This is a genomic window from Erythrobacter sp. KY5, from assembly GCF_003264115.1.
In the GTDB taxonomy this organism is placed as follows: domain Bacteria; phylum Pseudomonadota; class Alphaproteobacteria; order Sphingomonadales; family Sphingomonadaceae; genus Erythrobacter.
On record NZ_CP021912.1, the window covers coordinates 3,262,963 to 3,311,272 of the forward strand.

The 48,310-nt window shown below is 62.5% G+C and carries 49 protein-coding genes (1 of these 49 cut by a window edge); 31 read left to right on the plus strand and 18 right to left on the minus strand.

Features of this window, described 5'->3' with window-relative positions; all coding sequences use genetic code 11:
* A protein-coding gene (locus tag CD351_RS15410) for an isoaspartyl peptidase/L-asparaginase family protein (RefSeq protein ID WP_111993448.1) crosses the window boundary here: on the minus strand, nucleotides 1-592 show its 5' portion. It extends 524 nt beyond the left edge of the window; only the first 592 of its 1,116 coding nucleotides appear in the window; the start codon lies at nucleotides 590-592; the stop codon falls past the left edge of the window.
* 60 nt (nucleotides 593-652) lie between these two features.
* Here CD351_RS15410 and CD351_RS15415 point away from each other — a divergent pair, with 60 nt between their 5' ends.
* On the plus strand, nucleotides 653-1,612 hold the full coding sequence (locus tag CD351_RS15415) for an SDR family NAD(P)-dependent oxidoreductase (protein ID WP_111993449.1): 960 nt from the start codon (nucleotides 653-655) through the stop codon (nucleotides 1,610-1,612).
* Nucleotide 1,613: 1 nt separating this feature from the next.
* Here the strand turns inward: CD351_RS15415 and CD351_RS15420 are convergent, their stop codons facing one another.
* The 3 genes from CD351_RS15420 to CD351_RS15430 are packed head-to-tail and all read right to left on the minus strand — an operon-like array spanning nucleotide 1,614 to nucleotide 4,264.
* Entirely contained in the window at nucleotides 1,614-2,552 is a 939-nt protein-coding gene (locus CD351_RS15420; RefSeq protein ID WP_111993450.1) for an alpha/beta hydrolase, read from the minus strand.
* 45 nt (nucleotides 2,553-2,597) lie between these two features.
* Nucleotides 2,598-3,395 (minus strand): DNA-binding domain-containing protein, encoded by a 798-nt coding sequence (locus CD351_RS15425; protein ID WP_111993451.1) that lies wholly within the window; start codon nucleotides 3,393-3,395, stop codon nucleotides 2,598-2,600.
* Nucleotides 3,392-4,264 (minus strand): DUF692 domain-containing protein, encoded by an 873-nt coding sequence (locus tag CD351_RS15430; protein WP_111993452.1) that lies wholly within the window; start codon nucleotides 4,262-4,264, stop codon nucleotides 3,392-3,394. Before CD351_RS15430 ends, CD351_RS15425 begins: the two co-directional genes overlap by 4 nt.
* A gap of 213 nt (nucleotides 4,265-4,477) precedes the next feature.
* Here CD351_RS15430 and CD351_RS15435 point away from each other — a divergent pair, with 213 nt between their 5' ends.
* The 10 genes from CD351_RS15435 to CD351_RS15480 all read left to right on the plus strand — a co-directional run bounded on the left by CD351_RS15435 (nucleotide 4,478) and on the right by CD351_RS15480 (nucleotide 12,221).
* Nucleotides 4,478-4,759: a DUF2282 domain-containing protein gene (locus tag CD351_RS15435; protein ID WP_111993453.1), complete on the plus strand. Its 282-nt coding sequence runs from the start codon at nucleotides 4,478-4,480 to the stop codon at nucleotides 4,757-4,759.
* An 87-nt stretch (nucleotides 4,760-4,846) separates the two neighbouring features.
* Nucleotides 4,847-5,344: a DoxX family protein gene (locus CD351_RS15440; RefSeq protein WP_111993454.1), complete on the plus strand. Its 498-nt coding sequence runs from the start codon at nucleotides 4,847-4,849 to the stop codon at nucleotides 5,342-5,344.
* Nucleotides 5,345-5,375: 31 nt separating this feature from the next.
* A complete protein-coding gene (locus CD351_RS15445; RefSeq protein ID WP_111993455.1) occupies nucleotides 5,376-5,906 on the plus strand; it encodes a sigma-70 family RNA polymerase sigma factor in 531 nt (176 codons plus the stop codon).
* Nucleotide 5,907: 1 nt separating this feature from the next.
* On the plus strand, nucleotides 5,908-6,591 hold the full coding sequence (locus CD351_RS15450) for an NrsF family protein (RefSeq protein ID WP_111993456.1): 684 nt from the start codon (nucleotides 5,908-5,910) through the stop codon (nucleotides 6,589-6,591).
* Nucleotides 6,592-6,828: 237 nt separating this feature from the next.
* Nucleotides 6,829-7,977, plus strand: a complete 1,149-nt coding sequence (ispG, locus tag CD351_RS15455; RefSeq protein ID WP_111993457.1) for a flavodoxin-dependent (E)-4-hydroxy-3-methylbut-2-enyl-diphosphate synthase — start codon at nucleotides 6,829-6,831, stop codon at nucleotides 7,975-7,977.
* A gap of 6 nt (nucleotides 7,978-7,983) precedes the next feature.
* Entirely contained in the window at nucleotides 7,984-8,487 is a 504-nt protein-coding gene (locus CD351_RS15460; RefSeq protein ID WP_111993458.1) for a thioredoxin family protein, read from the plus strand.
* A gap of 15 nt (nucleotides 8,488-8,502) precedes the next feature.
* Nucleotides 8,503-9,045: a manganese efflux pump gene (locus tag CD351_RS15465; RefSeq protein WP_111993459.1), complete on the plus strand. Its 543-nt coding sequence runs from the start codon at nucleotides 8,503-8,505 to the stop codon at nucleotides 9,043-9,045.
* Nucleotides 9,045-9,968 carry a histone deacetylase gene (locus CD351_RS15470; protein ID WP_111993460.1) on the plus strand — a complete coding sequence of 308 codons (924 nt, stop codon included), beginning with the start codon at nucleotides 9,045-9,047 and terminating at the stop codon, nucleotides 9,966-9,968. Before CD351_RS15465 ends, CD351_RS15470 begins: the two co-directional genes overlap by 1 nt.
* Nucleotides 9,969-10,009: 41 nt before the next feature.
* Entirely contained in the window at nucleotides 10,010-11,458 is a 1,449-nt protein-coding gene (locus tag CD351_RS15475; protein ID WP_111993461.1) for an NAD(P)-binding protein, read from the plus strand.
* 49 nt (nucleotides 11,459-11,507) lie between these two features.
* The gene (locus CD351_RS15480) at nucleotides 11,508-12,221 is read left to right on the plus strand and encodes a murein L,D-transpeptidase catalytic domain-containing protein (RefSeq protein ID WP_111993462.1); all 714 of its coding nucleotides are present in this window, start codon (nucleotides 11,508-11,510) and stop codon (nucleotides 12,219-12,221) included.
* Here the strand turns inward: CD351_RS15480 and CD351_RS15485 are convergent.
* The gene (locus CD351_RS15485; RefSeq protein ID WP_111993463.1) at nucleotides 12,218-13,612 is read right to left on the minus strand and encodes a L,D-transpeptidase family protein; all 1,395 of its coding nucleotides are present in this window, start codon (nucleotides 13,610-13,612) and stop codon (nucleotides 12,218-12,220) included. The genes CD351_RS15480 and CD351_RS15485 overlap by 4 nt on opposite strands.
* Before the next feature lie 184 nt (nucleotides 13,613-13,796).
* Here CD351_RS15485 and CD351_RS15490 point away from each other — a divergent pair, with 184 nt between their 5' ends.
* The 5 genes from CD351_RS15490 to CD351_RS15510 all read left to right on the plus strand — a co-directional run bounded on the left by CD351_RS15490 (nucleotide 13,797) and on the right by CD351_RS15510 (nucleotide 19,474).
* Nucleotides 13,797-14,693: a DMT family transporter gene (locus CD351_RS15490; RefSeq protein ID WP_111993464.1), complete on the plus strand. Its 897-nt coding sequence runs from the start codon at nucleotides 13,797-13,799 to the stop codon at nucleotides 14,691-14,693.
* 149 nt (nucleotides 14,694-14,842) lie between these two features.
* Nucleotides 14,843-17,515: an aconitate hydratase AcnA gene (acnA, locus tag CD351_RS15495; protein WP_111993465.1), complete on the plus strand. Its 2,673-nt coding sequence runs from the start codon at nucleotides 14,843-14,845 to the stop codon at nucleotides 17,513-17,515.
* A gap of 9 nt (nucleotides 17,516-17,524) precedes the next feature.
* Complete coding sequence (locus CD351_RS15500; RefSeq protein ID WP_111993466.1) at nucleotides 17,525-17,998, plus strand: rhodanese-like domain-containing protein; 474 nt, start codon at nucleotides 17,525-17,527, stop codon at nucleotides 17,996-17,998.
* Nucleotides 17,999-18,187: 189 nt separating this feature from the next.
* Complete coding sequence (locus tag CD351_RS15505; RefSeq protein ID WP_199797888.1) at nucleotides 18,188-18,526, plus strand: hypothetical protein; 339 nt, start codon at nucleotides 18,188-18,190, stop codon at nucleotides 18,524-18,526.
* Between the two features lie 78 nt (nucleotides 18,527-18,604).
* A complete protein-coding gene (locus CD351_RS15510) occupies nucleotides 18,605-19,474 on the plus strand; it encodes a hypothetical protein (RefSeq protein WP_111993467.1) in 870 nt (289 codons plus the stop codon).
* A 601-nt stretch (nucleotides 19,475-20,075) separates the two neighbouring features.
* Here CD351_RS15510 and ruvB read toward each other — a convergent pair.
* Genes ruvB through ruvA form a run of 4 tightly spaced genes read right to left on the minus strand, consistent with a single transcriptional unit; the run spans nucleotide 20,076 to nucleotide 22,642 of the window.
* On the minus strand, nucleotides 20,076-21,116 hold the full coding sequence (ruvB, locus tag CD351_RS15515; RefSeq protein WP_111993468.1) for a Holliday junction branch migration DNA helicase RuvB: 1,041 nt from the start codon (nucleotides 21,114-21,116) through the stop codon (nucleotides 20,076-20,078).
* Nucleotides 21,113-21,502 (minus strand): hypothetical protein, encoded by a 390-nt coding sequence (locus tag CD351_RS15520; RefSeq protein ID WP_111993469.1) that lies wholly within the window; start codon nucleotides 21,500-21,502, stop codon nucleotides 21,113-21,115. Before CD351_RS15520 ends, ruvB begins: the two co-directional genes overlap by 4 nt.
* Before the next feature lie 13 nt (nucleotides 21,503-21,515).
* Nucleotides 21,516-22,037, minus strand: a complete 522-nt coding sequence (locus tag CD351_RS15525) for a DsrE family protein (protein ID WP_111993470.1) — start codon at nucleotides 22,035-22,037, stop codon at nucleotides 21,516-21,518.
* On the minus strand, nucleotides 22,034-22,642 hold the full coding sequence (gene ruvA, locus CD351_RS15530; protein ID WP_111993803.1) for a Holliday junction branch migration protein RuvA: 609 nt from the start codon (nucleotides 22,640-22,642) through the stop codon (nucleotides 22,034-22,036). The genes CD351_RS15525 and ruvA overlap by 4 nt, the downstream gene beginning before the upstream one ends.
* A gap of 302 nt (nucleotides 22,643-22,944) precedes the next feature.
* Between ruvA and aroC the strand changes: the two genes are divergently transcribed.
* Nucleotides 22,945-24,030, plus strand: coding sequence for a chorismate synthase (gene aroC, locus CD351_RS15535; protein ID WP_111993471.1), 1,086 nt, complete (start codon nucleotides 22,945-22,947; stop codon nucleotides 24,028-24,030).
* Nucleotides 24,031-24,078: 48 nt separating this feature from the next.
* On the opposite strand, the gene CD351_RS15540 is transcribed toward aroC, so the two are convergent.
* Complete coding sequence (locus CD351_RS15540; RefSeq protein ID WP_111993472.1) at nucleotides 24,079-25,107, minus strand: DUF4274 domain-containing protein; 1,029 nt, start codon at nucleotides 25,105-25,107, stop codon at nucleotides 24,079-24,081.
* Between the two features lie 194 nt (nucleotides 25,108-25,301).
* Here CD351_RS15540 and CD351_RS15545 point away from each other — a divergent pair, with 194 nt between their 5' ends.
* From CD351_RS15545 to CD351_RS15570, 6 genes are all read left to right on the plus strand, one after another.
* Nucleotides 25,302-26,354 carry a fatty acid desaturase gene (locus CD351_RS15545; RefSeq protein ID WP_234027162.1) on the plus strand — a complete coding sequence of 351 codons (1,053 nt, stop codon included), beginning with the start codon at nucleotides 25,302-25,304 and terminating at the stop codon, nucleotides 26,352-26,354.
* Nucleotides 26,351-27,220 carry an NAD(P)-dependent oxidoreductase gene (locus tag CD351_RS15550; protein ID WP_111993474.1) on the plus strand — a complete coding sequence of 290 codons (870 nt, stop codon included), beginning with the start codon at nucleotides 26,351-26,353 and terminating at the stop codon, nucleotides 27,218-27,220. The genes CD351_RS15545 and CD351_RS15550 overlap by 4 nt, the downstream gene beginning before the upstream one ends.
* A 186-nt stretch (nucleotides 27,221-27,406) precedes the next feature.
* A complete protein-coding gene (gene ahpC / locus CD351_RS15555; RefSeq protein WP_111993475.1) occupies nucleotides 27,407-27,973 on the plus strand; it encodes an alkyl hydroperoxide reductase subunit C in 567 nt (188 codons plus the stop codon).
* 217 nt (nucleotides 27,974-28,190) lie between these two features.
* The gene (gene ahpF / locus CD351_RS15560) at nucleotides 28,191-29,780 is read left to right on the plus strand and encodes an alkyl hydroperoxide reductase subunit F (RefSeq protein ID WP_111993476.1); all 1,590 of its coding nucleotides are present in this window, start codon (nucleotides 28,191-28,193) and stop codon (nucleotides 29,778-29,780) included.
* Between the two features lie 377 nt (nucleotides 29,781-30,157).
* Nucleotides 30,158-32,353, plus strand: a complete 2,196-nt coding sequence (gene katG, locus CD351_RS15565; RefSeq protein ID WP_111993477.1) for a catalase/peroxidase HPI — start codon at nucleotides 30,158-30,160, stop codon at nucleotides 32,351-32,353.
* A gap of 168 nt (nucleotides 32,354-32,521) precedes the next feature.
* On the plus strand, nucleotides 32,522-33,109 hold the full coding sequence (locus tag CD351_RS15570) for an N-acetyltransferase (protein WP_111993478.1): 588 nt from the start codon (nucleotides 32,522-32,524) through the stop codon (nucleotides 33,107-33,109).
* Here the strand turns inward: CD351_RS15570 and CD351_RS15575 are convergent.
* A complete protein-coding gene (locus CD351_RS15575; RefSeq protein ID WP_111993479.1) occupies nucleotides 33,106-33,960 on the minus strand; it encodes a LytTR family DNA-binding domain-containing protein in 855 nt (284 codons plus the stop codon). The two genes, CD351_RS15570 and CD351_RS15575, sit on opposite strands and share 4 nt — an antisense overlap.
* 35 nt (nucleotides 33,961-33,995) lie before the next feature.
* Here CD351_RS15575 and CD351_RS15580 point away from each other — a divergent pair, with 35 nt between their 5' ends.
* A complete protein-coding gene (locus CD351_RS15580; RefSeq protein ID WP_234027163.1) occupies nucleotides 33,996-34,682 on the plus strand; it encodes a DUF2306 domain-containing protein in 687 nt (228 codons plus the stop codon).
* A 7-nt stretch (nucleotides 34,683-34,689) separates the two neighbouring features.
* Here the strand turns inward: CD351_RS15580 and CD351_RS15585 are convergent, their stop codons facing one another.
* The 3 genes from CD351_RS15585 to CD351_RS15595 all read right to left on the minus strand — a co-directional run bounded on the left by CD351_RS15585 (nucleotide 34,690) and on the right by CD351_RS15595 (nucleotide 37,217).
* Nucleotides 34,690-35,271, minus strand: coding sequence for a Smr/MutS family protein (locus tag CD351_RS15585; protein WP_111993480.1), 582 nt, complete (start codon nucleotides 35,269-35,271; stop codon nucleotides 34,690-34,692).
* Nucleotides 35,268-36,461: a murein transglycosylase A gene (locus tag CD351_RS15590; protein WP_174214329.1), complete on the minus strand. Its 1,194-nt coding sequence runs from the start codon at nucleotides 36,459-36,461 to the stop codon at nucleotides 35,268-35,270. The genes CD351_RS15585 and CD351_RS15590 overlap by 4 nt, the downstream gene beginning before the upstream one ends.
* Nucleotides 36,462-36,557: 96 nt before the next feature.
* Nucleotides 36,558-37,217: a Tim44/TimA family putative adaptor protein gene (locus tag CD351_RS15595; protein WP_111993481.1), complete on the minus strand. Its 660-nt coding sequence runs from the start codon at nucleotides 37,215-37,217 to the stop codon at nucleotides 36,558-36,560.
* A gap of 384 nt (nucleotides 37,218-37,601) precedes the next feature.
* Here CD351_RS15595 and secB point away from each other — a divergent pair, with 384 nt between their 5' ends.
* The 4 genes from secB (at nucleotide 37,602) to CD351_RS15615 (ending at nucleotide 41,748) form a co-directional block, all read left to right on the plus strand.
* Nucleotides 37,602-38,141, plus strand: coding sequence for a protein-export chaperone SecB (gene secB / locus CD351_RS15600; RefSeq protein ID WP_111993482.1), 540 nt, complete (start codon nucleotides 37,602-37,604; stop codon nucleotides 38,139-38,141).
* A gap of 27 nt (nucleotides 38,142-38,168) precedes the next feature.
* Nucleotides 38,169-39,749, plus strand: a complete 1,581-nt coding sequence (murJ, locus tag CD351_RS15605; protein ID WP_111993483.1) for a murein biosynthesis integral membrane protein MurJ — start codon at nucleotides 38,169-38,171, stop codon at nucleotides 39,747-39,749.
* 5 nt (nucleotides 39,750-39,754) lie between these two features.
* Nucleotides 39,755-40,774, plus strand: coding sequence for a tryptophan--tRNA ligase (gene trpS, locus CD351_RS15610; protein ID WP_111993484.1), 1,020 nt, complete (start codon nucleotides 39,755-39,757; stop codon nucleotides 40,772-40,774).
* Between the two features lie 275 nt (nucleotides 40,775-41,049).
* Nucleotides 41,050-41,748, plus strand: a complete 699-nt coding sequence (locus CD351_RS15615) for a DUF4136 domain-containing protein (protein WP_111993806.1) — start codon at nucleotides 41,050-41,052, stop codon at nucleotides 41,746-41,748.
* Between the two features lie 108 nt (nucleotides 41,749-41,856).
* On the opposite strand, the gene dut is transcribed toward CD351_RS15615, so the two are convergent.
* Together dut and CD351_RS15625 are read right to left on the minus strand one after the other, a co-directional pair.
* Nucleotides 41,857-42,315: a dUTP diphosphatase gene (gene dut / locus CD351_RS15620; protein ID WP_111993485.1), complete on the minus strand. Its 459-nt coding sequence runs from the start codon at nucleotides 42,313-42,315 to the stop codon at nucleotides 41,857-41,859.
* Nucleotides 42,312-44,042 (minus strand): phosphopantothenate--cysteine ligase family flavoprotein, encoded by a 1,731-nt coding sequence (locus tag CD351_RS15625; protein ID WP_111993807.1) that lies wholly within the window; start codon nucleotides 44,040-44,042, stop codon nucleotides 42,312-42,314. The genes dut and CD351_RS15625 overlap by 4 nt, the downstream gene beginning before the upstream one ends.
* Nucleotides 44,043-44,216: 174 nt before the next feature.
* Here CD351_RS15625 and CD351_RS15630 point away from each other — a divergent pair, with 174 nt between their 5' ends.
* Nucleotides 44,217-44,603, plus strand: coding sequence for a DUF4345 family protein (locus CD351_RS15630; RefSeq protein WP_111993486.1), 387 nt, complete (start codon nucleotides 44,217-44,219; stop codon nucleotides 44,601-44,603).
* Here CD351_RS15630 and ubiB read toward each other — a convergent pair.
* Both ubiB and CD351_RS15640 read right to left on the minus strand, forming a co-directional pair.
* Nucleotides 44,600-46,159, minus strand: a complete 1,560-nt coding sequence (ubiB, locus tag CD351_RS15635) for a 2-polyprenylphenol 6-hydroxylase (protein WP_111993487.1) — start codon at nucleotides 46,157-46,159, stop codon at nucleotides 44,600-44,602. The two genes, CD351_RS15630 and ubiB, sit on opposite strands and share 4 nt — an antisense overlap.
* 6 nt (nucleotides 46,160-46,165) lie before the next feature.
* Nucleotides 46,166-46,945 (minus strand): class I SAM-dependent methyltransferase, encoded by a 780-nt coding sequence (locus tag CD351_RS15640; RefSeq protein ID WP_111993488.1) that lies wholly within the window; start codon nucleotides 46,943-46,945, stop codon nucleotides 46,166-46,168.
* Between the two features lie 55 nt (nucleotides 46,946-47,000).
* Between CD351_RS15640 and mutM the strand changes: the two genes are divergently transcribed.
* A complete protein-coding gene (gene mutM / locus CD351_RS15645; RefSeq protein ID WP_111993489.1) occupies nucleotides 47,001-47,816 on the plus strand; it encodes a bifunctional DNA-formamidopyrimidine glycosylase/DNA-(apurinic or apyrimidinic site) lyase in 816 nt (271 codons plus the stop codon).
* A 168-nt stretch (nucleotides 47,817-47,984) separates the two neighbouring features.
* The gene (rpsT, locus tag CD351_RS15650) at nucleotides 47,985-48,245 is read left to right on the plus strand and encodes a 30S ribosomal protein S20 (protein ID WP_111993490.1); all 261 of its coding nucleotides are present in this window, start codon (nucleotides 47,985-47,987) and stop codon (nucleotides 48,243-48,245) included.
* Nucleotides 48,246-48,310 lie beyond the last annotated feature (65 nt).

Below are 48,310 nucleotides of genomic sequence, written 5' to 3' on the forward strand. Positions count from 1 at the left end.
GATCGACATCGAGCGCGCTCATCGCATTCGCTTTCATCCGCTCAAGCGACTGTCGCCGTGCCTCGGTCGCGAACCATTCGGCAGGCGTAACCTCAAAACCGCGTTCGAGCGCGAACTGCTCCGCGCCTTCACCCATCAGGAAGACGTGCGGGCTGTCGGTGCGCACGCGGTCAGCGAGCAGGATCGGGTTGCGCACTGTGGTAACGCCGGTCACCGCGCCAGCGCTGCGGTCGCGTCCGTCCATGATCGAGGCGTCGAGCTCGTTCTCGCCCTCCCACGTGAACACCGCTCCGCGCCCTGCGTTGAACAGCGGATTGTCTTCCATCGGAATGATCGCCGCCTGGATCGCCTCCATCGCGCTGCCGCCTTCGGCAAGAATTTTAGCGCCTGCATCAAGCGCTTCCTGCAAGGCCGCTTCGTATTCGGCGCGGCGTTCGGGCGTCATGCTGTCGGGGCTGAGCGTGCCTGCGCCGCCATGGATCGCGATTGACCATTTGGGCGCCTGTGCATCCTCATGCGCCTCGGCAAAGGCGTGGGTGGGAGCAAGGGCGACGAGAGCCGCACTCGCGGCGACAAACAGAGCGTTCTTCATGGCTTGCATGGCTAGCCCAAACCTGCGCATCACACCAACATTAGATTTGGGAGAAGCGAATTGAGCGAGTTCGGTCACGACACCACCGCAGATCAAGTGCTCGAAGGCAAGGACCTGTCGGGCAAGACCGTCTTCATCACCGGAGGCAATTCGGGACTCGGGTTGGAGACAGGCCGGGCGATGGCGGCCAAGGGTGCTCACGTGATCCTTGCCGGGCGCGATCAGGCCAAGCTTGATGAAGCCGTCTCCGCGATCAAGGGCGATGTGCCGGACGCGCAGCTGGAGACGATCACCTGCGATCTCGCCTCGCTCGACAGCGTCCATGCAGCGGGTGCGGAGGCGAATGAACGTTTCGACAAGATCGACCTTCTTATCAACAATGCGGGCGTGATGGCCTGCCCCAAGATGCACACAGCCGACGGGTTCGAAATGCAGCTTGGCACCAATCATCTGGGCCACTTTGCGCTGACAAAGCACCTCATGCCGCTGGTCGAGGCGGGCACGGGCACCAAGGGCAGTGGGCGGATCGTCAACCTGTCGAGCCGCGGCCATCACATCGCGCCGGTCGATCTCGATGATCCGAATTTCGAGAAAACCGAATACCAGCCGTTCCTCAGCTATGGCCGGTCAAAGACCGCCAACATTTTGTTCACCGTCGGCCTTGAAAAGCGCTTCGCTGACAAGGGTATCCACTCCTTTGCGGTGCATCCCGGCGGCATCCAGACCAACCTCGGCCGACACATGTCGGAGGAAGAAACCGAAGCACTGGTTGAGCGCATCAAGACCAACGACCCGAACTACGAATGGAAGACGATCCCGCAGGGCGCGGCGACGCAGACGTGGGCTGCAACTGCCGAGGAGCTTGAAGGCAAGGGCGGGCTCTATTGTGAGGATTGCCATGTCGCTGAAGTCGACGATACATCGTCGAATGGCGGGGTTCGCACCTACGCGCTCGACACCGCAGTCGCGGAAAAACTTTGGGCGATGTCCGAAGAGATGACCGGCGTAACCTTCGCCTGACCTATTCCTCGATAAAGTCCTTCAGCAGCGCCAGCGTGTCCTTCGCCTCGCGCGTGGGGACGATTGCCATGAAGACGTGCGGCGCTGCCTCGTATTCGTAGAGCTTTGCATCGATACCCGCATCGCGCAGCTTGCTGGTGAAGGTACGGCTGTCGATGATGAAAAGGTCGTGCCGCCCAGTCCAGATGCGCGTCGGCGGCAGCTGTGCGAGGTCCTCTTTTGACGCGTAGAGCGGGCTGCATTCAGCGCTGCCCGGATCGCGTGTCCCGGCGAACATCTTCCCGCATGATCGCAAGGTGCCGATCTTGAGCATGATGTCGTGCGGCTCGACCGCTTCGATTGCCGGGTCGGCCATCGTCACGTCGAGCCAAGGTGCAAACAGCGCAAGCTTGCCCGGCTGCGGCCCGTCGGCTTTGGCCAGCCGCAATGCGAGGCTCAAAGCCATATGTCCGCCCGCGCTGTCCCCGTTGAGGATGATCTTGGCCGGATCGTGATCCTCTGCAAGCTTGGCAAACGTCGCATCGGCGACAGCATCCTGCGCTTCCCACGAATTTTCAGGTACCACCGGATAAAGCGGCACGGTGACGCTGATCCCGCATATATCAACCATCGCCTCGATCAGCGGCCAGTGCTCCTTGAACATCGGCAACACAAAACCGCCGCCGTGGAAGTAGAGCATGTGCCACTCGCCCGGCCCGGACTTGGGGTGGACCGTGACAACCGGATTGTTCGCAGCGGTCCAGTGGATCACATTGTGCTTTTGCTTCAACTGGGCAGGCATCGACGCGTCGTTGGGAAGCGGGCGCTTCGCCATGTAGTCCTCGAACGCGTCAGCGATGTGCGGGAAGACCGGCTTGCGCTTCGCCATCAGCCATTTGATCGCGCGCATCAGGAAGCTGGGCCTGGCGCTGCGCAGTTCGATGGATGTGTCGGTCAGCATGTCTCTCTCCTCAGGCGCAAGAGAGTGCCGCACGCTGACCGCGTGTCAAGCAACCGGGCGGCCAATCCCGGTGATGAGCCCTTCCTGAAGCCAGCGCCCAAGCATCGTGCCTGCACGCATCGCGGCGGTCTGAACGCCTTCTTGTGTGGGGTCAATATCGCCAAGCAGCGCGGCAATGAGGTCGCCGTAACTCGCCCCGCCCTGCATCGCGGCGATGGCGTCTGCATGGTCGCTTTCGGCAAGGATGAAGGTGGGCCGGTCACCCTCGCGCCAGACGATGCAGGCTTGCGGGTCGGCGAGCCTGATTTCCGGGCGGTCGCCGCTGTCGCCTGATAGCGCGCGCCACATGGTCTCAAGGTCATAATCAACGAGCCGGACGGTGCTGCGCGGTTGGAAAGTCAGCGTGAGCGCGCCCCAGTCCTCATCGCCGAACCCCGCGCTCGCCTTGGCAAAGGCTTCGGTGGTGACAGGCTCGCTGTCAGGCGCGGTGCCGACTTCCATCATGGTCCATTCGAGCCATGCGAGTTCGGCGACTTCGGGGTTCTGGGCGAACAATTCAGCACAGGTGGCGTCAAAGCCTGCCCCTGCCTCGTCAATAGTCCAGCCAGCCGGGGGGTGCTTTATCGCGTGATGCATGGCGACCTGTTTGAACGGTCCCTCGCCCACATAGGCCCGCGTGCGCTCGAAGGTTTCTTCAAGCGCGCCCATCAGCGCAGAGCGATAGTTGCCGCGATAGACCGCCATGCCCGCCGCCTGCCGGTTGCCCCAGCCTTCGGGGAGCGCGGCGCGGTCATCGAGGATCGCTTTGAGGAATGCCTCCTGCCGGTCAGCCAGATCGGTCATGCCGGGACGAGTGCCTCGCGCGCAATCCCGCGCGCTCGGTCGAGTTCGGTCAGCAGGTCGGCCAAGGGCGGGATATTGCCGTCGCGTTCGATCATGGTGGCAACCGGCTGCGGCAGCATGGCGATGGCTTTTGCGTAAAGGTCCCACACGCCATCGGCGACCTCGCGGTCATGGGTGTCGATGATGATGTCGCGTTCCTCGGTGGCCGGATCATGCCCCGCAAGATGGATTTGGCGCACCCGGTCTAGCGGCAGTCCGGCGAGGTATTCCTCAGCCGAAAAGCCATGATTGCGCGCGCTCACATAGATATTGTTGACGTCGAGCAGCAGGTAGCACCCGGTTCGCCGTGTCATCTCAGTCAGAAATTCCCACTCGGTAAGTTCATCCTCCGGGAAAGTGAGGTAGCTCGACGGGTTCTCGAACAGCATCGCGCGGCCCAGCGCGTCTTGCGCCCGGTCGATATTGGCGCAGACCGCAGAAAGCGCTTCCTCGGTCAGCGGCATCGGCAAGAGGTCGTGCGAATTGTGCGCGCTCGTGCGGGTCCAGCACAGGTGGTCCGAAACCCACAAGGGGTCGATCCGCTGCTCCAGCCGCCTGAGGGTCGCAAGGTATTCCTCATCCAGCCCGCGCGCCGAACCGATCGACATCGAAACGCCGTGCAGGATCACCGGCAGCCGCTCGCGCACCTGTTCCAGCACGCGCAGCTGGCGTCCGCCTTCGACCATGTAGTTTTCGGAAATGACCTCGACAAAATCGACCGGCACGTCGTTTTCGTACCCGGGGCCTCCCAGAAAGTCGTCGTAATGTGTGCGCCTGAGGCCAAGGCCGAAGCCGCCGAAGGGCGCGATAGGGTCGTGGCTGGTGGGCATGACATCCTCCTTAGCAGACAATTCGTGCTGCCGTCGCCTCCCGGTTCGCTGGCATTCGCGCCATTGTTACACTCCTTAATAGAGGGGCGGGTTCGCGAATGCTCAAATCCAGTTTTTTTGCGAACCTTGTAACCGCCCACCGGGCCAGCGCGAATGACAGGGCAGTCCCGCAAGATCGCGGTACGCTAGTTTAGTAGAGTTTGGAGAATTGCCATGAACAAGAAATCGATCACCGCCCTCGCCGGTCTCGCCCTTACCGCCGGGATCACCGCCGGTCTTGCCACCACCCCGGTCGCTGCACAGGGCGCCAAGGAAAAATGCTACGGCGTTGCGCTTGCAGGCAAGAATGACTGCGCCGCAGGTCCGGGCACCAGCTGCGCCGGAACCTCGACCCGCGATTACCAGGGCAATGCCTGGGTCTATGTCGACAAGGGCACCTGCACCACCATCGAGACGCCCAAGGGCAAAGGCTCGCTGACCCCGATTGATCGTTAACCCCCGCGGCTTGGCCACATACAAACTGATCAGGCGGCCGTTCAGGCAAATTTCGGTCGCCTGCTCAGGTTTCAGGAGGACATAATCATGAACAGCATCACATCAGCATGGAACCGATTGACCGGCGCCCTTTCGGGCACGTTCGTCGAAAGCTTCGCGCTTCTCATGAGCCGCGTTGCGCTCGCCGGGATTTTCTGGCGGTCCTATCAAACCAAGGTCGTTGAAGGCAGCCTGCTGCAAATCGACGAGACGCAATACTTCATCTTTGCCAACGAGTTCACCGGCCTGCCGATCTCCCCCGATCTCGCCGTGCCGCTGACCGTTTATGCAGAATTCGCGTTCCCGATCCTGCTCCTGATTGGTCTTGCCAGCCGCTTTTCCGCTGCTGCGCTTGCCGTGATGGCGCTGGTCATCCAGATTTTCGTGTTCCCGACCTGGGCGCACTTCTTCGGATGGGATCTGACCGTTCTGGCGCTTGCAGCCATCATCATCAGCCGTGGCCCCGGCCTCTTCTCGCTCGATGCCCTGATCGGCCGGTTTACCGGCACGCAAAAATCGGGTGGCGCGGAGCCCCGTCTGGCCTAAGGTCCCTCGCGGACTTTGGGAGGGGATCGCCATGGTTGCCGATGAACCAACATTCGCCCGCCTCATGGTGGCAGCGCAGGACGGCGACAAGGCCGCAACCAACGTGCTGCTTACCGAGGTGGGCGTATGGCTCGATCGTTACTTCAAACGCCGGGTCCCGCCGCATTCGATCGACGACCTCGTTCAGGATGTATTGATCGCGTTCTACACCAAGCGCGCGACCTGGGACCCGTCACGCCCCTTCCTGCCGTGGCTTGCAGCCATTGCGCGCTATCGCTGGGTCGATCACCTGCGCAAGGTCTACAAGCACGATGCGAAGGAACTGTTCGAAGACGACGCGGTAGAAGACAGCGAGGAAGAAGTGGTCCTCGCCCGCGTCAGCCTCGACCGTCTGTTCGGCCAGCTTCCCGACAAGCAGGCCGAAGCGATCGAACTGGTCAAGATAAGCGGCCTGTCGATCCGCGAAGCCGCCGAAAAAACCGGGCAGAGCGAAAGCCTGGTGAAAGTGAATATCCATCGCGGCCTCAAGAAACTGGCCGCCTTGGTCGAGAAAGCCGATTGAAATGAATAACGAAACCCCCTCATCCCCCCGCATGGACCGCGAGGCCCTGATCGCATCCCTTACCGAAGACGTGACCCCGGTAAAGCGCGTGAAGCCCGCCAACGGCGCGATGCTGATCGGCTTTGCGACGATCGTTGCCGCGATTGTCTCGATTGCGATCTTCGAATTCTGGACCGGTATGGTGTCGGGCGAGGCGTCTGGCTTCTTCTGGATCACCAATGGCCTGCTCATGGTGCTGGGCGCGGCAAGCACGTCCGCTCTAGTCGCCTCGGCCCTGCCCCGCGTTGGAACGCGCGCCAATGCGCCGTTCTGGAGCGCGGCGATGCTGGCCGTGATGCCGGTCGCAGCGCTGCTGACGATGTTCTCTATCGAGGCGACGCACGATCATTCGGCGAGCGCCTTTGCCGACCCGGTCCTGTGGTATTTCGAATGCGCAGCGTACGGTTTCAGCGCCGGTCTGCTGGTTGCGACCGCGGCGGTGATGTTCCTGCGCCAGGGAGCGCCCGTTTCGATAGAGCGTGCAAGCTGGCTTACCGGCCTTGCCGCCGGGTCGCTCGGGTCGCTGGCTTACGGGATTACCTGCCCGCTCGACACGCTCTCGCATGTGGGTATCGTCCATGTCCTGCCGGTCGCGATCTCGGCGGTGGTCGCCCGCCTCGTGGTGCCACCGCTGATCCGCTGGTAGATCGGACAGACGACAAGACACAGATAACAAGACAGGGCACCCCGGCGCGTTTCCTACATCGCGCCGGGGTGTTATTGTGTGCCGGTCATGCAAAGGGTCGCAAATCTGCAAAACCGCCGCCATATGGTGATGCGAACAGCGCCAAAGGTGACACTTTGGTCGGCTAAGGTGACACATATGCTATTTTCCCCTGGACCGTGTAACATGCGGTCCACTTTCAGGAATCAGGTCAGTTAGATGAACGCAATCCGCCCCTGGCGAACGGTTGAACGGCGCGAATGCCGCCAGATCATGGTCGGCAATGTGCCGGTTGGCGGCGATGCGCCGATCACGGTGCAGACGATGACCAACACGCCGACAGAAGACGCCGCCGCAACGATCGACCAGATCCGCCGCTGCGAGGATGTGGGATGCGACATCATCCGCGTCTCGTGCCCGACAGAAGAGGCGACCGCCGCCATGCCGCTGATCACGCGCGCGGCGAACATCCCGGTCGTTGCCGACATCCACTTCCACTACAAGCGCGCTCTCGAAGCCGCCGATGCAGGGGCGGCATGCCTGCGCATCAATCCCGGCAATATCGGAGGTTCCGACAGGGTCGCCGAGGTCGTCCGCGCCGCAAAGGCCAATGGCTGCGCGATCCGCATCGGCGTGAATGCAGGCAGCCTGGAAAAGGACCTGCTTGAGAAGTACGGTGAGCCTTGCCCCGAAGCGCTGATCGAAAGCGCGCTCGACCATATCAAGCTGTTGCAGGATCACGACTTCCACGAGTTCAAGGTGGCGGTGAAAGCCAGCGACGTGTTCCTCGCGGTCGCCGCCTATCACGGCCTTGCCGACGCGGTCGATTGCCCACTTCACCTTGGCATCACCGAAGCGGGCGGGTTGATTGGCGGGACGGTCAAGTCCTCCATCGGCATGGGATCGCTGCTGTGGGCGGGGATCGGCGACACGATCCGCGTCTCGCTCTCTGCCGAGCCGGAGGAAGAGGTGAAGGTCGGCTACGAAATGCTGAAGGCATTGGGCATTCGCACGCGCGGAGTTCGCGTGGTCTCGTGCCCCAGCTGCTCGCGTCAGGGCTTCGACGTCATCCGCACGGTCGAAACGCTGGAAAAGCGGCTTGAGCACATCAAGACGCCGATGAGCCTCAGCGTGCTCGGCTGCGTCGTCAACGGACCGGGCGAGGCGCGCGAGACCGATATCGGTCTTACCGGCGGAGGCTCTGGCAAGCACATGGTCTACCTCTCGGGCGTCAAGGCGCACACGATCGAGGACGAGGACATGCTCGACCACATCGTTCGCCTCGTCGAGGAAAAGGCCGCGAGGATCGAAGCAGGCGAGGAGGTCGCCTTCGACCCGCATGCCACCGAAGTCCAAGCCGACGAGTAACCACGCATGATCAAGCCGATCCTTGCAGGCCTTGCCGCTGCATTGCTGGTCACCGGCTGCGCGACCGTCGCCGACACCGGCGGTCATGCCGCTCACGATTACCCTGAGGCGCGTTCCTACGCCGTATCCCAGAACGCGATGGGCGATGTCGATGCGGCACTTGCGCGGGCTTTGGACAATGACAAACGCGTTCTGCTGGTGATGGGCGCGAACTGGTGCCACGACAGCCGCGCGCTCGCCGGATGGCTGACTAGCGAGCGGATCGGCCCGCTAGTGGACGAGCAATACGAGCTGGTCTTCGTCAATATCGGAATGCCTCAGCAAGGCGACGGACACAATCTGCACATCGCGCAGCGCTTTGGCCTCGACGATCTGCCCGGTACGCCCAACGTGCTGGTGCTGACCGCAGACGGCACGCTGGTGAATGCCGACACGGCAACGACCTGGCGCAACGCAGCGAGCCGCAGCGAAGACGCCATTTACGACGAGCTGGCGAGCCTTGCGGGATAGCCAGACGGCCCGATCGTGATTGAGGCGCTGCTGCTCGCCGTCGCGCTGGCAATGGATGCTTTCGCGGTGGCGCTTGCCCAAGGGGCGCGGTTCCGTCCCGATATCGGCCCGGCCCTCAGGATCGCGCTGGTCTTCGGCTTTGCGCAAGGCGCGATGGCCGCGCTCGGTTGGGCGCTTGGCGAAGCGGCGCTGGTGTGGGCCGGGGGCCTATTCCACTGGATCGCCTTCGCCTTGCTGGTCATCATCGGAGGCCTCATGCTGCGGGGCGGAGGAGAGGACGAGGCGCGCCCGCTCATGGGCGTCGCCGCGTTGCTTGGAGCAGCGCTCGCCACGTCGATCGACGCGCTTGCCGCCGGAGTGGCGCTGCCCGAAATCGCACTTGATCCGCCGATCACGGTCGCGTTGATCGCTGGCGCGACGCTGGCGCTTTCGCTGGCCGCGGTGCAGCTGGGCAAGATAGCAGGCGAGCGGTTCGGTCGACCGGCGGAGATATGCGGAGGCCTGATCCTGATCGCGCTGGGTTGCAAGATCGCCCTCGAACACACAGCTGCCATCTGATGCTTCACGTCGTCCACCACGCCGACTACATGGTCCCGCGTCCGGCAAGCGGGTCGTTCAACTTCGACAAGTACTACCTCGTAATGGAAGAACTGCGTGGATCGGGCGCGCCGATTACCGAACACGCACCCGATCCCTGCCCGCGCGAATGGCTCGAAGCGGTGCACGATCCCGCTTACGTCGATGAGGTCTTCAATGCTCAGGTTCCCCGCGCAAAAGAGCGCCGCATCGGCTTTCCGGTGACGACGCGCATCCGTGACCGGGTTCGGCACACCAATGGCGGGACGTGGCTCGCAGCGCAGCTTGCCATGCAGCATGGCTATGCCGCCAACAGCGCGGCGGGCAGCCACCATGCACTGGGCGATACGGGCGCAGGCTACTGCGTTTTCAACGACCTAGCCGTCGCCACCAACCGCCTGATTGCACAAGGCGACGCGGCGCGGGTCCTGATCGTCGATCTCGACGTCCATCAGGGGGACGGAACCGCAAGCCTGCTGGCCGGGCGAGAGGACGTGTTCACGCTCTCCGTCCATGCCGAGAAGAACTTCCCGGTGCGAAAGGCGCGCTCCACCCTCGATATCGGCCTGCCTGACGGGACCGATGATGATGGCTACATGGAAACGCTCGACAGGCATCTGCCAGGCATTATCGACAGCTTCGCGCCCGACTTCGTCTTCTACCAGGCAGGCGTCGATCCCCATGTCGAGGACAAGCTGGGAAGGCTCGCCCTGACCGATGAAGGGCTTATGCAGCGCGACCGCTTCGTCGTGCGAGAGGCGCGCAGGCGCGGCCTCGCGATCGCTTCGGCTCTCGGCGGCGGGTATGGCGATGACCAGCGCGTCGTTGCTGCTCGTCATGCGCGCTCGATGCTCGCAATGGCTGACGAAAATACGCAAGTGACGCTGGCGCCGCATCGGTGCTAGACGGCGACGGCGCAATTGCAAGCGAGGGGCGAGAGATACAGATGAGCAGCCAAGCAACCGACTACCTCATCATCGGAGCAGGCGCAGTCGGCCTCGCCTTTGCTGACACGCTGATCGACGAGGACCCCGACTGCCACATCACGATCATCGACAAGCACGTGGCCCCCGGCGGCCATTGGAACGACGCCTATTCCTTCGTGACCCTGCACCAACCGAGCGCGACCTACGGCGTCAATTCGATGGAGCTCTGCCCCGACCGGGTCGACACGCACGGCCACAATGCCGGCATGTACCCGCTGGCGAAGCACTCGGAGATCCTCGCCTACTATTCGAAGCTGATGAGCGAACGCCTGATCCCCAGCGGACGCGTCGCCTACCATTCGCTGACCGAGTATATCGGCAAGGACGCAAGCACCCACACGGCGCGGCACATCCTGTCAGGTGAAGAGATCGCATTCGATGTTCGCCGCAAACTGGTCGATGCGACATGGTTCAAGACCAGCGTTCCGGCAACGCACAAACCCGCCTTCGACATCGCGGAGGGGACGCGCTTTGCGATTCCGGGCGATTTGCCGGGCCTCTGGAAAGACACGCAGAACCTGCCGCAGCACTACGTCGTGATCGGCGGGGGCAAGACGGCGATGGACACAGCGGTCTGGCTGCTCGAAGCGGGTGTCTCGCCTGACCGGATCGACTGGGTGCGCCCGCGCGACAGCTGGATGTTCAACCGCAAGCTGCTGCAACCGGCCAAGCACCATATCGAGGACCTCATCCGCTTTCAAGTCGACCTCGCCGAATGCGCGGCATCGTCCGAGACCGGCGACGAGATGTTCGCGAAGCTTGGCGAGCGCGGCACGATGCTGCGGATCGACCCGGAGGTTACGCCCAAGATGTTCCACTATGCGGTCATCTCGGAAGCCGAAATTGCGCTGCTGCGCCAGATCACAAATGTCCATCGCGGCCGCCATGTCACCGCGCTCGAACCGCAGGCCATGGTTCTGGGCGATGACCGGATCGAACTGCCCGAAGACACGATCTTCATCAACTGCACCGCTACGGCAGTCCCCTTCGAACAGCGCGACAACCAGCGCCCCTTCTTCGAAGGCGACCTTGTAACCTTGCAATTGGCGCAGACGCCGTTCGTACCTTACAGCGCGTCGCTCGCAGCCTTTCTCGAAGCCAATTTCGAGACCGACGAGAAACGCAACGCACTGTGCCCGCCGGCCCCGCTAACCGATGCGACCGACACGTACCCATATGCGGTGATGGCGAACCTGATGAGCACCGCGATCTTGTCGAACAACGAAAAGACCAATGCGTTCAATGCGAAAAGCCGTCTTCATCCGACCGGACCCGCCGTGGCAGAGATGATCGCAAAGGGCGATCCGCGCCTTGCCGAACTGTCGAAAGTCGCCCCCGCAATACAAGCGAACATGCCCGGCATCATCCAGCTCGGCATGAAGGCAAAGGCGCTTCACGAAGCGAGTTAACAAAAGGCATTCACGGGAACCTCATGTTTGAGGTATGAGTAGTGTTGATATGAACCGCCGCGATCTCATCAAATCCGGCCTTGTCGCCGGTGCCGCCATGGCCCTGCCCGGCCTGCCTGCCAAACTCGCCGCGCAGCCTCGTGCCGGTAACCAGCGCGACCGCGCGCTTTTCGACATCGCCAAGCGCGAGCTTGACCGGGCTGGCGATGCGATCTGGAGGCGCGACATCGTCGGTATCGCCGATTTCGGCGTGCACTCGGCCAAGCCGCGCTTCTACTTCGTCAATCTGGACCGCGAGGAAGTGAGCGTTGCCCATTGCAGCCACGGCGCAGGCTCCGACCCTGAACATGATGGCTGGCTCAACAGCTATTCCAATGTCGAAGGCTCCAACGCGACGAGCAAGGGCGCATATGTGACGTGGGAATGGTATCAGGGCCGCTATGGCACCTCTGTGCGCCTCGGCGGGCTCGATCCGACCAACGATGCGGCGCTGCGCCGCTACATCGTGATGCACCGCGCCGATTATGCGGAACCCTCGCATGTCGATCGCTGGGGTCGTCTTGGCCGCTCGAACGGTTGCTTTGCCTTCGGGCAGGACGATTTCCGCTATGCGCTGATGAACCTGTCAGGCGGACGACTGCTATACGCCGACAGCATCGGGCTTCAGGCAGATGGCGCGATGCTGTCACGCGAACAGCAGCTGGCGGTGCTTCAGCCCGCCAAGCCGAACCTGACCCAGCGGTATAATCCGGGTGTCTACTAAGCCTCGCCGCGCGGATCGTTCTCGATCACGATGACTTCATCGTCGCTCTCGCCCGATCGGTTCGCTTCGCGCGGTTTGTCGAGGCTGGCGAGAACGGGTGCATCACGTCCATAGATGTCGTCGAAGGTGCGAAGCTCGCCCTCGATATCGACGCCCATGGTGAAATAGGTGATGTAGGCAGGAAGCTGCTTTTCGATCATCACCTTCGTATACTTGCCCGAGGTCGCGATTTCGACCGCCTCGTCACGGGTCGCGCCCTTGCCAAGGATTGCCATCGTGATCGCCAGCTCAAGCGCGCGTTCGGTGCGGATGCAGCCATGCGACAGAGCGCGGTTGGCGTTCGCGAACAGGTGCCGCGACGGGGTGTCGTGGAAGAAAATCGCGTGCGGGTTCGGCATTTCCAGCTTCATGCGGCCAAGCGAATTTCCAGGCCCCGGCTGCTGGACAACCGTGATCCATCCATTGCTGCCACGCGTGGCCGTATAGCCGTTGGCGCGCGCCCAGCCCGGATTGCCGAGCACGCGTTCGCCGAGCCCTTCGCCCTTCACGATTGATTGCGGCACTGTCCAGGTGGGATTGAAGACGACGCCTTCCACCATCTCTGCAAGCTGCGGGGTAGCGGTACGACCCGGCTTGCCGACAACCGTGCGATAGGTGCTGATGATGCGGTCGCGCACGGTCAGGCGAAGCTGAAATTCGGGCACGTTGGTGATGAGGTATTGCGTGCCAAGATCGCGCGCGAGCCAGCGCCAGCGGTCCATATTGGCGCGGATCAGCTTGCGCTTACCGGTCTCATCCGCAGGCGTCACCGCCAGTTCTTCGCGAAGGCGCGCATAGTCCGGGTGGGTGGGGTTCAGCTTGGCCAGCACGCCCGCGACATCGCCCGTTTCGAGAGCTTCGGTCAGCAGATCGCCGGTGCGATATGTGTCGCGGTCGGGATCGACGACGAACCATTGCACACGCGCAGACATCGGCGTGCGCCCATCGCGCAGATCTTCGACCAGCCAGACAAAGCTCTCCGACGCAGTCGCATCGAGCGTTTCCGAGCGGCCTTGCCCGACGAGCGCCTTGAGCTGGGTCAGATTGTATTCGGCAGGTTCCAGTCCCTCGGCCCCGATACCCTCTATCACGTCGATCAGGGCGTTGACCTGACTGACCTCCCATTCCTGAACCATCGGACCGGGAGGCGCGAGGTCGCCTTGGATCAGAGGCTCGGAAACCATGCGCGGGAACGCTTCATCGAAGCTGGCATCAGCAGGCGTTTCGGTCTGTTGCTGGCCTTCGGCGGACTGCGCCGGGGCCGGTGCGGCCTCATCCTGCGCGAGCGCCCCGCTAGCCAATAGAGCCGCACCCGCGACACCGGCTGCCAAGCTGCTGACCCAATTCTGCATGTTTCTCAATCCCTTTGCGCGCAGCCGTCTCACAGCCGGGCGGCGAATGCGCGTCGTCTTCGGATATACCCCGGTTTCACGAGCGCTATCAAGCAAATCAGCTTGCCCTCAGCTTAATCGGTGCACAATCAGAGCGCGCGCGATACGTGACGCAGACCCACACTGACACTAAAGCGAAGCGACGATGAGCGAGCCCTCTCCCCTCTCCCGGCTGATCCCCTTCGCCATCGCGGCGCTGGGCGTGGGATGCCTGTCGACCATGGACGCTTTCATGAAGGAAGCCGCGCTTGCGACAGGGACCTATACGGCCACCATCTTGCGCTCGCTCATCGGTGCGGCGATCATCGCGCCGTTCTGGCTTTGGCAGCGCACGGGCTGGCCTAAATGGGCGACGTTAAAGCTTCATATCGAACGCGGGATCATTTCGGCATTCATGGCGCTGACCTTCTTCTATGCGCTGACCAAGCTCCCGCTCGCCGAATCCATAGCAATCAGCTTCATCGCCCCACTGATCGCACTCTACCTGGCGAGGATATTGCTGGGAGAGGTGATCCAGCCCAAGGCGATCTTCGCAAGCCTGCTGGGCTTTGCAGGGACGATCGTGATCATCAGCGGCAAGATCGGGCAGGACAGTTTCGACAATGACGCAGCGCTTGGCCTTGCATCGCTGCTCGTCTCGGCGCTGCTGTATTCCTATAATTTCATCGTCATCCGGCGGCAGTCGCAAGTAGCAGGACCGGTCGAGATCGCCACCTTCCATAGCGGGGTTGGCGGCGCGGTTCTTTTGCTCGGCACGCCGTTCTTCGCGACGCCAATCGCTAGCGAGGCGATCCTGCCGCTGGTTTTTGCCGGGGTTCTGACCGTATGCGGCGCCATGGCCTTTGCGTGGGCATACGCAAGAGCGGAGGCGCAGGCGCTGGTCCCGATCGAATATTCGGGCTTTTTGTGGGCGAGCGTGCTTGGCTGGCTCTTCTTCCGCGAGGCAGTCACGATCCCCACGATGGCGGGCACGGCGCTGATCGTGACGGGGTGCTGGCTGGCGACACGAAAGGGCCGCGCACGCCAGCCCGCACCCGCCTGAGCGTGCACGTGGGCAGATTCGACTAGCAAAAGGTCGCAAATCGGGCGCTTCCCCTTGACCTAGCCCCTTCTCTCTAGCAGTTGCAGCGACAGATTTTCCGCCCGCAAATGGGATCACATTCGCGGGCCCCTAAAAAGGATGGATACCCCATGACAGCCACCGGCAAGGACACCCTTTCGACGCGTTCCACCCTCGATGTGAACGGCAAGAGCTACGCTTACTATTCGCTCGCCAAAGCGGCCGATCAGCTGGGCGATGTGTCGAAGCTCCCGACCTCGATGAAAGTCCTGCTGGAAAACCTGCTGCGCTTCGAGGACGAAGGTTTCACCGTGGGCCGCGATCACATTCAGGCAATCGTCGACTGGCAGAACGACCCCAAGACCGGTAACGAGATCCAGTATCGCCCGGCGCGCGTTCTGCTGCAGGACTTCACCGGCGTGCCTTGCGTCGTTGACCTTGCCGCGATGCGTGATGCGATCAAGGCTCTTGGCGGCGATACGCAGAAGATCAATCCGCAGGTGCCTGTCGATCTCGTGATCGACCACTCGGTCATGGTCGACGAGTTTGGCCACCCCAAGGCGATGGAAGCCAACATGGCGCTCGAATATGAGCGTAATGCGGAACGCTACGACTTCCTCAAATGGGGTTCGAAGAGCTTCAAGAACTTCACCGCCGTGCCTCCGGGAACCGGTATCTGCCATCAGGTGAACCTTGAATATATCGGCCGCGGCGTGTGGTCGTCCGAAGATGCGGACGGCAACATGGTCGCCTACCCCGATACGTGCGTGGGCACTGACAGTCACACCACAATGATCAACGGCCTTGGCGTTCTGGGCTGGGGCGTCGGCGGGATCGAAGCCGAAGCCGCGATGCTCGGTCAGCCGATCTCTATGCTCATTCCCGAAGTTGTCGGCTTCAAGCTGACGGGCAAGATGGCCGAAGGCGTGACCGCGACCGACCTTGTGCTCACCTGTGTCCAGATGCTGCGCGAAGTGGGCGTCGTTGGGCGCTTCGTCGAATTCTACGGCGAGGGCGTTGCCAATCTCACCCTTGCCGACCGCGCGACCATCGCCAACATGGCGCCTGAATATGGCGCGACTTGCGGCTTCTTCGGCATCGACGACAAGACGATTGAATACCTGCGCCTCACCGGCCGCAGCGAAGAAGAAATCGCGCTTGTCGAAGCCTATTCCAAGGAACAGGGCATGTGGTTCGATCCGGCCAATGAGCCGGTCTTTACCAAAACGCTTGAACTCGACGTATCCTCGGTCGTCCCGAGCCTGGCCGGTCCCAAGCGCCCGCAGGACCGCGTGATCCTTCCCGAAGTTGACGAACTGTTCAATGGCGAGCTCAAGACCGTTTACAACAAGGCGGGCGCAGAGCGCACCCCGGTCGATGGCAAGGACCACGATATTGGCGATGGCGACGTGGTAATCGCCGCGATCACCTCGTGCACCAACACCTCCAACCCCGACGTGCTGATCGCAGCCGGCCTCGTCGCCAAGAAGGCGAATGAGCGCGGCATGAAGCCTAAGCCCTGGGTGAAAACCAGCCTTGCACCGGGATCGCAGGTGGTAACCGACTATCTCGAAAAGTCGGGCCTGCAGGACGATCTCAACGCGATCGGCTTTGACCTTGTCGGCTATGGCTGCACCACCTGCATCGGCAATAGCGGTCCGCTCGCGCCGCCGATCAGCGCCGCCATCAATGGCAACGACATCGTCGCGGCCAGCGTGCTTTCGGGCAATCGCAACTTCGAAGGCCGCGTCTCGCCTGACGTGCGCGCCAACTTTCTCGCCTCGCCGCCGCTGGTCGTCGCCTACGCGCTGAAGGGCACGGTGACAGAGGACATCACCACCACTCCGATCGGACAGGACCAAGACGGCAACGACGTTATGCTTGCCGACCTGTGGCCGACCAACGCCGAAGTCGCAGAGCACCGCGCGGCCAATATCGACCGCTCAATGTTCGTGAACCGCTATGCCAACGTCTATGACGGTGACGAGCACTGGCAGGCCATCACGGTTGAACCGTCGGACACCTATCAGTGGCGCGCCGGTTCGACCTATGTCGCAAACCCGCCCTACTTCGAAGGCATGGACATGACCCCTGCCCCGATCACTGACATCGTCGATGCAAAGCCGCTCGCGATCCTCGGCGACAGCGTCACCACCGACCACATCTCCCCCGCAGGTGCGATCAAGGAAGATTCGCCCGCAGGTGAATACCTCAAATCGAACCAGGTGCAGAAGAAGGACTTCAACTCCTACGGCTCGCGCCGCGGCAACCACGATGTGATGATGCGCGGCACCTTCGCCAACATCCGCATCCGCAACGAAATGGTCCCCGGCGTCGAGGGCGGATACACCACCTATAACGGCGAGCAGATGCCGATCTACGATGCTGCCATGAAGCACAAGGCGGACGGCACGCAGCTGATCGTCGTGGGCGGCAAGGAATACGGCACCGGCTCCTCGCGCGACTGGGCGGCGAAAGGCACGATCCTTCTGGGCGTTCGCGCGGTCATCGTCGAAAGCTTCGAGCGTATTCACCGGTCGAACCTCGTCGGAATGGGTGTTCTGCCGCTTCAGTTCGAGGAAGGCACCACGCGCGAAACGCTTGAGCTCGATTCGGACTGCACCTTCTCGATAAAGGGCCTTGCAGACCTTACGCCGGGCCAGACCGTGGAAATCGAAGCCACCCGCGGCGACGGCACGACCTTCACCTTCAATGCGCTTTGCCGTATCGATACGGCGAACGAAATGGAGTATTATCGCAACGGCGGCATTCTCCAATACGTGCTGCGCAAGCTCGCCGCTTAAGGAGCAGACATGATCGAATCGCGCCTTTTCCTGTCCTCGCTTACCGTTCTCGCCCTCGCGGCCTGCGCGCCGAGCAAGGATAAGGACGAGGGGCGCGATTCGGCACCGCCACTCGGCTACGAACTGGCGATGGCGAAAGAAGCCATCCCGGGCGTGGCCGCGACGGCGGCGGTGGTTGACCTGTCGGTCGATGAGCTTCGTGCCCGGCTCGATTCCGGCGGCACTCGCCTCATCGACGTGCGGACTTCGGAAGAGGTCGCACGCGGCACCATTCCCGGCGCGGAGCATGTCGCGCTTGACCAGTTCGATCCGGCAAGCCTCGACCTCAGCGATGGCCGCGAAGTCGTGCTCTATTGCCGCTCGGGCCGACGCTCCGCCACTGCAGGCGAGAAGCTGGCCGCTCACACTGGCAAGCCTGCCGCCCATCTTGGTGGAGGGATCCTTGCCTGGCAGGAAGCGGGCGAAGCGATCGAAACCCCCTAGGGTCACCGCAAAATCAGGCAGACAGCAAAAGGGCGGCTATCCCGTGGGGGGTGCCGCCCTTAGTCTTTCGAGGTCAGCGATGCGCGTGTAGTTTACGCGTCTGCCATTTCGACCTTGAACTTCTTGCGCCCGAGGATCGCCGCTGCGGCGAGGCCGAACAGGATCATCATCGGCGGTGCTGGCACTTCGGTGCCGCCGCTGCTCGACGAAGACGATGACGAGCTGGAGCTGGAGGACGACGAACTGCTGCTGTTGCCGCCGAAGCTGGACGTGCTGCCGCCCGAACTGCTGCTCGACGAAGAACCCGACGAGCTGGACGATGACGATCCACCGAAGCTCGACGTGCTGCCGCCTGAGGAGCTGGAGCTGCTCGAGCTAGAGCCCGAAGACGACGAGCTGGACGAGCCGCCATTGCTGCCGCCCGACGAACCACCCGACGACGAGCCGCTGGAGGACGACGAGGAACTCGAAGAGCTGCTCGACGAACCCGATCCGCCGGAAGAGCCGCCGGTCGTGGTGCCCGGATGACCGCTGGAGCTGCCGCCCGACGAGGAGCTGCTTGAAGACGAGCTGCTCGAAGATGAGGACGAGCTGGTCGAACTGGTCATGTTGCCCGAGCTACCACCGCTGGTCGCACCGCCCGAGCTGGAGCTGGACGAAGACGAGCTTGAAGAGGACGAGCTGGAAGAGCTCGACGAACCCGAACCACCCGACGAACCGCTGCTCGACCCGTTGTCACCGCCCGAGGACGAGCTCGACGAAGAAGACGACGAGCTGCTCGACGAGGAACTGCTCGACGACGAACTCGACGATACGTTGCCCGAAGAGCTGCTGACATTGCCCGAGGAGCTTGAAACGTTGCCTGAGGAGCTGGATACGTTACCGGAAGAGCTCGATACATTGCCCGATGAGCTTGAGACGTTGCCGGACGAGGTCGAGACCGCGCCGGTTGAACTGGATACACCGCCGGTCGAGGTCGAGACCGCGCCGGTCGACGTGGAAACGCCGCCGGTGGAAGTCGATACGCCGCCTGTGCTGGACGAAACAGCGCCGGTGGATGAGCTGATCGAGCCGGTTGACGAGGTCGAGGTCACGCTGCCCGATGTAGTGGTCGAGGATATCGTGCCGGACGATGTCGAGGCATCGACGTCGATGTCGATGTTGATGTCACCTGACGAACCGCCCCCCGACGTGCTTGAGCCGCCGCTCGAAGTCGAACTGGAACCGCCGCTGGTCGAGGTGCTGAAGCTGCCCCCGCTGGTGGTTGAGCTGAAGTCGCCGCCCGAAGTCGTGGTCGTGGTCGAAACGCCGAGATCGCCCGAGGACGATCCACCACCGCCGAAGAAACCGCCGATGAAGCCGCCTCCGAAACCGCCGCCAAAGCCGCCTCCGAAACCGCCGCCGAATACCGGGCCGCCAAAGCCGCCGCCGCCGCCGGTGATGGGCGGAAGCGGGGGAAGCGGAGCAGGTGCGTAGGCGACTTGTGCGATCGGCGGGCATTCAGCCGCGTCGATATATGCGCTTGTCGCGCCAGCTGGGAGCGGGCCGCCACCATAAGCGACCGATCCTGCGCCAGCGCCGCCGAAGCCGCCGGGGATTGGCTGACATTCGATCGTGCGCTCGACAATGCGGCGGCGACGATCGGGTTCAGGAAGCGGAGGAAGTTCGCGAATGCGCGGCTGATCCTTGACGTAGATCGGCTCGGGCATGCCCTTCACTGCGATCGGCTGCGTCTCGACAAGCTTGCCATTGGCATCTGTTGTGAAGCGGGGCTGGTCGGTGTTCATCGGCTCTGCGACGCGCACTGCTCCACCCTGCAGAAGGGCGATGCCTGCAGCGGTTGCTGCGAGCTTCGCTGTTGCGAGTTTGATCGACATAGAACCGAACCTTGTTTGCCTGTCTTGGCTGGATGCGGCCCACCCGCAACTTCACCAAATCCAATACTGTCATGGGATTGAAGTTCGGTTCACGGCAATGTGGTTAACCATGTTTGGCGCGCGTTAGCGGCCTTGAAAGCCCGGATTCGGCGGGTTTTCGGGGGCGCTGTCCCGTTTTGACACCGAAAACGGGAGTTTCGTTAGTCGCTTTCGTCGAACATCGAGGGCTGAGAGCCGCTGCGCGAGACGGGTTTTGCGACTCCAAGATGCTCCCATCCGGCATCGTTCAGCATGCGCCCGCGCTCGGTTCTGGCGATCAGGCCAAGCTGGATAAGGTAGGGTTCGATCACTTCTTCGACCGTGTCGCGCTGCTCCGCCAGTCCCGCCGAAAGCGCGGCCACGCCAACCGGACCGCCCTTGTAGGTTTCGGCGATCATGGTGAGGTAGCGGCGGTCCATCGCATCGAGCCCGAGCCGGTCGATCTCGAGCCGGGTGAGCGCGTCGTCCGCCATCGCGCGGGTCACGGTGGCTTCCCCTGCAACCTGGGCAAAGTCACGCACGCGTCGCAGCAGCCGCCCCGCCACGCGCGGCGTCCCGCGCGAGCGGCGAGCGATCTCGCGCGCGCCCGCAGGGTCCATGTTCAGCCCCAGCAGCCGCGCGGCCCGGTTCACCACCTGGTCAAGCTCCTCATGGGTGTAGAACTGCAGGCGCACCGGGATACCGAAACGGTCGCGCAGCGGCGTTGTCAGGAGGCCCTGCCGCGTCGTTGCCCCGACCAGAGTGAAGGGCGGCAGGTCGATCCGCACGCTGCGCGCAGAGGGGCCTTCGCCGATGATGATGTCGAGCGCGCGGTCCTCCATCGCGGGGTAGAGCACTTCCTCGACCACCGGATTGAGGCGGTGGATCTCATCGATGAAGAGCACGTCGTGCGGCTCAAGGTTGGTGAGCAGCGCGGCGAGGTCGCCCGCCTTGGCAATCACCGGGCCGCTGGTCGCCCGAAACCCCACGCCAAGCTCGCCCGCGACGATCTGCGCCAACGTCGTCTTGCCCAGCCCCGGCGGCCCGTGGAACAGCGTGTGATCCATCGCCTCCCCCCGCGCGCGCGCTGAATCGATGAAGACGCGCAGATTGTCCTTGGCCCCCTCCTGCCCGATGAACTCGGCAAGCCGCTTGGGCCGCAGAGCGGTGTCCGGGTCGCCGGGCTGGTTCTCGCCAGAGTGGATGGGAGCTGCTTCGGTCATTCGCAGAAAGCATCCGCCTGGGAGCTCATGTCACCGATATTTATCCGCACCGTGGGAATGTCGACCGCGCCAGCGTCGGCAAACTCCGCCATCATATCCTCATCGACTGCCCAAATGTCCTCAAGCTCTGCGTACCCGCGCTCCGCACTGGCAAGGCCATTAAGCCCATATCGAGTGCCATTAACTTCAACCCAGCGAGCCATTTGCGTGCAGCCCAACCGCCCGCTTTCTACCGTGAGCGGCCACGCCAGTCCTGCAGCAGCGAATCCCTCTCGGGTCACGAGAGAGGGATCATTTGCCTCCATGCTTTCTGCTGGTGCGTCTTCATTGGGAGCGACGCCGCAAGCGGTCAGCACAAACAAGGAGACGAAGATGGTAGTCCGCATTCTGGTTCCCTCCTCAAAACGGGTTCACCGTATAGCCCTGCTGCTGGAGCAGCGCGTGGGCGGTCATGGCGGAGAGCTGCATCTCAACGCCCTCGATCAGCTCGTCGGGATTGACGCCGCGAGCCGCCGCGCTCTGACCGCACAGGATGAAGCGGACGCCGCGATCGAGCATTGCCTGGATCATCGCCTCGGACACGTTGCCCTCGCCGCTCACGAGGTCGCCTGCCGCGCGGCCATGCACGACCACCACGAGCTTGATCCGGTCTTCGGGCACTCCGGCTGCGACGTGCATGTTCATGAAGCGGGCTGCACTCTCGAACCCGCGATTGCGCGCGCCATCGTCGGCGGCGGTGGCGACGTCGAAGGCGATCTCGAAGCGGGAGAAGCTGGGGATCGGCTCGGCAGTCGGGACCGGCGCGTGCGGGCCGAATTCATCGAAGACGGGGCCGGTCGCGAAACCCTCTCGGCTCGCCTGTTGGGCAGAGAGGGGACTTGCGATGAGCGTTGCAAGAGCAAGGGCGAGAGCGTGTTTCATGATGCTGCTTTCTTGAGGGCAACGCGGATGAGGTCGCCTTCGGGTGCATCCTCACCCAATTCGGCGGTGGCGCGGGCAACGGCTTGTGCGGCGATGGCGGGTTTGAAGCCGAGGTTTTCAAGCGCGCTCACCGCATCAGCGCTCGCCGATCCCGCCGGATTTGCCGCTCCCACCGCAACGCCTGCCAACCCGCCTCCGGGCAGCGCGCCGGCCTTGTCCTTGAGCTCGTTGACGATCCGGCCTGCCAGCTTTGGCCCCACACCGTTCGCCCGCGCGACGATCGCCGCATCGCCCGCAGCGCAGGCATCGCGCAATTCGCCGGTCGAGAGCGCCGACAGGATCGCAAGGCCGACCTTTGACCCAACGCCCTGGACCTGTGTCAGCAGGCGGAACCAGTCGCGCTCTGCGCTTTCCGCAAAGCCCAGCAGGCGCATATCGTTCTCGCTCACCTGAAGGTCGGTGTGGACGGTGCACGCCTCGCCCACTTCGCCCAGCGCCGCAAGCGTGCGTGCCGAGCAGTGGACGAGATAGCCCACGCCAGACACATCGACGATGGCCCAGTCCTCGCCGGTTTCGTCCAACCGTCCATTCAGCTTTGCAATCATGGTTTGTTCCTGCCGCATTGCATCGTCAAGCGCCAGCCCTCAGCGCCGCTTATCGCCAGCGCAGGGTGGACCACGCATCGGTATGCTTTGAAAAACTGCGAAACCTGAGCAAGTCCCTCTTTCAATGGCGCAATTTGGAAAATCCGCTGTTGGATGTGTGACTTTCCGGTTTTCGTCCGCATTTTTCGCTCCGCCACGGCCTTATCCGTTCATCATGATCGCACACCATATCGTCGCGCCTGCGTGTAGGAAATCGGCTGAATTCTCGACAGGGCCGCCGCTTTCGCTAAAGGCTTGGGGACATGAGCTTCAACACTTTCGGACGGTCCCTGCGATTCACGACATGGGGGGAAAGCCACGGTCCCGGCCTTGGCGTGGTGCTGGACGGGTGCCCGCCGGGCATTCCCTTGCGCGAAACCGACATTCAGCCCTTCATGGATGCGCGCAAACCGGGCCAGAACAAGTTCACGACCCAGCGCAAGGAAGCCGACGCGGTGCGGATCCTGTCGGGCGTCTTCACCACGTCCGAGGGCGATCAGGTGACGACCGGCACGCCGATCCACCTGATGATCGAGAACACCGACCAGCGTTCGAAGGACTATTCGGAGATCGCGCAAAGCTATCGCCCCGGTCATGCCGATTACACCTATGACGCGAAATACGGCATCCGCGACTATCGCGGCGGCGGTCGGTCAAGCGCGCGCGAAACCGCAGCGCGCGTGGCGGCGGGTGCGGTCGCTCGCCTGATTATCCCGGAAGTCACGATCACCGGCTTCGTATGCGAGCTTGGCGGCGACCGGATCGAGCGTGATGCGATCAATTACGACATCATCGACCAGAATCCGTTCTTCTGCCCGGACAGCTGGGCGGCGAAGCGCTGGGAGGAACTGGTCGACCTTGCCCGCAAGAATGGATCGTCGCTGGGTGCGGTGGTCGAATGCGTGGCCGAAGGTGTGCCCGCAGGCTGGGGCGCGCCGGTCTATGCCAAGCTCGACAGCGAGCTTGCCGCCGCGATGATGAGCATCAACGCGACCAAGGGCGTCGAGATCGGCGACGGCTTCGAAGCTGCGCGCCTGACCGGCGAGCAGAACGCCGATCCGATGCGCCCGGGCAAGGACGGCAAGCCGATCTTCGCCAGCAACCATGCCGGCGGCACGGCAGGCGGTATCTCTACAGGACAGCCGGTCGTGTGCCGCGTGGCGTTCAAGCCGACCTCCTCGATCCTGACGCCGGTGGATTCGATCACTTCGGAGGGAGAAGCCACCAAGGTCCGAACCAAGGGCCGCCATGACCCCTGCGTCGGCATTCGCGGCACGCCGGTGGTCGAGGCGATGATGGCGCTGGTCCTGGCCGACGCGAAGCTGATGCACCGGGCGCAGGTGGGGTGAGCGATAGCGCGTACAATCACGCGCTCAGGTGGGTGAGCGGTAGCGCCTTTACCGGAACAGATGCCGGTATGTATATTGCTCAGCCGCCCATCTGAGGCCGAACCAGAACGGTGCAATCCAGACGACGCAGACGGCGGCCTTGATCGCTCGGGCTTCGAAGCTAGTGTCCTTTGCCTCCGCGAAAATGGCGCTCAACGCGAAGTAGCCCTGCAACCACAGCGCTCCAATTGCGACCAGAGCGAGATAGGTCAACGCCATCTGGCGCGTGGGCACGATTTTCAGCTCCGAGCGCATGAGGCTGCGCACGGTCGAAGTCGAAGCGCTGATGCCCCAGCTCCACCAACCGATCATCACAATGCAGCCGATGAGGTGGAGCCACCACCTGGCCGGATCGTTCAGGAATTCGACCGTCGCGGCAAGCAGCCCGCCGATAGCGAAGAGGTTGAAGAAAGTCGGGCGCATTTCATCGCGCGCCTCGCGCATCACCCAAGTGACGATATCGCTCTTTGGCAGATCGAGCCAGAAGCCGGTGCGCACATTTTCCGGGCGCTCTTCCCACGCCTCGGGCCCGTCCATCACTTCCTTGCCCCAGATCGACCTCAACAAATCGCGGTGAGGTTTCCAGGGTGGATTGTCGATCCTGGCGACGAAGGCTCGCATTTCGTCATAGTCTCTCTTGTGCAGGGAATTCGCGTCCCAGGCTATCTTGCGCCGCTTGTAGCCCTTGGCCGCGATCCGCTTGGCGATGTATTCGACCATCGCTGCCTCGTCGCGGTCGTAGATCGGCTCACCCTCGGCGAGCTTCATCAGCTCCCATTCAGGGCAGGCGTGCCAGAAAATGTGGAGTGCAGTTGCCATCTCGCACTGTTCCTGCCGCGCGATCCAGTAGAGCGGTTCGATATTGTCGCTCCAGTTGAAGCCGATTGCGAAGCGATGCCAGTCTTCGGGCGTTCCCTTGTCGAGCCAGTCCAGCCGCTCGTCCGTTTGCGCCTGATAGTCGCCCCCGGCGGGCACGGTGGTTTCCCATGCGCGGCGGCGCAGTTCGTCCATGTCGAAAACGGCATCGGCAGCAGGCATCGCGTTCCCCTTCGCGCAAACGATTGTGCGGGAAGGGTTTTAGACTCGTAATTGTTACCTCGCCGCTAACCGCTCGCGCATACGGGGTTCACGAATGCGTCATGACTAATGCGCATGTTGACGCGGGCGTTCTTCACGGCGAAGGACAAGGACACGCAGCGTCCTCTGGCTGCGCGGGAGAGAATTTACACGCCATGGCAAGATCCGACCACGATCAGAACCCCAGTCAGGATCGCATCGACACCGACAATCCGCGGGCCATCGCTCGCACCCTTGCCCGTTTTCGCACCCCGCGCGCGAGCCGCAGCGGGTGGGAGCTTGCGGTCACCTTCCTCCCCTTTGCGGCCACTTTCGCCGCCATGCTGTTCGCGGTCGAGGCGGGGTATTACATCGCGCTTTTGCTTACTCCGGTCGCCGGGCTGTTCCTGCTCAGGCTTTTCATTATCCAGCACGATTGCGGGCATGAGGCGTTCTTTCGCAAGAAGGGGAGCAACAACTGGGTCGGGCGCGGGATCGGGGTGTTTACGCTGACCCCGTACGATTGCTGGCGGCGCAGCCACGCGCTTCACCATGCGAGCACGGGCAATCTCGACGCGCGCGGGTTCGGCGATGTCGATACGCTGACGGTCAATGAATACATGCAGAAGGGGCGGATCGCGCGCGGGTTCTACCGGCTTTATCGCCACCCTGTCGTGCTGCTTGGCCTTGGGCCTGCCTACCTGTTCCTGCTGCGCCACCGCCTGCCCGTCGGACTGATGAAGGCGGGCGCGATCTATTGGGTGAGCGCGCTGGCGACCAATGCGGTGACCGCCGCGATCCTGGTCGGCCTCGCTTTCGCTTTTGGCATCGCGACGACGGCGCTGGTCTTCGTGCCCGTGCTGGTAACAGCGGCCTCGATCGGGGTCTGGTTGTTTTACGTCCAGCACCAGTTTGACGAGGTCGCATGGGACAATCGCGAAGACTGGGAGTTTCACGCACATGCGCTTGCGGGCAGCTCCTATCTCCATCTGCCCGGCTGGCTGCACTGGTTCACTGGCAATATCGGGATCCACCACGTCCATCACCTGATGAGCCGTATCCCCTTCTATCGCCTTCCCGATGTGCTGAAGGAATATCCAGAGCTGGCCGAGGTCAATCGCATCACGCTTAAACAGACCCCGCGCCTGTTCCTGCTCGCCTTGTGGGATGAAGAGCGAAAGCGGCTGGTGAGTTTTCGCGAAGCCAAGCGGATCACGGCAAATATGTGAAGAGGGTCGTTCTCACCGGATCTTCGGGCCGCATTGGCCGCGCGATATTCGGCGCGCTTGCGAGCGAATATCGGGTTGCCGGCATAGACCGCAACACCTTCTCCACCACGCATATCGTAGGCGATTGCGCTGAGCCAGATGTGATTGCCCCTGCGCTTGAAGGGGCCGATGCGGTGATCCACACAGCAGGCCCTCACGCCCCCCATGTCGGCATCCTGAGCGATGGGGAATTCGAGCGCGTCAATGTCGAAGGCACGCGCACGCTATTCAATCTTGCCGCGAAGAGCGGGGTCAAGCGCTTCGTCTACACCAGCACAACCGCGCTTTACGGCAATGCCATCGTGCCGGGCGAATGCACCTGGGTGACCGACGAGACCCAGCCCGCACCAAAGAGCATTTACCACCGCACCAATCTTGCGGCGGAGGCGTTTCTTGAAGAAGCCGCCTCCCATGCCATGCCCGTGCGGGTGATGCGCATGTCGCGCTGCTTTCCTGAACCTGCTCCGACGATGGCGCTTCTCCGACTGCATCGCGGCGTGGATGCACGCGGTGTGGGGACGTGCCACCGGCTGGCGCTCACCCACGAAGGCGCGCCGTTTGAACGCTTCATCATTTCCGGCGCGACGCCTTTTGGCAAAGAGGATTGCAATGACCTCGCCGCCAGCGCTGCCGATGTAATCCGCGAGCGCGTCCCCGACCTTGCAAGGGCTTTCGATGCGCGCGGCTGGAGCCTCCCGGACAGCGTCGACAGGGTGTACGATGCAACGGCTGCGCGCGAGGCGCTGGGGTGGAAGCAGCGCTGGGGCTGGGAAGAGGTGCTCGCGCAGTGGGACCGCGACAGCATCGAAGTGCTTGCTCCCGAATAGTGCGCCGCGACCGGGACTGCGCACGCCCTCATCGGACTTTTCGATTGTTCCCGAAAGCGTGATTGAAAATACCGATCTTCGCAATCGCAACAATCAATTTTTGTGCAGCGCATCAATCACTATTTGGGTCGGGAACAAAATTCCGACCTCTCCATTTCACATTCAACTCTACGAGGAAACACACCCATGGGTATCATCGGTTCGACCATCAAGCCTTTCACCGCGACGGCCTTCAAGGCTGGCGAGGACTTCTACGACGTTTCGCAGGCAGACATCGAAGGCAAGTGGGCGGTTTTCTTCTTCTACCCGGCTGACTTCACCTTCGTATGCCCGACCGAACTCGAAGATCTTGGCGAAAAGTACGACATGCTTCAGTCGATGGGCGTTGAAGTCTTCGCCGTTTCGACCGACACGCATTTCAGCCACAAGGCATGGCACGACACTTCCGACAAGATCGGCAAGTTGAAGTTCCCGTTCCTTGGCGACCAGAACCACGTTCTTGCCAACAACTTCGGCGTGCTGCGCGAAGGCGTCGGCCTTGCCGATCGTGCGACGTTCGTTGTCGACCCCGACGGCGTGATCCAGATCATGGAAATCACCTGCGAAGGTGTTGGCCGGAACGCCAACGAACTGACCCGCAAGATCAAGGCAGCTCAGTATGTCCGCAACAATCCCGGCCAGGTTTGCCCGGCCGCATGGGAAGAAGGAAGCGAAACTCTTGCACCTTCTCTGGATCTAGTTGGCAAGATCTGAGTTTAGACAAAACAAGATAGGGCGCGCGCGGCTGACCTCCCCTCTCTCCCTCGCCGCGCGCCCCACCCATACCCGGCTTTAACCGGGTCGTTTGAAGCCCGGGGCCTGACCCTCCCCCTCCCCCCCAAAGTCAGGCCTCGGGCTCTTTTTTCCCAAATTTCAGGTTCGGCCCTGCGCGCCGGACCTCCCACGTTTTCTCAGGCAAAGGTGCACACCCATGCTCGACGCAAACATGCAGACCCAGCTCAAGCAATATCTCGCCAATCTTCGCGAGCCGATCGAACTCGTCGCTTCACTGGGCGACGATGAAAAGTCCGCGCAGACCCGCGAATTGTTGAGCGAAATTGCCGAATTGCACGAGATGGTCACCGCCTCGTTCGATGGCACGCATGAAAGGAAGCCCAGCTTCATCATTCGCCGTGCATCGGATGCGAACAAGTGGGTACGCTTTGCCGGCCTTCCGATGGGCCACGAATTTACTTCGCTGGTGCTCGCGCTGCTGTGGGCGGGTGGACATCCGCCCAAAGTTGACGCCGACCTTATCGAACAGGTTCGCGCGCTCGAAGGCGATTATGAGTTCGAGATGTTCTTCTCGCTTTCCTGCCACAACTGCCCCGACGTGGTGCAGGCGCTGACTCTGATGGCGCTCGAAAACACGCATATCACCGCCACCCTGATCGAGGGCGGCACCTTTCAGGATGAAGTCGAGGAACGCGGCGTGCTCGCGGTTCCCGCGACGTTCCTTAACGGCGAAAGCTTTTTCAACGGTAAGATGGAGCTCGCCGAAATCCTGTCGAAGCTCGACAGCGGCGCCGACGCCAAGGCAGCCGAGAAGCTTTCGGCGAAAGACCCGTTCGAAGTGCTGGTAATCGGCGGCGGGCCCGCAGGTGCGGCTTCGGCGATCTACACTGCACGCAAGGGTTTCCGCACCGGCATCGCGGCTGAACGCTTCGGCGGACAGCTTCAGGACACTCTCGGCATCGAAAACCTGCCGGGCACCTCCTACACCGAAGGGCCCAAGCTTTCTGACGATCTGAAGAAACAGGTAGCCGAGAACGAGATCGACATGATGGACCTCGCCCGCGCAACCGAGCTCAAGCCCGCTACCGAAGCAGGCGGCATGCACGAAGTGACGCTGGCAAACGGCGCAGTGCTCAAATCGCGCAGCCTCATCCTTTCGACCGGCGCACGTTGGCGCAACCTTGGCGTTCCGGGCGAAGCCGAATATCGCAACAAAGGCGTGGCCTACTGCCCGCACTGTGACGGCCCGCTTTTCAAGGGCAAGCGCATCGCGGTAATTGGCGGCGGCAATTCGGGCGTTGAGGCAGCGATCGACCTCGCCAAGATCGTCGGCCATGTGACGCTGATCGAATTCGACAAGAACCTGCGCGCCGACGAAGTGCTGCAACGCAAGCTGCGCAGCATGGATAATGTCGAGATCATCACCAGCGGCCAGACGACCGAAATCATCGGCGATGGAAGCCGGGTATCGGGCCTCGTGCTCAAAGACCGCACAAGCGGCGACGAACGCAGGATCGAACTCGAAGGCGTGTTCGTACAGATCGGCCTTGTGCCCAACACCGAATGGTTGGCGGATACGGGTCTCGAACTGTCGAAATTCGGCGAGATTGTCGTCGATGACCACGGCGCGACCAACCTGCCCGGCATTTATGCAGCAGGCGACGCGACCACGGTGAAGGACAAGCAGATCGTCGTCGCGATGGGCACCGGCGCAACCGCAGGTCTGGGCGCGTTCGACTACCTCATCCGCAACGAGCCAATCGACGAAATCGCCCAGGCTGCGTGATTGGCTTTGCGCTCGCCCATCCGGGCGAGCGTCCTCGGTGCGTTTCCCTCCGCTACGCTTCGGGGCACCTGCGAGCGCCCAGTCGGGCTTGCGATCGCAGATGCGATCGTTCCCTTACTGGTCAGCCATGTGGCGCCCGCCACGACGCCATCGGCGTCGCAAGGGCGACTGCTCGCCCGCAGCGGGGCCGCAGCCCAAAACCTTTTGGGCGGAGGCAATCTAGCGAGGACGAAACCGCGGAGGCGGTTTCGCACACAGATCGCAAAATCCAATCAATCTTCGCACTTTAATCGATTGGACTGATCAAGCCCGCTCCATCATTCTCCTGTCATCACGCTCGGATATTGTCCGAGTCCCCTGAGAGAGGAGAGAACTTCATGGACGCGAAAACTGGCGAAATGAGTGGCTGCCCATTCCACGGCGATGGCGGCACCCGCACGCTTCTGGGCCGCACCAACATGGACTGGTGGCCAGAAACCACCCAGCTGGACCTGCTGACCGAGGAAGGAAAGTCCGCCAATCCCTATGGCGAAGACTTCGATTATGCGAGCGCGTTCAACGCGATCGACTATCAGGCGCTGAAGGACGACCTTACCGCGCTGATGACCGACAGCCAGGACTGGTGGCCGGCGGATTACGGCCATTACGGTCCGTTTTTCATCCGCATGGCGTGGCACGCCGCAGGCACCTATCGCACGGGCGACGGACGCGGCGGCGCAGGCTCAGGTCAGCAGCGCTTTGCCCCGCTCAACAGCTGGCCCGACAACGGCAATCTCGACAAGGCGCGCCGCCTGCTTTGGCCGATCAAGCAGAAATACGGCAAGGGCATCAGCTGGGCCGACCTCTACATCCTCGCCGGCAATGTCGCGATTGAATCGATGGGCGGACCGGTCTTCGGTTTCGGCGGTGGCCGCGCTGACGTCTACGAGCCCGAAATGGTCTATTGGGGCACCGAGGAAAAGTGGGTCGACACGGGCGCGGAAACGCGCATCCAACCCGATGAAGGCCGGGCGCTCGAAAACCCGCTCGCCGCGATCCAGATGGGTCTCATCTACGTCAATCCGGAAGGCCCCGGCGGCAACCCGCATGACGACGAAGGCGCCGCGCGCGACCTTCGCGAGACCTTCGCCCGCATGGCCATGAACGACGAGGAAACGGTCGCTCTGACCGCAGGCGGACACGCTTTCGGCAAGGCCCATGGCGCACAGCCCTCCGACACGTTCGGCGGCGCTCCCGAAGGCGAGGCGCTCGAACTGATGGGCTTTGGCTGGCTCAACGATGCCGAGGAAATCGGCAAGGGCCACATCACCACTTCGGGCATCGAAGGCGCGTGGTCAAACAACCCGACCTCGTGGAGCCACGACTACCTGCGGCTGCTGTTCAAGTATGATTACGAACTGGTGCAAAGCCCGGCGGGCGCGAACCAGTGGCAGCCGATCAATCAGGAAGAAGCCGACATGGCGCCTGATGCGCGGGACCCTTCGAAAAAGGTCCCGACGATGATGACCACCGCCGACATGCAGCTGAAACGCGATCCCGAATACCGCAAGATCGCCCAGCGCTTCATGGAAAACCCTGAACAACTCGACGACGCCTTTGCGCGCGCATGGTTCAAGCTGTGCCACCGCGATATGGGCCCCAAGGTCCGCTATCAGGGCCCCGAAGTGCCCGAAGAAGACCTGATCTGGCAGGACCCGGTACCCGCCGGAACCGCGCCTTCGGACAGCGATGTCTCCGCGTTCAAGGACGCGATCCTTGGCTCGGGCCTTTCGGTCAGCGAACTTGTGAAAGCGGCCTGGGCGTCGGCTTCGACCTATCGCAGGTCCGACCACCGCGGCGGTTCGAACGGAGCGCGCGTGCGCCTTGCCCCGCAAAAGGACTGGGCTGCGAACGACCCCGAAGAACTGGCGAAGGTTCTGAGCACAATCGACGAGCATCGCGGTTCGATAAGCATGGCCGATGCGATCGTGCTTGCAGGTGCCGCAGCGGTCGAGAAGGCGGCCACAGATGCGGGCTTCAGCGTCTCGGTCCCGTTCACCGGAGGGCGCGGCGATGCCACCGACGAGATGACCGACGCCGAGAGCTTTGAGCCGCTGGAGCCGTTTGCCGATGGTTTCCGCAACTACCTCAAGACCAAGGCAAGCGTGAAGACCGAGGACATGCTGATCGACAAGGCGCATCTTCTGGGCCTCTCGATCCCCGAAATGACCGTATTGGTCGGCGGGATGCGGGCTCTGGGCGCGGTGAGCAAACATGCCGAGCACGGCTCCCGGATCGGCGTCCTCACCGACCGTCCCGGCCAGCTAACCCCGGACTTCTTCACCAACCTGCTCGACATGGGCACCCGGTGGGAAGTGGTCGATGGTTCGGGCGATGAAGAATATGTCGGCTCCGACCGCAAGACCGGTGAAGAGAAGTACCGCGCAACCCGCACCGACCTTATCTTTGGCTCCAACTCGCAACTGCGCGCGCAGTGCGAGGTATATGCCGAAAGCGGCAGCGAGGAGAAGTTCGTGCATGACTTCATCGCCGCCTGGAACAAGGTCATGAACGCAGGCTGCTTCGCCATCTGAGCGACTGTCTCAACCAGCCCCCCAGCCCTGACCGCGATTGCAAACAAGGTCAGGGTCGCAAGAGGCCTCCGGCTTTCCTCCGTCCAAGGAAAGGAAAACCGGGGGCCTTTCTCGTATGCGGGCGCAGCGCTATTGTCGGCACCTGGGAGCAGGACAGAGGAGACGCGGGTGCAACCGGTAACAGTCGTGAGAGCAGGTGAGGATCGGCGCGAGGCGGTGGTGCGCACGATAACGCTCGGCTTTGCGACCGATCCGGTGGCGCGCTGGGTCTGGCCCGATCCTGCGACCTATCTCGAAATCCAACCGCAATTCGTCGACGCCTTTGGCGGAAACGGCTTTGCGCATGACAGCGTCTACGAAACGCAATGCGGGCGCGCGGCCGCCATGTGGCTCCCGCCTGAGGTGGAGCCGGATGGCGAGCGCATGCAGATGCTCGCCGCGCAAAGCGTCGCTCCTGAGCGCATGGAGGAGATCGGCGCCTTCATGGCGCAGATGGACGATTTTCACCCCGCGGAGCCATGCTGGTACTTACCCATGATCGCGGCCGATCCTTTTGCGACGGGACAGGGGCTGGGTGCGGCGCTGATGAAACATGCACTCGCCGTGGTCGATGAAAGCGGGATGCCTGCCTATCTTGAATCGTCCAATCCGCGAAACATCTCGCTTTACGAACGCCACGGTTTTGAGGCGATTGGGGAGATCCAGCACGGCTCCTCGCCGGTGATGACCCCGATGGTTCGCGCGGCGCGCGCCTAGATCCAGCTTGCCGCCTTCAATTCGCTGACCTGCGCACGTGCAACCGGCGCTTCGATCCCGGTTTCAAGGACGAGGCGGACATTGCGCCCTTCGCGCTTGACGTCCTCGACCGCGAGGCGCGCAACCCACCAGCTGCGATGGACCTGCCGCCCTTCGATATGAGCGACATGCACCATCGCATCGCGCAGCCGCATCAGCACCAGCTCAGACCCCAGCGGCGTATGGACGCGCACGTAATGGTCCTCCATCTCCAACGCGATCACATCGCTGCCAAGTTCGGGCGACAACTGGTCGAGAAGCGGGTTTTCGGCCCGGCTCGCCTCGCTTGTGGCGGACCGCACCTCGGCGCTGCCACCGACCACGACCTCCTCGATCCGGTCTTTTGGCTTAGGCGGTTCCTCCCGGCTTCGCGCGCCCAGCACATTAAAAAGCAGCGTCACCGCTCCCCCTATTACGAAAACGTAGGAATAGGTCGTCAGCGCCTCTTCGAGCGGCGGCATCGGCGGCCAGTCGGGCATGAATTGCACGATGTAGACAAGCGCAGCCATCGGCACCGTCGCAATCAGCACTCCGACGAACCACAAGGGCGCGATCGGCAGATCGAGCGCCCTGTGAGCGCGATCGACAAAAAATCCCATCGGCGAATAGATTGCATAGCCCGCAAAGGCGAAGGCCAGCCACGAGATCAACCGCACGGCAAGAGGCTGATCAATCGAGCCGAAGGGGCCGATCACGGCAAGGAAGACGCCGATCACCGCCATGATGGCAAGATCGGACAAGGTCTTGCGCAGAAACAGCCTGCCCCTGCCCATATCCGTGCCCGTCGACTGTTCGCGTGAAGCCTGCGCCATGGCCCAGAAATGCCTGCCCGTTCGCGCTTCGTAAAGTGGCAAAGCTCGGCAATCTGCGGGTTTTGCGCGCCATTTCGCGAAGCGGCGCGCCGATCCGCGAAGGGGCGATTGCCGGCGAACGGGCGCGCGGCACGGTGGCTGCAACGCCTTACCCAAACGGAGAAACAGCTATGACCGCAGCCATCACCTCAAACCCCCTCGCAGCTCTCAAGCGTTACAACGAGCCTGCCGGCGTCATGGATCTTGGACCGGTGACGCGCGCTCTCGTGCTGGTGTCGGGCACGCTGATGACGGCGGTCTGCATTCTCGCCATCGCCCGCGCTTTGCTAGGCTTCACGCCAGACCAGCCGCATCTCGGAAACGTGGCGGTCATGTTCCATATCGTGACGGTTATTCCGTGCGTTCCGCTTGGTCTTTACCTGCTCATCGCTCGCAAGGGCACGCCGATGCACAAACAGCTCGGCAAGCTCTGGGTCGCCCTGATGGTCATCACGGCAACATCGACCCTGTTCATCCATGACGGCATGGCGCTTTCGTGGATCCACATCTTCGTGCCGTTCACCTATCGCGCTTCATGGCTGATCGTGAAGACAGCGCGTGCGGGCGATATCAAGGGTCACAAGGCGGAAATCGTCAGCCTGTTCCTTGGGGCGCTGATGATCCCCGGCATCTTCAGCTTCGCCATTCCGGGCCGTCTGATGAACGTGATGCTGTTCTGGTAAGCTACGATCAGCGCGGGCGCCTCAGCACAAGGTAGAGCGCGCCTTCGCCGCCATGGCGGATATGCGCGCGGCGGACCGCAGCGATGGCATCGGCGTGATGGCTCGCGGCAAGCCAGTCGAGCAGCTTGGCCCGGATCGCCCCGCGCTTGGTCGACCTGTCAGCAGGGTCGGCTGGCCGCTCTCGCCCCGCGATTACCAGGACCACGCGCGCTCCCATGCTGCGCGCCTGGTCGATCCCGTCCATGATCCGGCCATAGGCGGCATCGAGCGTGTGGCCATGCAGGTCGAGCGTGTAGTCGGGCGCGATCTGGCCTGCCTTGAGCTTGCGGTTCCAGTGCGAATCGAGACCCGGGTCAGGCTTTATGCGGCGCGGCGTCGCCGGCGCAGGTTGTGGGCGGGCCGTAGTAGCAGCCGCAGGTCTCGCCTTGGAAGGTGCGGGCTTCGGCGGGGCGGGTTTGGCTACCTGTTTCGCGGGCGCATCGGTTGCTGGCTGAGAGGGTACGCGCTTGCCCGGTAACGGCGTCACGCTTTGCGCAAGCGCCGCCCATGCGGTCTGCTCCGCTTCGCTAAGGCCGCGAGGGACGCTCATCGCCGGTCGTTGAGGCGTGCGACAGTGCCCTTGGGAAGCAACAGGAGCGCTCTACCGCGAGCGCTCATCCCGCCAGCGATCTCGCGGGCATCGGCGCCTGCACCCCAGAAGGTGTCGAAGCGGTTCGCTCCCTTGATCGCGCCGCCCGTATCCTGTGCGATCCAAAGCCCGTCGGCAACGTCGCGGTCAAGGTCGAGCCAGACCGGCGCTCCGAGCGGCACGAAGGCGGGGTCCGCCGCGACCGAAGCCTCGCGCCGAACGGGCACACCAAGCGCACCCAGAGGGCCATCGCCGTTCAATTCGCGGAAGAAGATCCAACTCTTGTTGAGGCGCATGAGTTCGCGGCCCTCGCGCGGGTTTTCGCGGATATAGGCCATGATGCCCTGCATCGATCCGGGATATTGCCCCGGCCCATCGCCGAGCAATCCGCGCTCACGCATGACGCCGCCAATGCCGGTATATCCGCGCCCGTTCTGTCCTTCATAGCCAATGCGGATGACTTCGCCCTCGGGCGTGCGGAGGCGGCCCGAACCCTGGATCTGCAAAAAGAAGAACTCGACCGGATCGGCTGCCCAGCCGATAACCCGCACGCGGCCTTCGAGAGCGCCATCCTCGATCTCGGCACGTTCGTAATAGGGGACGAAATTGCCGTCATCGTCATAACGGCCCAGCGGCGCGCGGCCTTCGCGTTCGGACAGGGGCGTATCGGCAGGCCATGATCGCACGAGGTCGTCGGGCATGGCATAGACCGGCACGTTATATCCGGGACGCCGCGTGCGGCTGCCGAGAATTTCCGGCTCGAAATAACCGGTCGCAAAGGCGTTGCCATCGCCGATGCGGGCGGTTTCGAAATGTTGCTGGAAAAAGCGCGGCGCATCGCCGACCGGCCAGTTGATCGCGGCCTCGCACGATGGGCGCCAGTCTGCGCCATAGGCGAGCCCGCTGCGGTCTTCGCGCGCGAGCAATTGCGGGCAGCTTTCGATGTAGCTTGCAAGCGCGGTCCCCGCATCTTCGCGAGACAGCTGCAATGTGCCGACACTTGGGCCGCGTATGACACCAGCCAGCGCAGCGTTGGCAGCGGCGCTGACGGCCGGTGGCGGCGTCATTACGACGGGACGCGGCGGATTGCTTTCGGGAACGAGCCGGACGCAGGCAGTGAGAAGGACAAGCGCGGTCAGCGCTGTGCCAATCCCTGCGCCGACAGATTTGAAACTGCGCGTTCTGGTGTCAGGCCCGCCGAGCCAGATCACCCCGGCATCAGACGCGCGCCCGCCCCACACGCAGGATCAGCCTTCGTCGGTTTCGTCGAGAACCCAGTTGGGATCGCGCGAGCCGATATTGCGGCTGAAGGTCCACACGTCGCGGCTTTCGATTGCATCGTCGAGCGAACCGGCGACCACGACGCCATCCTTGTCGCGCGTCACCGCTGCGATGTCGGCGACAAACAGCACCGCGATGCGGGCCATGCGACCGTCCATCGAAGCCGAGTGAATGCGGGTTTCCTCGATACGGATAAGCTTGTTTTCGAGCGTGTGCCCCGCTTCCTCACGCGCGTCGATGGCAGCGGAGAAACCGGCATAGACATCGTCATCGCACAATTCGCGCAGGGTTTCCTTGTCGCCTTGCCAGAAGGCTTCGAGGACCATTTCGTATGCGCCCTTCGCTCCGTCCATGAACTGGCCGATGTCGAACGAGCGGTCGGCATTGGCGATTTCACGCACGCCGCGCTCGACCGCAGGCATCACGCCTTCGAGTTCGATTGCGCGCTGGGGCGCAGGCTGTGCGGGCTGTCCGGCAACCGGCGTCTGAGCCTGAGGCTTGTCACCAGCGTCGAAGCGCTGCGGTACAGATTCCTCTTCATGCTCTGCACGGCGACCGAGCACGGAATAAAGCCTCAGCCCGAGAAAGGCCGCAATCATGGCGAGGATGACGATTTCTAGAATCACGTTCGTACCTTGATACCCTTTCGGTGCGGGGCCCTTTCGCTCGGGGGCGATGCACCTGATCTTGTCCAGACAACCATCTTTCTGACAGCTTCACCCTAACAATACATAGTTACGGCGCGTGTTCCAGCCAGATGCGTCTCGTCCCATAAATAGGCATGAAATTCAATTCGCCAACGTCAAATAGGGTGCAGTTCGGCGCGAAGTGGTGCCGTGATGGCGCAATCAAGGGTCGTCTTTCGCGCGACAGACGTTTGGGAGGCTGCCCATTGCTTGTCGCACCCGCCCCTGCTAGGCGCGCGCCCTTGACGAAATCAACGTTTTGCAAGGGGCCGGGCAACCGGGCTTGCACGGCGACATCAGACAAACTTACGAAAGACGCGACACATGGCCGAAGAAGGCGACATTCTCACCGACCTCAACAATCCGGGCGCAGGCGCAAATGGCGCGGACAACCAGCCGGCAGCCGGGATCATCACCCAGTATGTGAAGGACATGTCGGTCGAAAACCCGAATGCGCCCGAAGTTTTCCAGTGGACCGATGCGCCCAAGGTCGACGTGCAGTTCAATATCGGCGCTCAGCCCAAGGGCGAGCAGGTCACCGAAGTCGAACTGAAGATCAACGTCACCGCCACCACCGACAAGGGCCCGGCCTACATCGTCGAGCTTTCCTATTGCGGCCTCGTCGGCCTGCGCAACATTCCCGATGAGCAGGCGCACGCCTTCCTCTTCGCCGAAGCGCCGCGCATCCTGTTCCCCTTCGCTCGCCGCGTTGTTTCAGACGCCGTTCGCGATGCAGGCTTCCCGCCATTGAACGTCGATCCGATCGACTTCAATGGCCTTTACATCCAGCAGCTTCAGGCACGCCGCCAGCAGGAAGCGGGCGCAGGTGGCGACACCCCGCCGGCCCCTTCGGGCGACGCGTAAGCTGGACCTGAACGCGGGCCTTTAGGGATGAGCCTGCTCAAAAATGTCGGGACCATCGGGTCCCTGACTATGCTCAGCCGCATTGCCGGAATGGCGCGCGAGATGATCTTCTCGCGCGTCCTCGGTGCCAATGCGGTGACCGACGCATGGTTTCAGGCATTCATCATCCCCAATGTCTTTCGCCGCCTGTTTGCCGAGGGTGCGTTCTCGGCCGCCTTCGTGCCGATGTTCTCTAAGCGGCTGCACGGTCATGACGATCCGGAAAAAGGGCTGGAGGAAGCGCGTTCGTTCAGCGCCGATGTGCTGAGCGTTTTCCTCCCTGTGCTGATCGCTCTGGTCGCGGTTTTCGAGATCGCGATGCCGGGGGTAATCTGGCTCTTGAGTGAGAAGCCGGTCGATCCGGAAACCTATCCGCTTGCGGTCGATTTCGCGCGGATCATGTTCCCCTACATCATCCTCGTCAGCCTCGTGACGTTGTTTACAGGTATGCTGAACAGCGTCTCGCGTTTTGCGCCCGGAGCAAGCTTTCCGATCATCCTCAACATCGTCCTGATCGCGGCGCTGCTTACGGGCGAATGGTTTGCCGACAACACCGGGGCGAGCGTCGAGCAGATCGCCTACGGCATCGCGTGGGCGGTGACGGGCGCGGGGGTGATGCAGCTTGCGTGGCTCTACTACTGGACGCGGGTCGAGGGTTTCAGGCCAAAGCTGCTGTGGCCGCGCATCACGCCTGAAGTGAAGCGCCTCGGCATCATTGCTCTTCCCGCAGCGATTGGCGGCGGCGCGTATCAGATCAACACGCTGGTCCAGCTGTACTTCCTCAACCAGCTTGAGGATGGATCGGTCAGCTACATGAACTATGCCGACCGTCTGAACCAGTTGCCGCTCGGCATCATCGGCATTGCGCTTTCGACCGCGATCCTGCCGACGCTTTCGAAGTTCGTGGGGGGCGAGAACAAAGAAGGCGCGGACCGCATCCAGTCCGACGCAATCGAGCTTTCGATGTTGCTGACGATCCCGGCAGCGGTCGCATTGGCGATCTGTGCGGAAGCCTTCGTGACGATGATCTTCCAGGGAGGCCGCTTCGATCTTGCAGATGCGAGTGCGACTGGAGAAGTTCTCGCTGCACTCGTGCTCGGCCTTCCCGCCTATGTGCTGGTGAAGGTGCTGGTGCCCAACTTCTACGCCCGCGCCGACACCAAGACGCCGGTGGTCGCAGCCTTTATCTCGCTGGGCGTGTTCATAACGACCTGCATTCTCGTGCTCGACACCTATGGCGTCGTCGGGGTGGCCTTCGCCAGCGTGATCGGCGCCTGGATCAACGTGGCCTTCCTGCTCATCGTGCTGGCTGCGCGCGGGCATTATCGCATTCCGGGCGTGCTGCTTCTTCGCATCGCGCGGCAGGTGGTCGCCGCGGCGGCCATGGGCGCGGCCTTGTTCTACGCGAATGACCTGCTAACGGACTGGTATTCGGCAGGGCTCTTTGCCCGGCTGGGCGCGCTCGCGGCGCTCGTCGCGGCTGCCGCCATCGTCTATTTCGGCCTCGCTTTCGCCACCGGCGCCATCGACCGGCAGCGCATCGCGGCTCTAACCAAGAAAGCAAAGTGAAACCCATGCGTGTCGTCTCTGGCATCCAGCCCACCGGTAAACCGCATCTCGGCAACTACCTTGGCGCGATCGTCAATTACGTGAAGCTGCAGGACGAGGCGCATTCCGCAGGCGGCGAGTGTTTCATTTTCCTCGCCGACCTGCACGCGATCTCGCAGCCGCATGACCCGGCCGAGCTTACCCAGAATACCCGCGAGATGGTCGCGACGCTGGTTGCCTGCGGGGTCGATCCGGCGAAGACCATTTTGTTCAACCAGGCGCAGGTTCCCGCCCACGCTGAGCTGCAATGGCTTTTGAACGGCACGGCGCGCATGGGCTGGCTGGGTCGCATGACGCAGTGGAAGGACAAGGCGGGCAAGAACCGCGAAGGCCAGTCGGTCGCGCTGTTCACCTATCCCGTTTTGCAGGCCGCAGACGTGCTGCTGTATCAGGCGACGCACGTGCCGGTGGGCGAGGATCAGAAGCAGCACCTCGAGCTTGCCCGCGACATCGCGCAGAAGTTCAACAACGATTTCTGCCCCGAAGATGCGCCGCTTTTCACACTGCCCGAACCCTACATCCCCCCTGCCGCCGCGCGCATCATGAGCCTGCGCGATGGCACGGCCAAGATGAGCAAGTCCGACCCGTCGGACATGAGCCGCATCAGCCTGACCGACGATCCCGACACGGTGATGAAGAAGGTCAAGAAAGCCAAGACCGATCCCGAACCCCTTCCGTCGGAAGAAAAGGGCCTTGAGGACCGCGCCGAAGCAAAGAACCTTGTCGGCATTTATGCCGCGCTGACCGGCAAGAGCACAGCAGAGGTCCTCGCCGAGCATGGCGGACAGGGCTTTGGCGCGTTCAAGCCTGCGCTGGGCGAAGTGCTTGTGGAAACTCTGCGCCCGATCAATACGCGTTTTCTTGAGCTCAAGGACGATCAGGAGGCGCTCGACGCCATTCTTGCGCGCGGTGCTGCACAGGCGCGCGAACATGGCCTGCCGACGCTGGACGCCGCTTACAAGGCGCTGGGTCTGGTTAGGGGCTGACCATGCGCCTCACCGGCACCATACGGCCTAGGCCGGTCGGCGGAGAAAAATGTTCAATCCCCATTCAGCACAATAGGTTATTGTACATCGCAACAGTGATCGCCTGATCGATAGGGACATCATTGAGGGGGCGTCGCAAGGTTAGTAGCCGGGCCGCAGAAATGCGCCCGCGCGCAGCTTCGCCACGCATTTAAGGGAATGGCGCAAGGTCACTGGCACCAGCTGCCGGTGCATCCTACATTGGGATGCACTGGCGAAAAGATGAAGGATATGTCATGAACCGTATTGCTATGTCATCGCGTTCGAACCGTTTCCGTCGCTATTCGCGCCTCGCTCTTGCAGGTATCGCGACCGTGACGCTCGCCGCATGCGCCCCCTCTTTCAAGGCCGACGTGTCGCGCTTTCAGGCGCAATTGCCTGCGCCGCAGGGCCAGACCTTTGCCGTGGTTCCCGAGGATCCGCAGCTTGCAGGCGGCCTCGAATTCTCGCTCTATGCCGATATGGTTGCTGCCGAAATGGCGCAGCTCGGCTACACCCGCGCGGCGAACCCTGAAAACGCGAACCTCCTGGTCCGCTTCGATTATACGATCGACAATGGGCGCGAACGCATTCGCACACAGCCCGGTGTTGGCGGCTTTGGCGCTTTCGGCCCGTGGGGTCCATGGGGCGGCTTTGGCGGCTGGCGCGGGGGTTGGGGCTATGGCTTTGCCGATCCGTTCTTCGGCGGCTTTGGCGGACCCAATGTGCGCAGTTACACAATCTTCACCAGCGGCATCGATTTGCTGATCGACAACACCAGCACGGGTGAACGCGTGTTCGAAGGCCGCGCTGAAAGCGTCTCGCGCTCGAACCGGTTGCAGAACATCGTCCCCAATCTCGTTGACGCGATCTTCACAGATTTCCCCGGTAACAACGGTGAGGCGGTGCGCATCACGATCCGCGAAGATGGCAACGAAGTGAGAGCGCAGCGTTAAGGGCGATCGCGAACTTACATACCCATCACATCCACCCCGGACGGGGCAGAAAGGGCGGCGCAAGGGATCAGCGTCGCCCTTTTTCGTGACCATATGAGATCCGGTTGATCAGAGCTTCGCGTGGCCGCCGGTGGAGCCAAAACCGCCTTCGCCTCGCCCGGTCGCGTCGAGCTGGTCGACTTCGGCCCAGGCAGCCTGCACGACGGGTGCGAGCACAAGCTGCGCCACGCGATCTCCGCGCGCGATGGCGAAATCCTCGCGGCCGTGATTGATCAGCAGCACCTTCAATTCACCGCGATAATCGGAATCGATCGTGCCCGGCGTGTTGGGCACCGTGATGCCGTGCTTGAAAGCGAGGCCTGAGCGTGGGCGGACCTGGATTTCATACCCCTGCGGTATCGCAACGCAAAGCCCGGTGGCGACCGCGTGGCGCGCGCCCGGTGCGATGGTCACGTTCTCTGCGCTCACGATATCCATGCCCGCGCTGCCTTGGGTGGCGTATGTGGGCAGAGCGAGGCCCTCACCATGGGGGAGCCGCTTTACTTCGACTTGCACTGCGTCGCTCATTCTGCGGCTTCGGCTTTCAATGTTGCCGCGATCCGTTCGACCAGAGCCATCGCAACATCGCCCTTGGGCATCTTGTCGAGCTTCTCCACACCGTCAGCGGTGACGATGTGAACGAGGTTATCATCGCCGCCCATAACGTCGCCCGATACGTCGTTCGCAACGATCCAGTCGCACGCCTTGCGCTTGCGCTTCTGCTTGGCGTTGGCGAGCACGTCGTCGGTTTCGGCGGCAAACCCGATGACCAGTTCGGGCCGGTTCGATGCGCCCGCGAGGTTCGTCAGAATATCCGGGTTCTCGGTCAGCATGAGAGCAGGCGGAGCAGATCCGCGCTTCTTGATCTTTTCGTCGCGATATTCCTTGGGCCGCCAGTCGGCGACGGCGGCGACCATTATGGCGACATCGGCGGGCAGTGCGCGCTTGACGGCGGACGACATTTCCTCGGCGCTTTCGACATCGATGCGCTTCACGCCTGTCGGGGTCTTGAGCGCGACGGGGCCTGCGACCAGCGTCACATCTGCCCCCAGAGCAGCAGCGGCAGAGGCGATTGCAAAGCCCTGCTTCCCGCTCGAACGGTTGGCGATGTAGCGCACAGGGTCGATCGATTCCCAGGTCGGCCCGGCGGTGACCAGGACGCGGCGCCCTTCGAGCGGGCGGTAGGAAGCATCCACGTCAAAATTGCCGGTAACCTCCTCTTCGTCGGCTTCGATGGCCTCTGCCTTTTGAGGTGCGGCTCTCTTGGCGGCGATTTTCCGGGGCGCTGGTTTTTCTTCCTCGGGCGCCTCTTTTGCGGGCTCTTCGAATTCTTCGGGAGCCAGACGGCGGTCGTCGAATTCGTGATTGATGGCGTCAGGGTCGATCGGGGGCGCGGCTCTGCCCTTGCCCTTGCTCGCCAGAGGTGAGCCTTCGAGATCGGGATTGAACTCGATATCCTCTTCCTCGATCTCGATATCTTCGGGCAATTCCTCCTCGCCCAGCGCATCGAGCTCTGCCTCGATCTGTTCGGCGCTGCGTTTTTCGGTGGAGCGGTAGATGATCTTGGAAAGCAGCCCGCCAAGCCCGCTGCCCAGCGTCGAGCCGGTATCGTCTTCGGGTTCGAGCGCTTCGACCTCGACCTCTTCTGCAGGTGTATCGTTGGCCGCGACCGGCGCAGGCGCTTCCTCTTCGACCTCGATACCGAAATGCGCCGCGATCTCGCGCCAGATGGCATGCGGTTCGGGCAGGCGGCCATAACCAAACTCGCCGCAAGCCATCGCGCCCTCGTCCGGGTGGATGACCGTGACGCCGGCTTCCTTGAGCGACGCGACATTGCGCTGGGTGGAGGCGTGCTCCCACATCTTCACGTTCATCGCCGGGACCGCCATCACCGGCTTGTTCGTGGCAAGGATGAGAGTGGTCGCCAGATCGTCGGCAATGCCCGCGGCCATTTTCGCCATGAGATCGGCGGTCGCAGGGCACACGACGATAAGGTCGGCCTCACGCGACAGTTCGATATGGCCCATCTCGACCTCGTTCTTGAGATCGAACAGCGAGGTATAGACCTGATTTTCGGAAAGCGCGGCCAGCGACATGGGCGTCACGAATTGTTGCCCGCCCTTGGTCACGACGCAGGTCACATCGCCGCCGACCCCATTGGCGCCCTTGCGAATGAGGCGGACGAGCTCGCACGATTTGTAAGCCGCTATCCCGCCGCCTACGACCAGCAATATCTTAGGCCCAGCCTCGCTCACTACCCGGTCTTCCTCCACGTTCTTGGTCTGTCAGTTTCCGTCTAGCGGTCATATCAAGCCGCGCCAAGTCCAGCAGACTCCTTGCGATAGGATGGTTAAAATTGCACTTAGAGCCGAGCAGCGAATTGACGGCAATCGCGCCGGTCCGGACGCTGCGTTGAAGGGGGTTTACAGATGATTTTAGCGCTCAAGGTGCTTTTGACGCTCGGCGGGGGATTGCTGGTATTCATGGGGTTCGGCTTCTTCACCGATCCAGTGAGCTCGGCTGCGGATTTCGGGATCGATGTCGAAGGCGCGCATGGCCTCACCTCGATACGCGCCGACATGACCGCCTTTTTCGGAGTGTCGGGCGCGTGTTTCATCTGGGGCGCGTGGGCCAATCGCAGCGATCCCCTGATCATTGGTGCGGCTTTGATGTTCGTCACCCTGGCAACGCGGCTCGTCGCGCTTGGCGCTTATGGCGCATTTGAGGGTTACATCCTGCCGATGTTGGTCGAGGCTTTGCTCGGCATTTTCGGCATCGTCGGCGCGCGAATTTTGCCGAAGACCACCAGAGGCTAGAGCAGCCCGGCGAGCATCGCGCCGTATACAGCGCCTGCCCCCGCCAGCCCTGCAACAAAGTAGCCAAGCAGGCCTCCGCCCGAGCGTTCCTTGCGTTCGGTCATGAGGCGAATTTCGGGGAGCGGCGGGGGTTCGGGTGCGCCGCCCTTGGGGGGGAACTTCTCCTCAAGCCGCCTGACCAGGCCCGGCAGGCGGAAGAGCGTTTCGGTGTCTTCCTTGATCCGGTCGGCAATTGCGGCTTCCGGCCCCAGCTCGTCGCGGATCCAGCTGCGCACGTAAGGCGCTGCGGTGTCCCACATATTGATTTCGGGATTGAGCTGAGTGGCGATCCCCTCGACCATTACCATGGTCTTTTGCAGCAGCAGCAAATGCGGCTGGGTCTGCATATCGAAATCGCGCGTGATCGCGAACAGCCCATCGAGCATCTGGCCGACGCTCAGTTCCTTGACCGGCTTGCCGCGCATCGGTTCGCCCACGGCGCGCAGAGCGGTCGCAAACTCGCCGACCGAATGGTAGCTCGGCACATATTGCGCCTCGAAATGGATCTCGGCGACGCGTTGATAATTGCCGGTCGTGAGGCCATAGAGGATTTCGGCAAGCCATTGGCGAGCGCGGCGGTCGATCCGGCCCATGATGCCAAAGTCGATCGCGACAATCGTGCCGTCCTCTTCGACGAACAGGTTCCCCTGGTGCATGTCGGCATGGAAGAACCCGGCGCTGATCGCCTGTGTGAGAAAGCTGATGACGAGCTTTTCGGCCAAGGCCTCAAGATCGTGCCCGGCCGCGATCAATTGGTCGCGATTGGAAATCTTGATGCCTTCGACCCACTCGATCGTCAGCACCCGGCCATTGGTCCGGTCCCAGTCGATCGCAGGGATGCGGTAGCCGCCTATACCTGCCATCTCCTCGGCAAGCTCGGAGGCTGAGGCAGCTTCGCGGCGAAGGTCGAGTTCGGAGTTGGTCCAGCGTTTGAAGTTCGCAATGGTAAGCCGGGGTCGCAGGCGCTCGGCCTCTCCGCCCATTGCTTCAACATGAGCGGCTGCCCATTCATAGGTCTGGATGTCGCGCGCAAACTTCTCGCGAATGCCGGGGCGCAGCACCTTGACCGCGACCTTGCGACCGTCGGTCGTGGTGGCGCGGTGGACCTGCGCGATGGAAGCAGCCCCCACTGGAACCGGGTCAATCTCTGTAAAGAGGCCGTCGATCGGCTGCTCGAAGGTTGCAGCGATCTGCTCTTCGATCTTGGCGAAGGGAACGGGAGGCAGGCTGTCCTGAAGGCTAAGGAGATTGTGCGCGGCTTCTTCCCCCACCAGATCGGGCCGCGTGGCCAGCGATTGGCCAAGCTTGATCGCGGCAGGTCCGATAGCGCGAAAGGCACCGGCATAATCGCGCGGGCCGTGTTTCCCGGTCAGCGTCGCGAGCCGGGCGAGCCGGGCAAGCCGGCGCACCGTCGAAGGCGCGTTGGGATCGTCCTCGACCCCGACGAGCGCGCGGCGGCGTGCGAGCGTGATGCCCCATCGCGCAAGGCGGAAAAGATGCGTGGCAGGCGTGGTCATGCGCTTTTAGATTTTCCAGCCCGAATGAATGGCGACCGCACCGCCCAGGATGCTTTCGACCTTGGTGTTGGTGAAGCCTGCTGCGCGAATCATGTTTTCGAACTCGGCCATCTTGGGGAATTTGCGAATTGATTCGACCAGATAGCGATAGCTGTCGGCGTCGCCTGCGATCATCTGCCCCATGCGCGGGAGCAGCAGATCGGAATAGACGTCGTAGATCTCCTTGAAGCCAGACCATTCGGTGGTCGAAAACTCCATGCAGTAAAACCGCCCTCCAGGTCGAAGCACGCGGTAAGCTTCCGCCAGCGCCTTGTCCTTGTAGGTCACGTTCCGAATGCCGAACACGATGGTGTAGGCATCGAAGCTGCTGCTTGCGAAACTGACCTCTTCGGCATTCTGCTGAGTAAAGACCAGGCTTCCGGTCTCATCGCTCTGCTCGCGCTCCATCGCGCGCTCTGCGCCGACGTCGAGCATGTCCTGATTGATGTCGGCAACCGTGATGTTCGCGCCGCGATCGGCCATGCGAAAGGCGATGTCACCCGTGCCGCCTGCCATGTCGAGGATCTGCTCGCCCGGCTGCGGCTTTACACGCTTGACGAAGCGGTCCTTCCACCCGCGATGCATTCCGATCGACATCGCATCGTTCATGATGTCGTATTTCTTCGCGACGCTGGTGAAGACCTCGCCCACGCGCCGGGTCTTTTCTTCCGGACTTACATTCTCATAGCCGAAGGAGACGGTTTCGTTTCCTGCGTCGTTCGCATGGTCGTTGGTGTTCTCACTCATGCGTGGAGCCCTAGAGGGAATTGCGGCATGCGCAAAGAGTGTTAGTGGGTTGGAAATGCCCGAATTACCCGAAGTCGAAACAACCGTGCGCGGGCTTGCCCGTTTCCTCGATGGTGCGCGGATCGAGCGAGTGACGCTGAATCGCCCCGATTTGCGCCGCCCGTTCCCGCCTGATCTCGTACAGGTGATGACCGGTGCGCAGGTCACAGGGCTCTCGCGCCGGGCGAAATATGGCCTCATTCACCTCGATCGCGGATCGACGATGATCTTTCACCTGGGCATGAGCGGTCGCTGGCGGATCGACCCTGAGGAAGCCGACAAGCACGACCACCTGCTGCTGGAAGCTGCCGGGCACCGCTTCGCCCTGTGTGATCCCCGTCGCTTCGGGTCGGTGGACCTTGAACCGACCGAGACACTGGGCGATTGGCCGCAGTTCTCCGCTATGGGCCCGGAACCGCTTGGCCCCGACTTCTCTCCCGAACAGCTCAAGACAGCGCTCAAGGGCAAGACGCAGAGCATCAAATTGTGCCTGCTGGACCAGCGTATCGTTGCAGGGCTCGGCAATATCTATGTGTGCGAGGCGCTTTGGCGCTCGGGCATTCATCCGCTCAAGGCCGGGGGCAAGGTGACGCGGCCTCAGCTTGCGCGGCTCGTCCCCGCGATCCGGAATGTCCTCACCGCTTCGATCAAGGACGGCGGATCTTCGCTCAGGGATTACGCCGCGCCCGATGGCGAACTTGGCTATTTCGCGACGCGCTTTGATGTTTATGGACGAACGGGCGAGCCTTGCAGGCGCGAAGACGGCGGCAAAATCCGTAGGATCGCGCAGGGTGGACGAAGCACCTGGTACTGCGTAAAGTGCCAATGCTAGCCGCCCGACGTTTTTTGAGGCCCGGCAAAGCCACAGTTTTCTTGACGATTCGCCCCTCGCCGCCTATGTGCGCCGCTTTCCGGCGGTGAATCGCCGACTTTTCGAACAGACCAGACTATTTCCGGTCGCACTGCTGCGGCCTGCACAAAACGCGAGACAGACACAGATATGGCCAATTCGCCGCAAGCCCGTAAGCGCATTCGTCGCAACAACCGCCGTGCCGAAGTCAACGGCGCCCGCATGAGCCGCATCCGCAGCCACGTGAAGAAGGTCGAAGCGGCCTGCGAAGCTGGCGACAAGGACGCAGCCGCTGCAGCGCTCAAGGCGGCCCAGCCCGAAATGGCTCGCGGTGTCGCTCGCGGCGTGATGCACAAGAACACTGTCGCGCGGAAGATGTCGCGCCTGACGAAGCGAGTCGCCGCTCTCTGAGGCAGATTCGGAGACGCGATTCGGCGCCAATGTGAGCCGCCGATTACGCGTTTCGACTTAAGGAA

What these genes read in the sequence shown, in the direction of transcription:
- CD351_RS15420 (WP_111993450.1), bottom strand. Translation starts at nt 2,552, where the DNA reads ATGCTGACCGACACATCCATCGAACTGCGCAGCGCCAGGCCCAGCTTC.
- CD351_RS15425 (WP_111993451.1), bottom strand. Translation starts at nt 3,395, where the DNA reads ATGACCGATCTGGCTGACCGGCAGGAGGCATTCCTCAAAGCGATCCTC.
- CD351_RS15430 (WP_111993452.1), bottom strand. Translation starts at nt 4,264, where the DNA reads ATGCCCACCAGCCACGACCCTATCGCGCCCTTCGGCGGCTTCGGCCTT.
- CD351_RS15435 (WP_111993453.1), top strand. Translation starts at nt 4,478, where the DNA reads ATGAACAAGAAATCGATCACCGCCCTCGCCGGTCTCGCCCTTACCGCC.
- CD351_RS15440 (WP_111993454.1), top strand. Translation starts at nt 4,847, where the DNA reads ATGAACAGCATCACATCAGCATGGAACCGATTGACCGGCGCCCTTTCG.
- CD351_RS15445 (WP_111993455.1), top strand. Translation starts at nt 5,376, where the DNA reads ATGGTTGCCGATGAACCAACATTCGCCCGCCTCATGGTGGCAGCGCAG.
- CD351_RS15450 (WP_111993456.1), top strand. Translation starts at nt 5,908, where the DNA reads ATGAATAACGAAACCCCCTCATCCCCCCGCATGGACCGCGAGGCCCTG.
- ispG (WP_111993457.1), top strand. Translation starts at nt 6,829, where the DNA reads ATGAACGCAATCCGCCCCTGGCGAACGGTTGAACGGCGCGAATGCCGC.
- CD351_RS15460 (WP_111993458.1), top strand. Translation starts at nt 7,984, where the DNA reads ATGATCAAGCCGATCCTTGCAGGCCTTGCCGCTGCATTGCTGGTCACC.
- CD351_RS15470 (WP_111993460.1), top strand. Translation starts at nt 9,045, where the DNA reads ATGCTTCACGTCGTCCACCACGCCGACTACATGGTCCCGCGTCCGGCA.
- CD351_RS15475 (WP_111993461.1), top strand. Translation starts at nt 10,010, where the DNA reads ATGAGCAGCCAAGCAACCGACTACCTCATCATCGGAGCAGGCGCAGTC.
- CD351_RS15480 (WP_111993462.1), top strand. Translation starts at nt 11,508, where the DNA reads ATGAACCGCCGCGATCTCATCAAATCCGGCCTTGTCGCCGGTGCCGCC.
- CD351_RS15485 (WP_111993463.1), bottom strand. Translation starts at nt 13,612, where the DNA reads ATGCAGAATTGGGTCAGCAGCTTGGCAGCCGGTGTCGCGGGTGCGGCT.
- CD351_RS15490 (WP_111993464.1), top strand. Translation starts at nt 13,797, where the DNA reads ATGAGCGAGCCCTCTCCCCTCTCCCGGCTGATCCCCTTCGCCATCGCG.
- acnA (WP_111993465.1), top strand. Translation starts at nt 14,843, where the DNA reads ATGACAGCCACCGGCAAGGACACCCTTTCGACGCGTTCCACCCTCGAT.
- CD351_RS15500 (WP_111993466.1), top strand. Translation starts at nt 17,525, where the DNA reads ATGATCGAATCGCGCCTTTTCCTGTCCTCGCTTACCGTTCTCGCCCTC.
- CD351_RS15510 (WP_111993467.1), top strand. Translation starts at nt 18,605, where the DNA reads ATGTTGCCCGAGCTACCACCGCTGGTCGCACCGCCCGAGCTGGAGCTG.
- ruvB (WP_111993468.1), bottom strand. Translation starts at nt 21,116, where the DNA reads ATGACCGAAGCAGCTCCCATCCACTCTGGCGAGAACCAGCCCGGCGAC.
- CD351_RS15520 (WP_111993469.1), bottom strand. Translation starts at nt 21,502, where the DNA reads ATGCGGACTACCATCTTCGTCTCCTTGTTTGTGCTGACCGCTTGCGGC.
- CD351_RS15525 (WP_111993470.1), bottom strand. Translation starts at nt 22,037, where the DNA reads ATGAAACACGCTCTCGCCCTTGCTCTTGCAACGCTCATCGCAAGTCCC.
- ruvA (WP_111993803.1), bottom strand. Translation starts at nt 22,642, where the DNA reads ATGATTGCAAAGCTGAATGGACGGTTGGACGAAACCGGCGAGGACTGG.
- aroC (WP_111993471.1), top strand. Translation starts at nt 22,945, where the DNA reads ATGAGCTTCAACACTTTCGGACGGTCCCTGCGATTCACGACATGGGGG.
- CD351_RS15540 (WP_111993472.1), bottom strand. Translation starts at nt 25,107, where the DNA reads ATGCCTGCTGCCGATGCCGTTTTCGACATGGACGAACTGCGCCGCCGC.
- CD351_RS15545 (WP_234027162.1), top strand. Translation starts at nt 25,302, where the DNA reads ATGGCAAGATCCGACCACGATCAGAACCCCAGTCAGGATCGCATCGAC.
- ahpC (WP_111993475.1), top strand. Translation starts at nt 27,407, where the DNA reads ATGGGTATCATCGGTTCGACCATCAAGCCTTTCACCGCGACGGCCTTC.
- ahpF (WP_111993476.1), top strand. Translation starts at nt 28,191, where the DNA reads ATGCTCGACGCAAACATGCAGACCCAGCTCAAGCAATATCTCGCCAAT.
- katG (WP_111993477.1), top strand. Translation starts at nt 30,158, where the DNA reads ATGGACGCGAAAACTGGCGAAATGAGTGGCTGCCCATTCCACGGCGAT.
- CD351_RS15575 (WP_111993479.1), bottom strand. Translation starts at nt 33,960, where the DNA reads ATGGCGCAGGCTTCACGCGAACAGTCGACGGGCACGGATATGGGCAGG.
- CD351_RS15585 (WP_111993480.1), bottom strand. Translation starts at nt 35,271, where the DNA reads ATGAGCGTCCCTCGCGGCCTTAGCGAAGCGGAGCAGACCGCATGGGCG.
- secB (WP_111993482.1), top strand. Translation starts at nt 37,602, where the DNA reads ATGGCCGAAGAAGGCGACATTCTCACCGACCTCAACAATCCGGGCGCA.
- murJ (WP_111993483.1), top strand. Translation starts at nt 38,169, where the DNA reads ATGAGCCTGCTCAAAAATGTCGGGACCATCGGGTCCCTGACTATGCTC.
- trpS (WP_111993484.1), top strand. Translation starts at nt 39,755, where the DNA reads ATGCGTGTCGTCTCTGGCATCCAGCCCACCGGTAAACCGCATCTCGGC.
- CD351_RS15615 (WP_111993806.1), top strand. Translation starts at nt 41,050, where the DNA reads ATGAACCGTATTGCTATGTCATCGCGTTCGAACCGTTTCCGTCGCTAT.
- dut (WP_111993485.1), bottom strand. Translation starts at nt 42,315, where the DNA reads ATGAGCGACGCAGTGCAAGTCGAAGTAAAGCGGCTCCCCCATGGTGAG.
- CD351_RS15630 (WP_111993486.1), top strand. Translation starts at nt 44,217, where the DNA reads ATGATTTTAGCGCTCAAGGTGCTTTTGACGCTCGGCGGGGGATTGCTG.
- ubiB (WP_111993487.1), bottom strand. Translation starts at nt 46,159, where the DNA reads ATGACCACGCCTGCCACGCATCTTTTCCGCCTTGCGCGATGGGGCATC.
- CD351_RS15640 (WP_111993488.1), bottom strand. Translation starts at nt 46,945, where the DNA reads ATGAGTGAGAACACCAACGACCATGCGAACGACGCAGGAAACGAAACC.
- mutM (WP_111993489.1), top strand. Translation starts at nt 47,001, where the DNA reads ATGCCCGAATTACCCGAAGTCGAAACAACCGTGCGCGGGCTTGCCCGT.
- rpsT (WP_111993490.1), top strand. Translation starts at nt 47,985, where the DNA reads ATGGCCAATTCGCCGCAAGCCCGTAAGCGCATTCGTCGCAACAACCGC.